Origin of the sequence: Massilia sp. 9I, assembly GCF_902506415.1 — a bacterium.
GTDB lineage: Bacteria > Pseudomonadota > Gammaproteobacteria > Burkholderiales > Burkholderiaceae_D > Telluria.
This window is the reverse complement of the sequence record NZ_LR733275.1, coordinates 2689512-2746404: the sequence shown is the minus strand read 5'-3', so window position 1 is coordinate 2746404 and position 56893 is coordinate 2689512. Positions and strand designations below refer to the sequence as shown.

Below are 56893 nucleotides of genomic sequence, written 5' to 3'. Positions count from 1 at the left end.
CCTGGCTGCTGGCCAGCAGCGGCGTTCCCATGTCCTACCTCGGCGTGGCCCTGCTGCAGGGCGTGTTTGCCGCCGCGCTCACCTGGTGGCGCGGCCTGGCCGGCTGGTGGCGTGCCATCCAGTTCCTGTTCCCGCTGGCGCTCTATGGCGCCTCCCGCCTCGCCATCCCGCCGCCGGTGTTCCTGGCGGTCTTCCTGTTCCTGCTCCTTCTTTATTGGTCGACCTACCGCACCCAGGTGCCGTACTACCCGTCCAACCGCCGCGTGTGGGAAGCCGTGGCGCGCCTGCTGCCGCAAGAACAGGCGAGGGTAATCGACATCGGCAGCGGCCTGGGCGGGCTGGTACTCGAGCTCGCGCGCCGTCCCGGCGTGGAGGCAACGGGCATCGAGCTGGCGCCGCTGCCTTGGCTGGTGAGCAGCCTGCGCGCGCGCCTGGCCAAAAGCCGGGCCCGCTTCATCCGCGGCGACTACCACCGCCTCGACTTCGCCGACTACGACCTGGTGTTCGCCTACCTGTCGCCAGCCGCCATGGACGCCCTGTGGCGCAAGGCTGCGCGCGAGATGCGGCCGGGGGCGCTGCTAGTCAGTTACGAATTCGGCATTGACGATCGTTCACCGAACCGTACCGTCTATCCCACAGACGGCGGCCCCGCCCTTCATATCTGGCACTTTTAGGCGACAAAACCGGCCTTTTTGCTTGCCCGTGGGCCGTTCTCCCGCTAGAGTGGTTCCCTGCGTCAACTTTTGCTTGAAATCACTTTTTTAGTAGAGACAGCCGGACGACCAAAGCCCGGCCTTTCTGGAGCGGAATTCCCTTGTTAGTCATTCTTGGTTACATCGTCGTCTGCGCCTGCGTGTTCGGTGGCTTCGCCTACTCGGGCGGTCACCTTGGCTCCCTATGGCAGCCGGTCGAACTCGTGATGATCGGCGGTGCCGCCCTGGGCGCCTTCTTCGTCGGCAATACCATGAAGTCGGTCAAGGCAACCATGCAAGCCTTGCCCAGCGTGTTCAAGGGATCGCAGTACACCAAGGACATGTACATGGAGCTGATGGCCTTGCAGTTCGATGTGCTGTCGAAAGTGCGCAAGGAAGGCCTGATGTCCATCGAAGGCGACATCGAGGCGCCCGAAGCCTCCCCTCTGTTCTCGAAATACCCGGCCGTGCTGGCCGACCACCACATCATCGAATTCATGACCGACTACTTGCGCCTGATGGTGTCGGGGAACATGGATGCGATGCAGATCGAAAACCTGATGGACAATGAGATCGAGACCCACCACCATGAAGGTGCAATCCCGGCCCATTGCATCTCCAAGCTGGGCGATGGCCTGCCGGCTTTCGGTATCGTGGCGGCGGTGATGGGCGTGGTCCACACCATGGAATCGGTGGGTATCCCGCCGGCCGAGCTGGGCATCCTCATCGCCAAGGCGCTGGTGGGTACCTTCCTCGGCATCCTGCTGGCCTACGCGTTCGTGACGCCACTGGCCAGCGTGCTGGAACAGAAGCTGGAAGAGTCGACCAAGATGTTCCAGTGCGTGAAGGTCACGCTGCTGGCGAGCCTGAACGGCTACGCGCCGGCGCTGGCCGTCGAATTCGGCCGCAAGGTGCTGTACTCGACCGAACGCCCGAGCTTCGCCGAACTCGAAGAGCACATCAAGAAGAAGAAGTAAGCCGTGACGCTTCTTTATCAACCACGCACGCGAGGGGACCATGGCTGACGAAAACATGCGTCCCATCGTCATCAAGCGCATCAAGAAGGTCGCCGGCGGCCACCATGGCGGCGCCTGGAAGATCGCGTACGCCGACTTCGTGACCGCGATGATGGCCTTCTTCCTGCTCATGTGGCTGCTCGGCTCGACCGCCAAGGGCGACCTGGAAGGCATTTCCGAATACTTCAAGACGCCGCTGAAGGTGGCGATGGCGGGCGGCTCGGGCGCGGGCGACTCTTCGTCCGTGATCAAGGGCGGCGGCACCGACCTGACCCGTCGCAACGGGCAAGTCAAGAAGGGCGACATCGACCCGAGCTCGAAGACCTACAACCTGGAAGCGGCCAAGGCGCAGGTGGCGAAAGCCGAAGCCGACCGCCTGCAGTCGCTGAAGTCGAAGATCGAGTCGGTCATCGAGGTCAATCCGCTGCTGAAGAAATACAAGAACCAGCTGCTGCTCGACATCACCAGCGAAGGCCTGCGCATCCAGATCGTGGACGAGCAGAACCGCCCGATGTTCCCCGTCGCGCGCGCCGAGCTGCAGCCCTACACCAAGGACATCCTGAACGTGATCGGCATGGTGCTCAACGAAGTGCCGAACAAGATCGGCCTGTCGGGCCACACCGATTCGACGCCGTACCCGAGCGACGCCGGCTACAGCAACTGGGAACTGTCGGCCGACCGCGCCAACGCCTCGCGCCGCGAACTGGTGCGCGGGGGGCTGGGCGACGACAAGGTGCTGCGCGTGGTGGGCCTGGCCTCGGCCGCGCCGCTCGACCGCACCGACCCGTTCAACCCGATCAACCGGCGCATCAGCATCATCGTGATGAACAAGCGCACCGAGGAAGCCGTCCAGCGCGACGCTGCCAACCTCGAGGTGCCGGCGCAGCAGCCCGCCGCCGCGGCCGAAGCGGTAGCCGCCGCAGGAACGAAGTAGCCCAGCCAGGACTGGAGGACCAGATGAAAAGAAAAAAGATATTGGGCTCGCACGTGAAGCGCCTGCTGTCCGGGGTAGCGATCCACGGGCGGCGCCACCTGACTGAAGTCGAGACCGACCTGCTGCAGACCGAACTGCTGCTGGAAGAAGCCATCGACAAGCTGACCAGCAGCTTCATGGCGATCCACACCGCCGTCGGCGCGCGCCAGGAAGCGATCAACCGCCTGCTGGCGGGCGAGACGCCGAGCGCGGAAGACAGCGCACGCCTGTCCGACATGTCGGGCGAGATCGGCCAGCACGTGAACACGGCGATCACCAGCATGCAGTTCCAGGACATGACCAGCCAGCTGATCGACCGCACCCTGCGCCGCGTGGCCGGGCTGCGCGAGTTCCTCGGCACGCTGAGCGAACATGGCGCCGAGATCGCGCCCGAGACCGACAGCGAGGAAATCGTCGAACGCCTGGGGAAGGTCAGCATGGCGCTGGCGATCCAGTCGCTGGAGCTGCGCAGCATGCTGCGCAAGTCGGTGGAACAGCATCACCTGGAAAGCGGAGACATCGAGCTCTTCTGAGCCCGACCGTTCGCACAATTTAGCCACTTAATCTTAACCGGAACATACCGGACACAAAACAGCAGGAGCAAAACATGGCAAAAACGATTCTCGCGGTCGACGATTCCAGTTCGCTGCGCCAGATGGTGGCCTTCAGCCTGAAGGCGGCCGGCTACAACGTGCTGGAAGCCGTCGACGGCATGGATGGCCTCGAGAAGGCGAAGCTGCAGGGCGTGGACCTGGTCCTGACCGACCAGAACATGCCGCGCATGGACGGCCTGTCGCTGATCAAGACCCTGCGCACGCTGCCGAACTACGCCAAGACCCCGATCCTGATGCTGACCACCGAGTCCTCCGACGAGATGAAGGCCAAGGGCCGCGCCGCCGGCGCCAACGGCTGGCTGGTCAAGCCTTTCGACCCACAACGTTTGATCGAAGTGGTCAAGAAGGTCATCGGCTAAGGCCATGACGCATCGGGCATCAGAACGGATTTCATCATGACGATCGACATCAGCCAGTTTTACCAGGTCTTTTTCGACGAAGCAGAGGAACTGCTCGCCGAAATGGAGCGGCTGCTGCTGGGCGTCGACGTGGCAGCGCCCGACGCCGAAGACCTGAACGCCATCTTCCGCACCGCCCACTCGGTGAAGGGTGGCGCGTCGACCTTCGGCCTCACCGACATGAGCGAAGTCACGCACGTGCTCGAGTCGCTGCTGGACCGCATCCGCAAGGGCGAGATGGCGCTCACCAGCAACCACGTGGACGCCTTCCTGGCCGCCAAGGACAGCCTCAAGATGCAGCTGGACGGCCACCGCCACGGCGCCAGCGTCGACCAGGAAGCGGTCGCCAACGTGCGCATGGTGCTGCATGACCTGGCCGAAGGCCTGGTGCCGCATGCGCCGGTGGTGGCGCCGTCCTACCTGACCGCGGACACCAAGAACCATCACCCGACCGAGGGCGCCCATCGCTACAAGATCGAGCTGCCGCCGGTCGAGCAGCGCGACATCAGCGCCCTGGTCGATGAACTCGGCCTGATGGGCCGGGTGAAAGTCACGCCGCTGGAGGCGGGGCGCAGCGCCATCATCATCACGACGCACGAGAGCCTGGAAGACATCATCGCGATCTGCTCTTTCGTGCTCGACCCGGAAGACCTGAAGATCTTCGAGGCTCCGGCCCTCACGCCCGAGCAGCGCGCCATCGAGGCCGCCGAGCGCAAGCGCATCGAGGACCAGCAGGGCTATGGCTTCTTCGATGCCGACGACGAGGAGGCCGGCGCTGCCGCGGTGGACGAGCTGTCCGACGACGAGCGCGGCTACGGCTTCTTCCAGCCGATCGAACAGATCCGCGCCGCCGCCGGCATCGGTAACGAAGCGCCTCAGGAGGCCGTGAAGGAGCAGCGCCCCGACCCGATCGAGGTGTCGGAACTCGCCGCCGAAAAGAAAGCCTCCGCGAAGAAGGACCCGCATGCGGAATCCTCGTCGATCCGCGTGTCGGTCGAGAAGGTCGACCAGCTGATCAACCTGATCGGCGAACTGGTGATCACCAACGCCATGCTCGAGCAGAGGAGCGGCAACCTGGACCCGATGGCGCACGAGCGCCTGCTGAACTCCATCAGCCAGCTGGGACGCAATACCCGCGAGCTGCAGGAAGCCGTGATGTCGATCCGCATGATGCCGATGGACTTCGTGTTCTCGCGCTTCCCGCGCATGGTGCGCGACCTGGCGAGCAAACTGGGCAAGAAGGTCGACTTCATCACCAACGGCGCCGCCACGGAACTGGACAAGGGCCTGATCGAGCGCATCGTCGACCCGCTGACCCACCTGGTGCGCAACTCGATCGACCACGGCATCGAAATGCCGGCCGCCCGTGCCGCTGCCGGCAAGTCGGAAGCGGGGCGCCTGTTCCTGTCGGCCGGCCACCAGGGCGGCAACATCGTCATCGAAGTCTCGGACGACGGCGGCGGCCTGAACCGCGACCGCATCCTGGCCAAGGCCAGCGAGAATGGCCTGCCCGTGTCGCCCAACATGACGGACGAGGAAGTCTGGCAGCTGATCTTCGCGCCGGGCTTCTCGACCGCCGAGCAGGTCACCGACGTGTCCGGCCGCGGCGTCGGCATGGACGTCGTCAAGCGTAACATCGCCTCCATGGGCGGCACGGTCGACATCCGTTCGGCGCGCGGCTTCGGCACCACGATCTCGATCTCGCTTCCCTTGACGCTGGCGATCCTGGACGGCATGTCGATCCGCAGTGGCGACGAGATCTACATCCTGCCGCTCTCCTTCGTGGTCGAGTCGCTCCAGCCGACGCCTGAAGACATCCGCGACATCGCCGGACGCGGGCGCGTGCTCAAGGTGCGCGGCGAATACCTGCCGCTGATCCCGCTGTACCAGATGTTCGAGATCACGCCGCGCATCACCGATCCGAGCGAAGGGATCGTCGTGATCCTCGAGACCGAGGGCAAGAAGGCCGCGCTGTTCGTCGATGAACTGGTGGGCCAGCAGCAAGTGGTGGTCAAGAACCTGGAAGCCAACTACCGCAAGGTGGCCGGCATCTCGGGAGCCACCATCCTGGGCGACGGCGGCGTCGCCCTGATCCTGGACGTGGCTGCGCTGGTGCGATCCTCGCGCCAGCTGCTCGACGACGCAACCGTTTAACTATTACCAACCCAAGAGGACGTGAACATGTCTACTGTACAGAACAACAAGCCGCTCGAGGGCGCAGTCGAAGGCGCGGGCAGCGAATTCCTGGCCTTCACCCTGGGCTCCGAGGAATACGGCATCGACATCCTCAAGGTGCAGGAAATCCGCGGCTACGAAGCCGTGACCCGCATCGCCAATGCACCGGAATTCATCAAGGGCGTGATCAACCTGCGTGGCATCATCATCCCGGTGGTGGACATGCGCATCAAGTTCAAGCTGGGCACCCCGGTGTACGACCAGTTCACCGTCGTGATCATCCTGAACATCGGCGGCCGCATCATGGGCATGGTGGTCGACAGCGTGTCGGATGTGACCACGCTGACCCCGGACCAGATCAAGCCGGCCCCGGAAATGGGCACCGCTTTTGATACCAACTACATGATCGGCCTGGGCACCGTCGACGAGCGCATGCTGATCCTGGTGGACATCGACAAGCTGATGTCGTCCAGCGAGATGGGCCTCATGGACAAGCTGGCGGCCTAAAACGTCACAAGCACCGGTTCCGGCACAAGCATCAGGAAATGGTAAAGCCCGGGCGACCGGGCGCACAGCAAGAAAGAGGCAAGCAAGTGCCGCAGCAAAGAACCGATACGGTCAAGGAATTCGACTTCACGCGCAGTGATTTCGAACGGGTCCGCGCGCTGATCTACCAGCGCGCCGGCATCTCGCTGGCCGACAGCAAGCAGGAAATGGTCTACAGCCGCCTGGCGCGGCGCCTGCGCGCGACCGGGATCCAATCCTTCGTGCGCTACCTCGATGATCTCGAGGCCGGGCGCATGGCCAGCGAGTGGGAATCCTTCACCAATGCGCTGACCACCAACCTGACCTCCTTCTTCCGCGAAGCGCACCACTTTCCGCTGCTGGCCGAGCACCTGGCAGCGCTGCGCCGCCGCGACGGCGGGCCGCTCACCATCTGGTGCTCGGCCGCGTCCACCGGTGAAGAGCCGTACTCGATCGCCATGACCGCCTGCGAAGCCTTCAACACGCTCACGCCGCCGGTACAGATCGTGGCCACCGACATCGACACCAATGTGCTGGCCACCGGCGAGATCGGCGTCTACCCGATGGACCGGGTCGACAAGGTGGGGGCCGAGCGCCTCAAGCGCTTCTTCCAGAAAGGGAAGGGCGCCAACGCCGGCATGGCGCGCGTGCGCCCCGAATTGCGCCAGCTGGTCAGCTTCCGCCAGCTCAACCTGCTGGCCAACGAGTGGCCGGTGCAGGGGCAGTTCGACGCGATCTTCTGCCGCAACGTGATGATCTACTTCGACAAGGACACCCAGCGCCGCATCCTGTCGCGCTTCGTGCCCCTGATGAAGCCGCACGCCCTGCTGTTTGCCGGGCACTCCGAAAACTTCCTGTACGTGTCGGATGCGCTACGCCTGCGCGGCAAGACGGTGTACGAACTCGACCAGGCCGCGCGCCGCTGACCGCCTGGAATCGCCATGAACAACCAGTTCGCCACCAACGTCTATTACGACCGCACCTTCGACTGCGACGCCGCCAAGATCCTGCCGGGCGAGTACTACTACACCGGCAAGAACATGCTGATCGTGACGGTGCTCGGTTCCTGCGTGTCGGCCTGCATCCGCGACCGCATCACCGGCCTCGGCGGCATGAATCACTTCATGCTGCCGGACGGCGGCGACGCGAATAACCCGGTGTCGGCCTCGATGCGCTACGGGAGCTTCGCGATGGAGATCCTGATCAACGACCTGCTCAAGGCGGGCGCGCGCCGCGAGCACCTGGAAGCCAAGGTATTCGGCGGCGGCGCGGTGCTGCGCGGCTTCACCGCGATGAACGTGGGCGAACGCAACGCGGCCTTCGTGATGGACTTCCTGAAGACCGAACGGATCCCGGTGCTGGCCTCGGACCTGAACGACATTTATCCGCGCAAGGTGTACTTCTTCCCCAAGACCGGCAAGGTGCTGGTGAAGAAGCTGATGCAGACCCAGAACGATACGCTGGCAAAACGCGAACTCGATTACGCCAAACGACTCAAGGTCGAACCGGTCGGCGGCGACATCGACCTGTTCTGACCCGATTGACCAAGCAGCCAACAATAATAAAGACCTGAAAGGGACGACTCATGACAATCAAGGTACTGATCGTCGACGACTCTGCGCTGATCCGCAGCGTGATGAGCGAAATCGTCAACTCCCAGCCCGACATGGAAGTGGTGGCCACGGCCCCCGATCCACTCGTCGCGCGCGACCTGATCAAGCGCCACAATCCCGACGTGCTCACTCTCGACGTCGAGATGCCCAAGATGGACGGCCTCGACTTCCTGGAAAAGCTGATGCGCCTGCGCCCGATGCCGGTGCTGATGGTGTCCTCGCTGACCGAGCGCGGTTCGGAAATCACCATGCGCGCGCTGGAACTGGGCGCCGTGGATTTCGTCACCAAGCCGAAGATCTCGATCCAGACCGGGATGCGCGAATACACGGAACTCATCGCCGACAAGATCCGCGCCGCCTCGCGTGCGCGCATCAAGCGCGCGGTGCCGGGCGCCGTGCCCGCGCCGCAGCTGTCGGCCCTGCGCAGCCCCCTGATCTCGTCGGAAAAGCTGATCATCATCGGGGCCTCCACCGGCGGCACCGAGGCGATCCGCGAATTCCTGATGCAGATGCCGTCGGACTGCCCGGGCATCCTGATCGCCCAGCACATGCCGGAAGGCTTCACCAGTTCCTTCGCCAAGCGCCTCGATTCGCTGTGCAAGATCAGCGTCGTCGAGTCGCAGGGCAACGAGCGGGTGCTGCCCGGCCACGCCTACATCGCACCGGGCCATTCGCACCTGCTGCTCACGCGTTCGGGCGCCAACTACATGACCAGGATCGAACAAAGCCCGCCGGTCAACCGGCACCGGCCCTCGGTCGACGTGCTGTTCCGCAGCGCGGCTGAAGCGGCGGGCAAGAACGCCGTTGGTGTTATCCTGACCGGCATGGGGAAGGACGGCGCTGCGGGCATGCTGGACATGCGCAATGCGGGAGCGCACAATTTTGCGCAGGACGAGGCGAGCTGCGTCGTTTTCGGCATGCCGCGCGAAGCGATCGCGATAGGCGCTGCCCACGAAACGGGCAGCTTGCAGGCCTTGCCGCGCATGGTGCTCGAGCACCTGGCCTCGCAAGGCAGCAGAGCGTTGCGTGTTTGATCCGGATGCGGTTGTATTGATGCCATTTTATCGCCGTACGGCAACAAAAATGCTATTCTGGAGGCTGTGTAGCAGTCTTCATCCACTAAACCAAAGTACAAGATTCAAAACGGAGTAATTCATGGCTGATCCAAAGATGCGTTTTCTGGTTGTTGACGATTTCTCGACGATGCGTCGCATCGTCCGGAATCTGTTGAAAGAACTGGGTTATGCCAATGTCGACGAAGCGGAAGACGGCGTGATGGGCCTGGCCAAGCTGCGCAGCGAGCAGTTCGACTTCGTGGTCTCGGACTGGAACATGCCGAACATGGACGGTCTGACCATGCTGCAGAACATCCGTGCCGATCCCGCACTGGCCAAGCTGCCGGTGCTGATGGTGACCGCCGAAGCCAAGAAGGAAAACATCATCGCGGCCGCGCAGGCAGGCGCCAGCGGCTACGTGGTCAAGCCGTTCACGGCCGCCACGCTGGACGAGAAGCTGAACAAGATCTTCGAAAAGATGGACAAGGGCTGACATCATGGACCAGACTGCTGTCCAGGCGGAGACCTCCAACGAGGAGGTCCTGAGCCGAATTGGCCACATGACCCGCGCGCTGCACGAGAGCCTGCGCGGGCTCGGCCTCGACAAGCTGATCGAGAAAGCGGCCAGCGAGATCCCCGATGCGCGCGACCGCCTCGACTACGTGGTGCGCCTGTCGGAACAGTCCGCCAAGCGCGTGCTGGACGCCACCGATGCCGCCGGCCCGGTGCAGGACGCCATCGAGACCCGTTCGGCCGAACTGGCCGGTTCTTGGCAATCGCTGCTGGATAACGGCGCCTCGGACGCCGAGTGGCGCGAGCTGGCCCAGCGCACCATCGCCGGCCTGAACGAGTCGCGCAGCGGTGCTGTCGCTACCCGCGGCCAGCTGATGGACATCATGATGGCCCAGGACTTCCAGGACCTGACCGGCCAGGTGATCGGCCGCATCACGGGCATCGCCCAGAACCTCGAGAAGCAGCTGGTGCAGGTGCTGATCGACTTCGCCCCGAGCGAAATCCGGCGCGAGCTGGACAACGGCCTGCTGAACGGTCCGCAGATCAACCCGGAAGGCAAGAGCGAAGTGGTGGCCGACCAGGGCCAGGTCGACGACCTGCTCGACAGCCTCGGTTTCTGACGGGTTACACGACGACCTGCAGGGCCGCGTGCTCGTACAGTCAACTCTTCGCGCCCACATGCACCAAACCAATTTCATCGTTCGCGAACCGCTGCTTGACCCCAAGCAGCGCGTCATCGGCTACGAGCTGTCGTGGCAGCACCACGACGGCAAGGTGGCTACCGACCAGGAGCTGGAAGACCTGGTCGGCTTCGTCGCTGAGCACGTCCAGCATGCCGAGCATGGCTGGCTGCTGCGCGACAAGCAGCTGTTCCTCGACGCCGTCCCCGAGATGCTCTCGCTCGATGCGCTGCACGCGCTGCCGCCGGAAAAGACCGTCCTCACCCTGAATATTCGCCGCCTGACCGATCCCGACGTGCGTGCCGCCGTGCAGGCGGTGCGCGTGGGCGGGGTGGGGGTGTCGATCCGCGGCGCCGACCTGAATCTTCTGGGCCGTAACCTGTCGCCCTATGCCTCCTATGTCGAGGTGCAGTTCGCCGGCGCCGACGTGGCGACCCAGGCGCGCACGTATGCCGCGGCCAAGAACGCCGCGGTGCGCATGGTCGGCCGGCCGGTCGCGACCTGGGCCGACTTCGACGCCTGCGCCGCGCTGGGGCTCGATTCCTTTGTCGGCAAGCTGCACCTGACCCCGCGTCCGGGCAATCCCGTCAAGGGCATGAACCCGACCCAGAGCACCATCCTGCAGCTGATGCAGATGGTGCAGAACAACGAGGACTTGCCCAAGCTCGAGAACATTCTCAAGCGCGATCCGGCCCTCACCTACAAGCTGCTCAGCTACATCAATTCGGCCGGCTTCGGCGCCGCGCGGCGGGTGGAGTCGCTGCGCCAGGCCATCGCCCTGATGGGCTATGCGCCGCTGTACCGCTGGCTGGTGCTGCTGCTGGCCACGGCCAGCACCAGCGGTTTCTCGCCGGTGCTGATGGAAACCGCGGTGGTGCGCGGGCGCCTGGCCGAGCTGCTGGGCCAGAAGGCCCTGCGCGGCGAGTCGGAAAACCTGTTCGTGGCCGGCATGTTCTCGCTGCTCGACCGCCTGCTGGGCCTGCCGATGCAGGAGGTGCTGGAAACGGTGCCGCTACCGGAAGAGGTGGTCAAGGCCCTGGTCGGGCGCGAAGGCAAGTACGGACCGTATCTGGCGCTGGCCGAAGCCTGCGAGCTCAATTCCAATCTCGTGGCGTCGCTGGCGGCCTCGCTCGATATCAGTCCGCTGGACGTCAACAAGGCCCACCTGTCCGCCTTAGCCTGGGCCCAGTCGGTCGCAGCATAAGAAAAAGGGCTTCCACAGGAAGCCCTTGTCATTTCGATAGATGTCGAACGGTCAGCGCGCGACCGACCTGCGTTCCACCGCCCCGGTGGTCACGAACCTTTCCAGCGTCTGCTGCATCTGCATCGAAATCCCCGCAAAGCTGCAGCCGATCTGCACCTGTTCGCCCAGCAGGAAAGTACGGAAGGGCCGCAGCAGGCGCACCTCGAGGTCGGCATTGATCACCAGGTTCGGCCCCAGTTCGAGGCGCACGCCTTCCAGCTTTTTCCCCACATGCAGGCCGAAGCACTGCTCGGGCGTGGCGCGCAGGCCGACGCCGGTCTGCGAGAAATCGTAGAGCGGCAGTTCGATCAGGTTGCCCTTGATACGGAAGCTCGCCATATAGTGCACGCCCACCGGCGTTTCGACGCGGCGCGCGGCGCGGCGGTTCAGCACCAGGCAGGAGGGCGGGAATTCGGCCGCCACATGCATCTTGTTGTCGGGCGTCGGCTTCCAGGACTGGTCGAGGTCGAACTGCAGCTTGGCGTTGCCGCCCAGCGAAGCGATCAGGGTGACCTTGCCGGCGGGCGGACGCTCGCTGCCGCTGAAATCGAGCACGAAATGCGGCAACTCCGGGTCGACCGATTCGATGCGCGCCAGCAACGGCTCGATCCAGCCGGACGGGAACACCGTGACCGGCTCGCCCGAGAGCGACAGGGCAGTCAGCGCTTCGCCGATGTCGAACGGATCGCGCATTTCGTGCGGCTCGGCGGTGCTGCCGATGCGGCTGAGCGCATCGGACGGCTTGGGCGGGCCCTTGCGGGTGAGAGGAGCGGCGATATCGTTCACGGCAACAATTCCTTGGTTAAGCAGGAAACTGCAGCCGCAGTTTCCGCGTGCGTCAAGTATAAAGCCAGTCGTACCAATATTGCACTACGCAAAGCAAAGATATTTTTTTGCTACTCAAATTTCCAGGTTGTCAATCAAGCGCGTGTTGCCCAACTTGGCCGCAGCCAGCACCACCAGCGGCGCCCCGGCGTCCAGGTCGGCCGCGTTCGGGGCCTGCAGGTCGATGCGCTTGCGGATCGAGACATAGTCCGGCTTCCAGCCGCGCGCGGCCAGGTGCTCCATGGCGCGGCGCTCGACCGCCAGCGGATCGCGCTCGCCGCTGCGCATCGCTTGCGCCACCGCGTTCAGCTGCTGGTACAGCACCGGCGCTTCAGCCCGCTCTTCGCTCGACAGGTAGCCGTTGCGCGAGGACAGGGCCAGGCCGTCCTCGGCGCGGAAGGTCTCGGCGCCGATGATCTCGGTTGGCAGCGCGAACTGGCGCGCCATGTTACGAACGATCATCAGCTGCTGGTAATCCTTCTTGCCGAACACGGCCACGCGCGGCTGCACGCAGGAGAACAGCTTGGTCACCACGGTGCAGACGCCGTCGAAAAAGCCGGGACGGAATTCGCCTTCCAGGGTGTTGCCCAGGCCCTCGGGCGGGCGCACGCGGTATTCCTGCGGCTCCGGGTACATGTCTTTCTCGGTCGGGGCGAACAGCACGTAGACGCCTTCCTTTTCCAGTTTCTCGACGTCGGCCTGGAAGGTGCGCGGGTATTTGTCGAAATCCTCGTTCGGGCCGAACTGCAGGCGGTTCACAAAAATGGAGGCAACCACCGGGTCGCCGTGCCTGCGCGCCAGGCGCATCAGCGACAGATGGCCTTCATGCAAGTTGCCCATCGTCGGCACGAAGGCGGTGCGCAGTTGCCCGTGCAGCTGGTCGCGCAGGTCGTCGATGGAGGAAATGATTTTCATGGGAAATAGAAGCTAATAAGGTAACCGGCGAATCAAGCCGGGGAATAGGCCAGGCGCACATAGATCGGCGCGAAGGGTTCGGCCTGGGTGATCTCGATCAAAGTTTCTTTCGCCAGTTCGAGCATGGCGACAAAGTGTACAACCACGATCGGAATCGTGTGCTGGCCGGCGAACAGTTCGGAGAATTCGACGAAGCGCTGCGACTGCAGGGTGCGCAGGATGGCCGACATGTGTTCGCGCACGGACAGTTCCTGGCGGCTGATCCGGTGGTGCTGGGTCAGCTTGGCGCGACGCAGGACGTCGAGCCAGGCGCGCTGCAAGTCCCAGGGATCGACGTCGGGCAGCGCGGGCGCCAGGCTCTGTTCGATGAACAGCTGGGGGCGCACGAAGTCGCGGCCTTCCTGGGGCAGGGTGCCGAGCGCCACGGCGGCCGACTTGATCTGCTCGTATTCCAGCAGGCGCCGCACCAGTTCCGCGCGCGGGTCGCCGACGTCCTCGACCAGGTCTTCGTGGCGCTTGGGGAGCAGCATGCGCGACTTGATCTCGATGAGCATCGCCGCCATGAGCAGGTACTCGGCGGCCAGTTCCAGGTTGCGCTGGCGGATCTGCTCGACGTATTTCAGGTATTGCAGGGTCACCTGCGCCATCGGGATGTCGAGGATGTTGAAGTTCTGCTTGCGGATCAGGTACAGCAGCAGGTCGAGCGGACCTTCGAAGGCGTCGAGGAAGACCTCGAGCGCGTCCGGAGGGATGTACAGGTCGTTGGGCAGGCGCGTCAGCGGCTCGCCGTACAGGCGCGCAATGGCGGCCTCGGCGGCGTCCGCCGCGGCATTGAGCTGTGCGTCTTCTAGAGGCGCGGGCGTCCCATCCTGCGGGGGATCGGCCGGCGCAGCTTGGCCGGCCTCGTCAGGCAGCATCGGGACGCTTCCCTAGAAACTCAGACCTTGGACTGGTACGGATAGGCTTGCTGGCGCAGGCGCGACTGCTTGATGCGCTCCTGCTCGTCGAGCGACAGCGGCGCCTTGTCCCACAGCAGGGCACGGCCTTCGACCTGGCGCTGGTCCATGCCGGGGGTCTTTTCCTTGAGCTCCTTGATGAACTTGGTGTGCTCGGATTCGTACATCGAGTGTTGTTTCTTGAAGAACATGATTTCCAGAATGAAGTGGCGGACGTCCGGGCCAGATTCTTGGCGCCTGGCGCGTCCGCGTCAAGTTTACTTGTGCAGTTCGTTCAGCTGGCGCGCGATGATGTCGTGGCTGAGCCACAGCACCGGTGCGATCTTTTCCGAGGCGCCGTAGAACATCAGCGGGCCGGCGCCTTCCAGCACCAGGCTCGACAGGTGATCCGTGATCAGGGCCTTGCGGTCCTTGTGCTGGGCGGTCGCTTCTTCCGAAGTGCCGATCATCACGTCGGCCAGGGCCGGGGTATTGTCCATCGGCCAGGCTTCAAAGTTGCGGAACTCGGCGCTGGTGGCGTCGTTGTTGTAGCGCTCGATGGTGTCGAGCAGCGACTGCAGCGACACGCCGTCGTTCAGCAGCTCCTGGCAGATCTGCCATTGCTGGTCGGCCCAGGCGCCGCCGCCTTCCTTCTTCAGCGCGGTCAGGAGCGGGAACAGCGACAGTTCGACGCCAACAAAAATGTCCGAGGAATTGGTGCGGATTTCCGGGCAATTGAACACGGTTGCCCAGACGCCTTGCTTCCAGGCGGCTTCGGCGACCGACTCCAGGCGCATCTTGGCGTAGCCCTGGGTGTAGTTGGTGTAGGTCTGCCAGGTGTATTTGCCGTCGATCAGGATCTCGGTGCCGTGGTAGCCGTAGGCGGTGTAGCGCACTTCGCCGCCGGCCTTGGTCACGCGCTCGCGGATCGGGGCCGAGGCGTCGATCAGGTATTTCAGCGTGTTGGCGGTGACTTCGTCGAAGTTCATCAGGATCAGCTTGCCCAGGTCGCTATCGAGCAGGGCGCGCGAGGACATGAAGCGATCGCCCCGGCCTTTGTAGATGCGGTTGGCGATGGCCAGGAAGGCCTTGATCTTCGGGATGCCGCCGGCCATGGTGTGGGCGAAGAAGACGTTCGCGCCTTCCGGAATCAGCTTGTCGATCTCGCCCATGACCTGGGCCGCGCTGGTGGTGAAGCGGCGCACGCCGGCGACGCGGCAGGCTTCGATCTTTTCCCAGTCCAGCTTGTCTTCCTGCCAGCTCTTCAGGGTGATCCCGGACAGCATTTCGGTCGGGTTCTGCTCGCCTTCCGGGGCGTCCATGTCGAAACCGGCCATCAGCGGCACGTTGATGATCTTGCCGCCGAGCTTCTCTTCCGCTTCCGCATGCTCTTCCGCGGTCAGGGCGCGCAGGGCGCCGCTCTCGTCGCGGCGGCCGACGGTGATGCCGACGATGGTCATGCCGGCCTTGCGTGCCTCATCGATCAGGCCGTTCACATAGCCGCGGCCGAACAGTTCGCCGAACAGGACGAACACGTCGCCTTTGCGGAACACGTTGGTGTGCGGGATGTGGCGGAGAGGAGTGAATTCGGTCATCTTATTATCTACCTATCTTATTGGGTCTGAAGAAGGCCTGCCGGCAAGGGCCGTAGGGGCGAGTTTCAGAAAAAACATGCCATTATAACGCCGCAAAAGGGCGTGGGATTGATTTTGGCGGCCGCCGCAGGCCGGGCTTGCGCAAGCGCGAAGCCCGGCACAAGCTGCTTAGCGGATGCGCATGCCCGGGGTGGCGCCCGGCATCGGGTCGAGCAGGTACAGGCCCGGATTCGCCTTCTCGTCCGCGGCGGAGGCACACAGCACCATGCCTTCCGAGACGCCGAACTTCATCTTGCGCGGCGCCAGGTTGGCGACCATGACGGTCAGCTTGCCGACCAGGTCTTCCGGCTTGTAGGCCGACTTGATGCCCGAGAACACATTGCGGTAGCGGCCTTCGCCCACGTCCAGGGTCAGGCGCAGCAGCTTGCCGGCGCCTTCCACGTGTTCGCAGTTGACGATTTTCGCGACGCGCAGGTCGATTTTGGTGAAGTCGTCGATCGAGATTTCCGGAGCCAGGGCTTCGATATCGCCGGCTTCCGGCTCGGCGCCGTCATCCTCCGCCGGGGACAGCGCCGCAACGGCAAGGCTGGCATCGGACACGACGGCAGGCGCCGCCGGCGCCGTCGGCTTGTCGAACAGGTTCTCGACCGTCTTGGCATCCACGCGCTGCATCAGGTGGCTGTAGGCGCCGATGGTGCGGCCCAGCATGGTCTCGTAGACGGCGGCGCCGTGGGTGTCGGCCCAGGAGAGCGCGCCGTCGCCCAGGAATTCGCTGACGCGGGCGGCCACGTTCGGCAGCACCGGCGACAGCATGATGGTCAGCTGGCGGAACAGGATCAGCGCGGTGGTGCAGACGTCGTGCAGCTCGGCCGTCTTGGTCTCGTCCTTGGCCAGCAGCCAGGGCTTGTTCTCGTCCACGTACTGGTTGACGACGTCGGTGATCTCCATGATCTCGCGCATCGCACGGCCGTATTCGCGCGCCTCGAACGCGGCGGCGATATTCGCCTGGCGCTCGGCGCCTTCGTTCATCAGGGCCTTGCAGATCCAGCCCTTGGCGGTGTCCGACAGCGAATCGGCCAGCTTGCCGTCGAATTTCTTGGCGATGAAGCCGGCGCAGCGGCTGGCGATGTTGATGTACTTGCCGATCAGGTCGCTATTCACGCGGGCGACGAAGTCTTCGCCGTTGAAGTCCAGGTCTTCGACTTTCGAGTTCAGCTTGAAGGCCAGGTAGTAGCGCAGCCATTCCGGGTTCATGCCCAGTTCGAGGTAGCGCAGCGGCGAGATGCCGGTGCCGCGCGACTTCGACATCTTCTCGTTGTTGACGGTCAGGTGGCCGTGCACCGCGACCTTCAGCTTGTCGATGATCGGGTGGTTCGAGAAGTTCAGCATCGCCGGCCAGAACAGCAGGTGGAAGGACACGATGTCCTTGCCGATGAAGTGGACCTGCTCGGCCGCTGGGTCGTTCAGGAAGGCGTCGTAGTCGATGCCCTTTTTGCTGAAATAGTTCTTGAGCGAGGCCAGGTAGCCGACCGGCGCGTCCAGCCATACATAGAAGAACTTGCCCGGCGCATCCGGGATCGGGATGCCGAAATAGGGCGCGTCACGGGAAATATCCCAGTCGGCCAGCTTTTCGCCGGATTCGCCCAGCCATTCCGACACCTTGTTGACCATTTCCGGCTGCAGGCGGCCCGGGGTGTTCAGCCACTCTTTCAGGAAAGTGAAGCAGCGCGGATCGGACAGCTTGAAGAAGTACTGTTCCGACGGTTTCAGGATCGGGGTCGAGCCGGTGAAGACCGAGAACGGGTTGATCAGCTCGGTCGGCTGGTAGGCGGCGCCGCAGACTTCGCAGTTGTCGCCGTACTGGTCCTTGGCGTGGCAGACCGGGCACTCGCCCTTGATGTTGCGGTCGGCCAGGAACATGCCCTTGACCGGATCGTAGAAGCGGTCGACGGTCTTGGTGACGATCAGGCCGGCATCGCGCAGCTTGCGGTAGATGCCCTGCGAGAGTTCGACGTTTTCCGGCGAATCGGTGGAATACCAGTTGTCGAAGGCGATGTGGAAGCCGTTCAGGTACTGCGGGCGGCCGGCGGCGATCTTGGCCACGAACTCCTGCGGGGTGATGCCTTCCTTCTCGGCGGCGATCATGATCGGGGTGCCGTGGGTGTCGTCGGCGCAGACGAAGTGCACCTGGCGCTGTACACCGTTATCGCGCTGCATTCGCTGGAACCGGACCCAGATGTCGGCCTGGATGTATTCCATCATGTGGCCGATATGGAAGGCAGCGTTGGCGTAGGGCAGGGCGGTAGTGACGAACAGCTTGCGGGTCATGGTCGAAGCGCTTTAGGTTTGAGAAAAGAAGCATTTTACCAGCGGAAGTCCCTAGCTGCGCAGGGGGTATAGCCGGGTTTGCCAAAGCAACAAGAAGCCGACGGCGTTTTGCGCTACACTTCGCCCCAATCACCATGGAGAACTACATGAGCATCACTGAGAACGATGTCAAGGCAGCATTGTCGGCGGTCATCGATCCTAACACCGGGAAGGATTTCGTTTCTTCCAAATCCATCAAGAACATCAAGCTCAGCGGGAACGATGTGGCGCTGGACGTCGAGCTGGGCTATCCGGCCGCCAGCCAGGTCGCCGCCATCCGCGACAGCGTCGTCGCCGGCCTGAAGGCGCTGCCAGGCCTCGGCAACGTCACCGTCAAGGTCTATAGCAAGATCCTGTCGCATGCGGTCCAGCGTGGCCTGAAGGTCATGCCGAACGTGAAGAACATCATTGCCGTCGCTTCGGGCAAGGGCGGCGTCGGCAAGTCGACCACCGCCGTCAACCTGGCGCTGGCGCTCAGCGCCGAAGGCGCCAGCGTCGGCATCCTGGACGCCGACATCTACGGCCCGTCGCAGCCGATGATGTTGGGGATTAACGGTCGTCCCGAAAGCCGCGACGGCAAGACCATGGAGCCGCTCGAGAACCACGGCGTGCAGGTCTCGTCGATCGGCTTCATGATCGATCCGGACGAGCCGATGGTCTGGCGCGGCCCGATGGTCACCGGCGCGCTGCAGCAGCTGCTGGAGCAGACCAACTGGCGCGACCTCGATTACCTGATCGTCGACATGCCGCCGGGGACCGGCGACATCCAGCTGACGCTGTCGCAGAAGGTGCCCGTCACCGGCGCCGTCATCGTCACTACCCCGCAGGACATCGCCCTGCTGGACGCGCGCAAGGGCCTCAAGATGTTCGAGAAGGTCGGCATCCCGATCATCGGCGTGGTCGAGAACATGAGCACCCATATCTGCTCCAACTGCGGCCACCACGAGGAGATCTTCGGCGCCGGCGGCGGCGAAAAGATGTGCCAGGACTTCGGCGTCGACTTCCTCGGCAAGCTGCCGCTCACGATGTCGATCCGCGAGCAGACCGATTCCGGCCGCCCGACCGTGGTCGCCGATCCGGACGGTCCGGTGGCCGCGGTCTATAAACAGATCGCCCGCAAGGTCGCCGTCAAGGTGGCCGAGAAGGCCAAGGACATGACCAGCAAGTTCCCGAGCATCGTCGTCAAGAACGACTGAGGCCAGCGGGCCGGCATGAGCGACATCGCCTTCATCCAGGAAGCCGAAGCCCTGCGCGCGGCCGGCCGCCTCGACGAGCTCCTGTGCCTGCTCGAACAGCGCTACCAGGCCACTGAGAACATGCCGGCGCCCGAGCGGCGCGACTACTTCTTCACGCTGTTCGAGTGGAAGATGCTGATCGAGGACCATGCACCGGCAAGGGCGGCCCTGGCGCAGGCGCGCGACGAGCAGGCGCGGCGCCTGCTGGCGGGTGAGTACCACGTCGGCGCCGCCGCCCACGAGGAGTCGCATTACCAGCGCGCCGACCGCCTTGGCCTGCTGGTCGAGATGAACCGCACGCTGGACGATCCCGGCGCCACCCGGGAGGTGTTCCTGCAGCTCGAGGTAAAGGATCCGGCGTTGGCGCGGCGCGACGCCTACCGGGTCCTGGAGGCGGTCGTCGAGGCGGGGGATTTCGCGCTGGCGGAGCGCTACCGCGGCGATCCGCTCGACCTGCTGCGCAGCGTGAATTATTCAGCTGCCACCATGCCGCTGTTCCCGCCGGGACGGGAGGCGCCGAGGCTGGCCGCCGACCTGACGAACCTGGCCAAGGACGTCCGGATCGCCATCGCCGTGCTGCGTGGCCTGGGCCGTACCGAAGAAGCCGATACCGTGCGCGCAGCCCTGCTCGATGGACTCGCGACCGAGGAACTGCGCGTCGTGGCCGAGCGTGAACTGGACGCCCCGGGCACCATCAGCCGCACCCTGGGCGAGCGCCAGGCGGCGCTGGACGAAGCGGGCTGACTTAGCCCAGCGGCGCCGGCCGCCCGAACAGATAGCCTTGCCCGGCCTTGATGCCGAGGCCACGCAGCGCATTCAGTTCTGCCTCCGTTTCCACCCCTTCCGCCACGACATCGCAGCCGGTATCCCTGGCAAAGGCCGTCAGCGCCGAGGCCAGCGCGCGCCGCCCCGGATCGAGATCGATCTCGCGGATCAGGCTCTGGTCCAGCTTGATGATGTCGGGCCGCAGCTGCAGGATGTGGCGGAAGCTGGCGTAGCCCGAACCGGCGTCGTCGATGGCCAGGCGCAGGCCGGCCCGGCGCAGGCCGTCCAGGCTCGCTGCGATCGCCGCATATTCCTCCACCGGCACATGTTCCGTCACTTCCAGCGCCAGCCGCTCGAGCGGCGCCGTGGCCAGGCAGGCGGCCAGCGATCCGCTCAGGATCGATTGCGGCGACACGTTCAGCGACAGGTAGGCCTGCGGCGGCAGCCTGGCCAGGCCGGACAAGGCCAGCTCGATCGCCAGCAGCTCCAGCTGGGTGCCTTTCTCGACTTTATGCGCGTCCTCGAACCATTCGGCCGGGCCCTTGGCGGGCGTGGCGGGAAAGCGCGACAGCGCTTCATACCCGAGGATGGCGCCATCCGCCAGCGCCACGATCGGCTGGTAGGCGATGCCCAGGGTGCGCCGGTCGATCACTTCGGACAAGCGCGCAGTTGCCTGCTCCATCGCGCGCTCGCTCAGCACGCGCTGTTCGAGCATGCTGGCGATCAGGCTCGCGAAGCGCGCCATGCCGTCCACGTCCACCGCGCGTAGCGTCGAACTGGGGCTGCGGCTGTAGCAGCAGAAGGTCCCGAACACCGAGCCGTCCGAGAGCCAGATCGGCACGCCAAGGTGGGCGCGGATCTGCATCGCCTCCGTGCAGCCCAGGCGCTTGAGGATGGGATAGATATGGCTGTCGTCGACGATCGAAGGAATCGCGCCATCGATGATGTACTGACAGTAGCTTTCGGCCAGGGGATCGGCATGTCCCGGCTGGACCGGCAGCGTGCCGTCGGCGGCGATGTGGCGGAAGATGCGGCGCCCGTCCTTGAACTCGGTAATGAAGGCCACGTCCATGCGCAGGCAGATCCGGGCCAGGTCCACGGCGGACTCGATGATGTCATGAAGCGGAGTTTGCGACTGCTGGGGAGGCGTCACCTTGCGCATTGCATGCCGTCTGAAGTTGTCCTTGTGTCATTGTAGAGCGCCTCCCTTGCCAGCGTAAATATCTATCGTGCGGCCTATGCGGGCGGCATACACGCTCTTTCCAGCAACTTTCTGTTTGAAAATAAAGCTCAGCGGAATCTTCCTGCCTACACTCAGTAGTGGAGCGTGGTCATGGGATGCTAGATGAGCGACTACAGAGAGCAAGGGTGGCGCGGGCGTTACCTCGACGCGGCCCATCTGTTCGTACCCCTCAGGCTGCGGCAGGACGCCGCCGTGCTGGCGCGCGCCGAGAACGTGGTCAACGCGGCGCTGATGGCGGCCACCGCCGGTCCGCTGTACGCGCTGGCCTACTGGCTGCTGGGCCTGCATCTGGCGGCCGCCGAGATCCTGGCCTGCTGCCTGTTCATGCTGATGGCGCCGCCGGTGCTGCGCCTGACCGGCAGCATCGCCCTGGCGCGCGAACTGTTCCTGTGCGCGCTGTTCTTCAATTTCAGCTGGCTCACCTGGCACCTGGGCGGCATCCACGCGCCCACGGCGAGCTGGCTGATCACGGCGCCGGTGGTCGCCATGTTCCTGGGCGGCGTCGCCAGCGGGGTGTTCTGGCTGGTGATGAGCTGCACGGCGGCCGCCACGGTCTGGGGATTGCCCGCCTTCGGCTGGGCCGCGCCGGTGACGCCGCTGCTGGACATGCCGCTGCTGCACCTGATCTGCAACCTGGGGCTGTACGTGGTGGTGCTGGTGTTCGTGCTGCTGTTCGAACTGACCAAGACCGAAGGCTTCGTCAAGCTGCAGCGCGCGCTGTCGACCATCAACGAGCTGGCGATCCGCGACGAGCTGACGGGCAGCCATAACCGCCGCTTCCTGCTCGGCCTGATCGACCGCGAAAAGGAGCGCAGCGACCGCAATGGCCGGCCGTTCTGCCTGTGCCTGTTCGACATCGACTTCTTCAAGCGCATCAACGACAGCTACGGCCACGCGGCCGGCGACGTGGTGCTGCGCAGCTTCGCCGAGGCGGTGCAGGGCCAGATCCGCGGCACCGACGCCTTCGGGCGCTACGGCGGCGAGGAGTTCCTCTTGATGCTGCCCGAGACGCCGGCGCCGGATGCGGTGGTGCTGGCCGAACGGGTGCGGCGCGTCATCGCCGAGCTGCGCTGCCGCGACAACGGCGGCGACATCACGCTGACAGTGTCGGTCGGCGTGGCCGAGTACCGGCTGGGAGAGGCCGTGGCCCAGGCCATCGGGCGCGCCGACGAGGCCTTGTACGTGGCCAAGTCGCTGGGGCGCAACCGGGTCCAGTGCCACGATGCGGACGAACACCTGCCGGTGGTCCCCAAGCCGGATCCGGACCGGCATGCGGCCCAGGCCAGCCCGGCGCGCGTGCTCGACGGCGCCCAGTGCGACCAGCTCACCGGCCTCTTGAACCGCAACCTGCTGCGCGACCGCCTGCGCCACGCGATGGACCGCGCCAACCGCAACCGCCGGCTGGTGGCGCTGCTGCTCCTGAACATAAACGGCTTCAAGGAGATCAACGACGAACTGGGTTACGAGGCCGGCGACGCCCTGCTGAGCCAGGCCGGGGCCGCGATCCGGCGCTGCCTGCGCGATTCCGACACGGTGGCGCGCTGGGGCGGCGACGAATTCATCGCGCTGCTGGAAGACCTCAGTTTCGAATCGGACGCCCAGGTTGTGGCCGAGAAGATCCTCGACCGCTTCGGCCTGCCGCTGAACGTGGCGGGGCGCGAATGCTTCGTCACGCTGGCGGTGGGGGTTGCCCTGTACCCGGCGGCGGACTGCGACCTCGATGCGCTGCTCAAGCGCGCCGACATCGCCATGCGCGGCGCCAAGCGCTGGGGCGAGAACAGCGTGCAGGTGTACTCGGGCGATACGGTGCAGCCGCAGAGCGAGCGCCTGGCGCTGAAGAACGGCCTGCGCGACGCGCTCGCGCAGGGCCAGCTGTTCCTCGAATACCAGCCGCAGCTCGACCTGGCGGCCCGCCGCGTGGTCGGCGTCGAGGCGCTGCTGCGCTGGCAGCATCCGGTCTACGGCCGGGTCGAGCCTAGCCGCTTCATCCCGCTGGCCGAGGAGACCGGGATGATCGTCCCGATCGGCGACTGGGCGCTGCGCACCGCGTGCCTGCAGAACCGTGCCTGGCGCGCCGCCGGGCTACCCGAAATCAAGACCGCCGTGAACCTGTCGGCGCGCCAGCTGAAGGAGCCGGGCCTGCCGGCGCGGGTGCTTACTATCCTGGGCGAGACCGGCATGCCGGCGCGCTGCCTCGACCTCGAGATCACCGAGGGCATGCTGATCGAAGACCTGGCCGCGAACTGCGTCCTGATGAATGGCCTGCGCCAGGCCGGCGTGCTGGTGTCGATCGACGATTTCGGCACCGGTTACTCGAGCCTGAACTACCTGTCCGAGCTGCCGGTGGACATCCTCAAGATGGACGGCCTGTTCGTGCGCCGGCTCGGGATGGGCGGCGGCGCCGGCGCTACCGGCAAATGCGCCCGTTCCTTTGCGATCGCGGAAGCCATCGTGGCCATGGCGCACCGCCTCGGCCTGGACGTGATCGCGGAAGCGGTCGAGACACCCGAGCAACTGGCCGACCTGTGCGCGATGGGATGCGACGCGGCCCAGGGCTACCTGTTCGCCCGGCCGCTGCCGCCGGGCGAAGTCGCCGCCATGCTGGCGCGCCAGGTCGAGGCGGCGCCCCTCGAACCGGCGTAATGCCGACGTCTTTTCATCTTGTGCCGGAGGATACCGTGCTGAACGAACCGATTCCCTTTGATCCCGCCCACGACCTGGACGCGCTGGCCGCGTCCGGCGCCCTGGGCGGCAACGTCGCGCTGTACCGCCAGCCGCGCGGTCCGGACCTGATGCGCCGCGCCGGTCCGCTCGAGGAGTGGTGTGCGCTGCGCATGCGCCACGGCGTCTGGCCCTACGGCCGCGTGCTGTCCGGGCCGCCGGGGCCGCAGGCCACCGTCGAGGGCGACGGCCTGGCGGCGGCGCAGGGCATCAACTTCGCCTCGCAGGATTACCTGTCGCTGGCGGCGCACCCGGCGGTGATCGACAGCGCCATGCGGGTGCTGGCCGAGTGCGGACCGCACAGCGCCGGCTCGGCCATCCTGCTCGGGAACAGCCGCTATTCCACCGCGCTGGAACAGGAACTCGCCAGGCTGCTGCACTGCCAGCACGTGGTGCTGTTCCCGACCGGCTGGGGCGCGGCCTTCGGCGCCGTGACCAGCCTGGTGCACAGCGGCGACCATGTGCTGATCGATGCCCTGGCCCATGCCTCGCTGCGCCAGGGCGCGGCCGCGGCCACGCGCAACGTGGCGGTGTTCCGCCATCTCGACTGCGACCACCTGCGCGAGCTGCTGGCGGGTCTGCGCGCGGTGGATGCGAACGGGGCGATCCTGGTCGTCACCGAAGGCCTGTTCAGCATGGATTCGGACAGTCCGGACCTGCCGCTGATGCAGTACCTGTGCCGCGAGTACGGCGCCACGCTGCTGGTGGACGTGGCGCACGACCTCGGGGCCATGGGGCCGGGCGGCAGCGGCGTGATCGGCGCCCAGGGCATGCTCGGCAAGATCGACATCGTGATGGGCGCCTTTTCCAAGACCTTCGCCTCGAACGGCGGTTTTGTTGCCTGTTCCGAGCGCAGCGTGCGGCGCCAGTTGCAGCTGTTCGCGGGACCGCACATGTTCTCGAACGCGCTGTCGCCGGTGCAGGCTGCCACGGTGCTGGAATGCCTGCGCATCGTGACCGGCGCCGAAGGCGACGCGCTGCGCGCCGACCTGATGCGCAACGCGGTCGAGCTGCGCGCGCTGCTGCAGGAGGCGGGGCTGCGCTGCATCGGGGCGGCGTCGCCGATCGTACCGCTGCTGCTGGGTTCGGAAGCGGCTACGCGGATCGCCGGCATGCTGCTGGCGCGCGAGCAGGTGTTCGTGAATCCGATGGAATTCCCCGGCGTGCCGCTGGGGGCGGCGCGCCTGCGGCTGCAGCTGATGGCCCAGCACACGCCGGCCCAGATCCGGCGCGCGGCCGGCCTGCTGGCCTCGGCAGTACGGCGCGCGGCGGAAGCCCCGCGGCCGATGCTGCGGCCGGCGTCGGCGGCCTAGGAGGCGCGGACGGCGACGGCGGGCAGGGCGGTGCGTGGTGCGCGCGCCGATGGCGACGGGGTAAAATACCCGTTTTACCATTTTTGCATCCAGTCATGACCGTCCGCACCCGTTTTGCCCCGAGCCCAACCGGCTACCTCCACCTGGGCGGCGCCCGCACCGCGCTGTATTCCTGGGCCTATGCACGCCACTTCGGCGGCACCTTCATCCTGCGCATCGAAGACACCGACCTCGAGCGCTCGACGCCGGAAGCCGTGCAGGCCATCCTGGACGGCATGCAGTGGCTCGGCCTGTCGCACGACGAAGGTCCGTTCTACCAGATGCAGCGCATGGACCGCTACCGCGAGGTGGTGGCATCGATGCTGGAGCAGGGCACGGCTTACCTGTGCTACTGCTCGCCGGAAGAAGTCGAGGCGATGCGCGAGCGCATGCGCGCCGCGGGCGAGAAGCCGCGCTACGACGGCACCTGGCGTCCGGAGCCGGGCAAGACCCTGCCGCCGGTTCCTGACGGCGTCAAGCCGGTGGTGCGCTTCAAGAACCCGCTCGAGGGCGAAGTCACCTGGAACGATGTGGTCAAGGGCCCGATCACCATCGCCAACAAGGAACTCGACGACCTGATCATCGCGCGTCCGGACGGCACCCCGACCTACAACTTCTGCGTGTCGGTCGATGACTGGGACATGAAGATCACCCACGTGCTGCGCGGCGACGACCACGTGAACAACACGCCGCGCCAGATCAATATCCTGCGCGCGCTCGGCGCCGAGCTGCCGCAGTACGGCCACCTGCCGATGATCCTGGGCGCGGACGGCCAGAAGCTGTCGAAGCGCCACGGCGCGGTCAGCGTGATGCAGTACCCGGAGCAGGGCTACCTGCCGGAAGCGATGCTGAACTACCTGGCGCGCCTGGGCTGGAGCCACGGCGACGATGAGATCTTCTCGATGGAGCAGTTCACTGAGTGGTTCAACCTGGAGCACCTGACCGCGTCGGCGGCGCAGTTCAATCCGGAGAAGCTGGCCTGGCTGAACAACCACTATATCAAGCAGGCCGACAACGAGCGCCTGGCCGGCCTGGCCCGTCCGGTGCTGGAGCGCGAAGGCGCACAGTTTGATGGCGCGCCGCTACTTTCGACCGTGATCGCGCTGGTGAAGGATCGTACCAACACCATCAACGAACTGGCCGACACCGCCATGCTGTTCTACCGCGAGCCCCAGCCGGACGCCGCGCTGCTGGCCCAGCACCTGACCGACGCCGTGCGTCCCGCGCTGGCGACGTTCGCCGAGCGTTGCAAGGATGTGGAGTGGAACAAGGCCGCGATTGCCGCCATGTTCAAGGAAGTGCTGGCGGCCCATGGCCTGAAGATGCCGCAGATTGCGATGCCGCTGCGCCTGATCGTGACTGGCCAGCTGCAGACGCCGGCCATCGATGCGGTGCTGGAATTGTTCGGGCGCGACGTCGTTTTAGCTCGCATGGCAAAGTACCTGTAATAGAGCGCCTAACAATTCCCCCGATGGCTGCGTTGCATCGTCTTGCCGTGCTAGCGCACTGTCTGCGACGATGCGTCGGGTGGCCGCATCCCTTGCCCTCGGGGTTTTGTTAAGCGCTCAAAGGCCTGTTTTGCGGAGCGCGCATTTTCTGAAAACAGGTATTTGCGAAATGCAAGGCGCTCCGCTATAATGCTCGCACTTCAGCAGCACACGGTACGAAGCAGTAGGCAAGACAGTACAGTGAAGAGGGGGTATAGCTCAGCTGGGAGAGCGCTTGCATGGCATGCAAGAGGTCAGCGGTTCGATCCCGCTTACCTCCACCAACTCTGAAGTGGCAGTACGGTAGTTCCAAGGTCCCCATCGTCTAGAGGCCTAGGACATCACCCTTTCACGGTGAGTACCGGGGTTCGAATCCCCGTGGGGACGCCAGGTAACTGGCAGCGTGCAACCAGCGGCACGCGGTAGTAGGAAGCAGTAGCAGTATGTTAGAATGTTGTTTTCCCGTAGGGGGTATAGCTCAGCTGGGAGAGCGCTTGCATGGCATGCAAGAGGTCAGCGGTTCGATCCCGCTTACCTCCACCACGTAGGAAAAACAACAGTTCTGACAGTCCAGGGTCCCCATCGTCTAGAGGCCTAGGACATCACCCTTTCACGGTGAGTACCGGGGTTCGAATCCCCGTGGGGACGCCAAGAATTTGGTTAATGTCGCTATCGCGGTGCGGTAGGGCAGCAGTAAGAGCAACACACAGTTTTAGGTCCCCATCGTCTAGAGGCCTAGGACATCACCCTTTCACGGTGAGTACCGGGGTTCGAATCCCCGTGGGGACGCCAGTCAAGACCGGAGTAGACCAACGCGCTTGCGCGGAGAGGTGCTCCGGTTTTTCTTTTGGCGCGTCGTTTTCGCGATGCGTTTATCCGCGCCACGCAGCGCGCACCATCCAGTCTTGTAACGAAAGCGAAGCCTTGCTGGCTCTGCCCGCACGCTATCGCCTACGCGCATGTCGCCTACGCGCATAGGCGAACGGATGAGCGCCGCAAGCTTGCTGCGCTCATCCGCCGCCGCACGCCGGCTTACCAGCCGGACGAGTGCAATCCTCCCAGCCCGAGACCGAAGGGGAAGCCCGTGATGGGGGAAAGGCTTTGCGGGCCTATCCCCGCTTGCGCCGCGAAGCCGGCGGGGTAACGGACGCCGTTGTCGTGCGCCATCATCCCCGGCGGCATCATGACGCCTGTCACGGGCATCTGCCATTGTCCGATCTGCTGTCCCGGCATCATCGACAGGCCGAGCGCCACCAGCGCGTCCGGCATGCCGTAGCCGACACGCGCCGGGTCCGCCAGCGTCACCGGCCGTGCGCTCAGGCGCAGCACCTGGAACAGGCGTTCGACCCGCTCCGGTCCCCGTGCGCGCAGCAAGCCCTGGAATTCCGGACGGTGCGCCAGCACCAGCGCCGCCAGTCCCGTCACGTGCGGCGCGGCCATCGAGGTGCCGTCCCAGGCCGCGAAATTATTTGGCGGCACCGACGAGACGATGGCGACACCCGGCGCACACACGTCCACCTGCGGCCCGGCGCAACTGAAGCGCGCGGTGAAGAAGCCTTGCGGATCGATGTCCTGGCCGACGGTTTCGGTGTGATAGCTGTCGGGCGGGAACTCGTCGACCTTGCCGACCGCGGCCACGGCAAGCACGTGCGGCGAGGCAGCGGGGTACTGGACCGGCCCGCCCGAATTGCCCGCTGCCGCGATGCAGGCGACGCCGGCCTGCTTGGCGCGCACGATCTGGCGCTCGAGCGCTTCGGACGGCCCGCTGCCGCCCAGACTCAGGTTGACGACGTCGATCTGGTTCTCGATGCAGTATTCGAGCGCATCGATCAGCTGGCTGATCTGGCCGCCGGGGAACAGCTTGCAGACGTGGATCTCGGCCTCGGGCGCGAAGCCGCGGATGCCCCAGCTCGGGTCGGAGGCGCCGATCACGCCGGCGCAATGCGAACCGTGGCCGAGGATATCGGTGTTCCAGGTGTTGCGGTCGACCTGCTTGTTGATGACGTCGAAGCCGGCCCGGATGCGGTTCAGGTTGCCGTGCGTGGTGGCCACGCCGGAGTCGATGACGGCGATCCGGATTCCCTGGCCGCGGAAGGGCGGCGGCACCTGGTCGAGGCGCATGGCGCGCGCCCCCCAGCCCATCGCGTTCTGGATGGGGAGCCTGTTCAGCGCCGGCCAGTCGGCCAGCGCGTGCAGCATGACGACGTTGGGCTCGTTCAGGCTGATGTCGGGGTCGCGCTGGAAGAAGCTCCAGTAGTCGGCGCGCGGCTTGGCGTACAAGCCGTTGATCGTGTGCGTGTCCTCGCCGTACAGGCGCAGGCGCGCCGTCCCGTCGGGGCCGGTGACAGCGGTGCTCGGCAGCAGGCCGCCGAACAGCGAGACCTCGGCATCGGCCAGCGGCGCGCCGTCCTTGCCGAGCACGGCCATGACGACTTCGACCACCGGCCCGGAGTAGGGCGTCAGCGAGGACACCAGGTCGGGCCGGCTGAGCATGGGGTCGAGCAGTTGCAGGTGCTGGTCGCGCTCGACGATCAGGCGGCCCTGGCCGCGCTGGTGCAGCTCGCCCGCTTTCTGGTCGGTCATGCGCGCCACCAGCACACCTTCGGATTGGCCGCCGAGGCTGGAGGCGCCCAGGCCGCTTCCCGTGCCGACGGTGTCGACGATGTCGATGTCGCCCAGGCCCTGCAGCGCCTGCTGTACGTTGGACAGCGACAGGCCCGGCGCCAGCACTGCCGGCGCCAGGAAACCGGCAGTGGCGGGCAGGGGGCGCGGCGCCACCAGGTATTTCTTCTTGCGCTCGGCGACGGTGCGGCCGCGCACGGCCTCGCGCGTGCGCGCGGAATCGTCAGCGCTTGGACGGACGTCGGCGCCGCCTTCGGGCAGCTGCCCCGGCTGTTCGCCCGCGCCCTGCGGAGTCTTTGGCATGGTGTTTCCTTTTCTGACCGGGCCGGATGCGCTAGTCGGACAGCGACAGCGGCTGGTCCGGTTCGATCGTTAACTGGTTGAGGTTGCGTCGGCGAAGCTGCTCGGCGGTATCGGGATCGGTTTCGACCACGGCGGTATGCGGCGGTCCGCCGCTCGGCCCGATCGTGTCCACCAGGCGGATGGCGGGATCGGCGCCGAGGCCGGCAATGAAGGCGTCGAGCGCGCCGCCATCGGCGGCGGCCTTGACGATGTAGCGCTTCCGGGCGCGGCCCTGGACTGGTCCGCTGGTGGAGTTCGGCATGGGCAAACCTCCTCGATGGAGCCGCCTCCCCCGGGGAGGCGGCGGGGTTCTACGCTGGATTAGTGGATGGTCTGTTGTGCACCCAGCTGTGCCTGCTGGGCGTAGGTGGTCCACGGGTCAGCCGAGAACGGCAGCATGCCGCCCAGCTGGCCGGCAATGCCGCCGATGGCGTTGCCCAGGCCCTGGTTGCCGAACTGGCCGCCGATGAAGCCGCCCACCGGCTGCGCCACGCGCTTGACCAGATTGCCGAGCCAGCCCTGCGGCGCCATCTGGCCTTGCTGCTGTTGTTGTTCGGCGGCGAGCTGCTGCTGCAGCGCGGCCTGTTGTTGCTGGATCTGCTGCAGGGCCTGCACCAGTTGCTGCTGCTGGGCTTGCAGTTGCTGCAGCTGCTGCACCACCGGGTGCTGCTGGATGCCGACACCCTGCACGCTGGCCGATGGGTCGGCGGCGAAGGGCAGCAGGCCGCCCAGGCCCGACAGCACGCTGCCGGCCACGTTGCCCAGCGTCGAGCTGCCGGTCAGGTCGCCGAGGAGGTTGCCGCCGGTCTTGCCTAACTGGCTGAACAGGTTGCCGACGAAACCTTGCGGCGCCAGCTGTTGTTGCTGCTGCTGTTGCTGCAATTGCTGCAGTTGTTGCAGCTGCTGCAGTTGCTGGAGCTGTTGCAGTTGCGGCTGGCTGGCGTAAGCGGCGCTGACCGGGTCGGCGCCGAAAGGCAGCAGGCCGCCACCGATACCGCCGGCGAGTTGGCCGATGCGGCTGCCCAGGTTGGGGTTGCCGAAGATGCCGCCGATGCCGCGGCCGAGCGCGCCGCCCAGCGGCGCACCGAACATCCCGCCCAGGAAGGCCTGGGGCGCCAGTTGTCCCTGACCCATGCCGTATTGCTGGTATTCGTTCATATCCAACTCCTTATGGTAGTGCTGCCGACTGCATCAGGAGGCGCCGGTGCGAAGCGCACCGGGCCGTCGCCCTTACGCGCCTGGGGCGGGCGGCTGCATATATGGCATCCGCGCACGGGTAAGGTCGGGCGCGAACGGAGCGCAGGGTCCGGGTTTGCTCGGCCGGGCTCCCTGCAGGTAGGCGTTGGACTAGGGGCGGATAGTGAAGTTTTCGGCAGGGCGGCGATGTGTGGCCCAGTCTTGGCGCCGCTTGCGGTGGCGCAGGGAACCGGCGCATGGCGCTTGCCAAGGGCCGCACAAGGGCTTATACGCGCGACCTTTGTCGCAGGAAAAGCGGGCGCGCGTCGGTTAGAATAGCGCGCTCCACACGCGTCCCGCCTCCCGCATGAGCCCACCTCGTTCCCTCTCCCATCCGCCCACCTTGGCCTTGTTCTGCAAGGTCGTCGACAACTACGGCGACATCGGCATCTGCTGGCGCCTGGCGCGCCAGCTGTGGCGCGAGCACGGCGTGCGGGTCACCCTGTGGGTCGACGACCTGCGCAGCTTCCGGCGCATTTGTCCGCTGGTCGACGTGGACGCCGCCACGCAAGAGGTCGAGGGCGTGCAGGTACGCCACTGGCGCGACCAGGAAGCCAGCTTTGCGCCGAGCGAGGTCGCCGACATCGTGATCGAATTCTTCGCGGTCGACATCCCGCCCGGCTACGTCGCCGCGATGGCGCAGCGCAGCCCGCGCCCGCTATGGTTCAACCTGGAAGGCTTGACGGCGGAAGAGTGGGTGGAAGGCTGCCATCGCCTGCCGTCCATGCATCCGCGCCTGAAGCTGACCAAGCATTTCTTCTTCCCCGGATTCACGACGAAGACGGGAGGCCTGCTGCATGAAGCCGGACTCGAACAGGAGCGCGCCGCCTTCCAGGCCGACCGCGGCGCGGTGGCCCGCTTCCTGGCGGGCTTCGGTGTCGGCGCGGATGAGCTGGATGCGCTGAAGGTTTCGCTGTTCTGTTATCCGCATGCGCCCGTTGCCGAGCTGCTGCGCACCTGGTCGGAAGGAGAGCGCGCCGTGACTTGCCTGGTGCCCGAGGGCGTGGCGCCGGAGGCGGTTGGTGCCTTCCTGGGCGGCGACGCCCGCGCCGGCGCCAGCCGCAAGCAGGGCGCATTGACGCTGCGCGTGCTGCCCTTCGTGCCGCAGCCCGACTATGACCGCCTGCTATGGGCCTGCGACCTGAACTTCGTGCGTGGGGAAGATTCCTTCGTGCGCGCCCAGTGGGCGGGACGGCCGTTCGTGTGGCACATCTATCCGCAGGACGAGAACCTGCACCACAAGAAATTGCGTGCTTTCCTGGACCGCTACGCGGGTGGTCTCGATGCCCTCGCGGCATTTTCCTTGGGCTGGAATGGCGCGCGTGACATCCCGTCCATGGACGCGGCATGGGAAGACTTGCAAGCAGAGTTGCCGCGCATTGTCATTCGTGCAGAAGAATGGCGTGCAGAAATGCTGGCCCATGGCGATTTGACGACGAAGCTGCTGGAATTTGCCCGTGAACTAAGGCTTGCCGGCGAAAATCCGGTATAATGCGCGGTTAGTCTGTAACGAAATACACAGGATCAAACGTAGGCTTCAAGGCTCGCTTCGCTCACCGGCCACCGCTGATTTAATGCAACTTACTTTTTACGTAAAACTACTATGAAATTCGCTAAAGAAATCCGTGTTGGCAACATCATTATGGTCGAAGACAAGCCGTTCATCGTGCTGCGTTCGGATGTGAACGGTTCGAGCCGCACGGGCTTCACCTACAAGTGGAAGATGAAGAATCTTCTGACCAACGCTCCGCTGGAAAACGTGTTCCGCGGCGACGACAAGTTCGACGTGGTCGTGCTGGACAAGAAGCCGGTGACCTACTCGTACTTCGCCGACCCGCTGTACGTCTTCATGGACGAAGAGTACAACCAGTACGAAATCGAAGAAGAGAACATGGGCGACGCCATCAACTACCTGAAAGACGGTATGGAATGCGAAGCGGTGTTCTACGACGGCAAGGCCATCTCGGTCGAACTGCCGACCACCATCGCACGCCTGGTCGTGTACTCGGAGCCGGCCGTCAAGGGCAACACCTCGGGCAACGTCCTGAAGGAAGCCAAGATCGAGAACGCCATCGAAGCCAAGCAGCACATCGTGATGGTGCCGCTGTTCGTCAGCACCGATGACACCATCGAAATCGACACCCGTACCAACGAATACAAGCGCGTCGTCCGCAACTAAGCGATCGCTGAACGAAAAAAACGCTGCCTCGGCAGCGTTTTTTTTTGCCTGCTTCGTGCGCTGCGCCTGGCGCTAGCGCGCGCTGCGCAGGCCATCGACCAGCAAGCCGACCATCCTCTTGGTCGCGGCCGTATCTTCATCCGGATTCGCCTTGCATAGCGTCGCGACCGCGCGCAGCAGTTCGTCGGCCTCGAAACCCGGACGAACGAGACCCTGCTCGACCGCAGCCTGCAGCAGCGAGGACAGGGCAGGGCGCAGGCGTCCGTAGAAATAATCCGGCAGCGCGGCGTAGGCTGCATTGTCCGACTGCAGGGCTCCCGACAGCCCGCGCTTGGTGACGATGAAGTCGACGTAACGCTCCATCCAGCGCGCCAGCGCCTCGTCCGGCGCGTGCTTCGCGGCGAGGCTGGCGGCGGCATCGGCGCAGGCGTCGATCTGGGACTTCAGGACCGCGACGATCAGGTCGGCGCGCTGCGGGAAGTGGCGATACAGGGTGCCCACGCCGACGCCGGCCTGCTCGGCGATCTCGCGCACCGGCGCATCCACGCCCGACTTCGTGAACACCTCCATGGCGGCCTCCAGCAAGGACTGGAGGTTGCGCTGCGCATCGGCGCGCTTGCCGCGCGACTGCTTTTCTTCCGCTTTCTCGGCGGGCTGTTCCGGGTCTGGTGTCGTATGCATAAAAAAATCTACAAAACGGAACGAAGTTCCGCTTATAATACGGAATCGTGTTCCGCTTTGTAATGGTAACAGGTCTTGCGATGCAGGGCAGCGGACATTTCGAATATTGTCGAAAGGAGAAGCCATGCACAACGCGCAAGTATGCATGTTCTGCCGCTATAGGAGAACAGTTTTCCAGGATGGCGCTCCGGCGCCGTGCACGCATGGGGAAAAGAACGAGAGCGAGGCAGTCAAAGCGGCCCGCCGCCGGCCGCAAACGCAAGCGCTTCCGCCCCAGCGCCCAGCCGGGCAGCAGCCGCTTGCACAGCTCCGTTAAGGCCACGAACAACCGTGTCACATGAGTAACTTTGCTGCTATGCTCATGCATTATTTGACACGGAGGCTTGTATGATGAAGCGCAGGGATTTCGTTCGGCTCGGTATGGCGGCAGGGGCACTTGCCGGTGTGGCGCACGAGGCGCTCGCCGCCGGCACGGCAGGCGGCAGTGCAAGTGGCATCCTCGATGCCGGCGTGCGCGAACAGCAGGCCCAGATGGCGGCCGGCAAGCTGAGCTCGAGCTCCCTGGTCAAGCAATACCTGGCGCGCATCGCCGCCATCGACAAGGCCGGTCCGCGCCTGAACGCGGTCATCGAGACCAACCCGGACGCGCTCAAGATCGCCGCCGAGATGGACCGCGAGCGCGCGGCCGGCAAGCTGCGTAGCCCGCTGCACGGCATCCCGGTGCTATTGAAAGACAATATCGCCACCGCCGACCGCATGAGCACCAGCGCCGGCTCGCTCGCCCTCAACGGCGTGCGCGCGGTCAAGGACGCGCACATCGTGGCGCTGCTGCGCAAGGCCGGCGCGGTCATCATCGGCAAGACCAACCTGTCCGAATGGGCGAACATGCGCTCGACCCATTCGGTCAGCGGCTGGAGCGGCCGTGGCGGGCAGACCAGGAATCCGTACGCGCTTGACCGTAACACCAGCGGCTCCAGCTCGGGCTCGGGCGCCGCCGCGGCGGCCGGCCTGGCCACGCTGACCGTCGGCACCGAGACCGACGGTTCGATCGTCTCGCCCTCGTCGTCCTGCGGGATCGTCGGCATCAAGCCGACCCTCGGCCTGCTCAGCCGCAGCGGCATCATCCCGATCGCCCACTCGCAGGACACGGCCGGCCCGATGACGCGCAGCGTGGCCGACGCAGCCCTGATGCTGGCCGCGATGGCAGGCGCAGATGCGGACGACAAGGCGACCGCGGCTAGCTCCGGCCACATCGCCGACTACGCCGCGGCGCTGCGCACCGATGGCCTCAAGGGCAAGCGCATCGGCGTCGCCCGCAATTTCTTTGGCAGCAATGACGCGGTCGACGCGATCATCGAGCAGGAGCTCGCGGTGCTCAAGGCGCAGGGCGCCATCCTGGTCGACGTCAAAGTGCCGAACGTCGACAAGTACAACGACAGCGAGCTGCAGGTGCTGCTGTACGAATTCGCGCCTGGCCTCGAAGCCTATCTGAAGAACTATGCGCCGCACGCGCCGGTCAAGAACATGGGCGATGTGATCGCCTTCAACGCCAAGAACGCGGCGCGCGAAATGCCGTACTTTAAGCAGGAGCACCTGATCGCGGCCCAGGCCAAGCCGGGGCTGGATGCGAAGGAGTACCGCGAGGCGCTGGCCAATGACCTGCGCTATTCGCGCGACGAAGGCATCGACCAGGTAATGAAGGAACACAAACTGGACGCACTGGTGGCGCCGACCGGCGGCCCGGCCTGGCTGACCGACTACATCAACGGCGACCACTACGGCGGCAGTTTCTCCAGCCCGGCCGCGGTGGCGGGCTACCCGCACATCACGGTGCCGGCCGGTTATACTCGCGGGCTGCCGATCGGGATCTCGTTCGTGGGCGGCGCGTGGAGCGAGGCTTCACTGATCGGCATGGCTTACGCCTACGAGCAGGCATCGAAACGCCGCCGTGCGCCGACCTTCCCGGCCAGCATCAACGTCAAACTCTAAGCAGGCCTAGCGCGATGCTTCGCGCGCAGTCTCGCGTCCACCGACGTTCTGGCGCGCCTTGGCGAACACCGGTCCCCATTGCGGGTGGCCCTGTTCGCCTGGCGCCAGTTCGAAAGAGGCGTCCAGGCGCAGCGCACGCTCGAAGGCCTGGCGGCAGGGCACCGGGCGATTGGTGACGCAATAGCTGAAGGCCGTGTACTTGAGCGCGCTGACGCGGTTGCGGATCGAGCCACCGTTCATGTCGTTCGAATTCAGGCGCTTGATCGCCGCATTGAAGTCGCCTTCGTTATACAGCGCGATGCCTTCGCGCAGGGCGGCGTCGTCGCGGTCGGCTGCGGGCCGTTCAGGGCGCGGCGCGGGACGTTCGTTGCGCTCCGCGCGTTCCGGGCGCGGGCGGGCGCGTTCTTCGGCGCGCGGATGGGCGCGCGCCGGTTCGGAACCGAACAGCGCATCGAGCTGCGGCTTGAGCTGGGCGCAGCCGCCCAGCAGCAGGGTGGCTGCCAGGACGCAGGCGCGCAAACCCTGCTGTCGGATGCGTGGCTTCATGGCGTCTCCTCTTCACTGAAATCCATTTCGATCGTTGTCGAAGCGCCCTTGACCGCGTTGACCGTGACCGTGTGCTCGGGGAAGTTCGGGTTCATGATGCGGATCGTGTGCTGGCCCGGCGCCAGGGTCAGGCGCTTGAGTGGCGGACTGGCGCCGCGGTCGACGCCGTCGACCTGCACCATGGCCCAGGGCTTGATCACCAGCTTGTAGGTGGCGCCGGCTGCGGCCGGCACTGGCCGGCTGGGCTCGGCCTGCACCGGCGCCGCGGGAGCAGCAGGTGTCGTGGGGGCGGCAGCTACGGCGGCGGGCGGCGCGGTGTCGGGAACCAGGTCGGGCGGCAGCTCGCTGCTCGGCGGGGCTGCTTCGGCGGCAGCGCCAGCCGTGGCCACGGGTGGCGCGGCGTCGGGCACAGGGCTTGCCGGGGATTCCTGCGCGGCGGGCGTGTCGCCCGGCAGGGCGAGGGTTACCGTGTCGCGCGAATCGGCCTGATGCAGCAGGGCGAGCAGGGCGCCGAGCGCTCCCAGCAGAACGGTAGCGGCGGCAATCAGCAAGAGCCAGCGCTTGAGGCCGCCCGGTTCGGCCGCAGGAGCCGCTTCCGTGAGGAAGGAGACGGCCGGCTCGGGCTGCGGCGCAGGGGCGGCCGGCTGGGTCGGGATGGCCGGCCCGAGCGGCACGATGCCGAGCAGGTTGCGCAGCTGTTCAATAGTGTGCGGACGCTGCTGCGGGTCGGGCGCCAGGCAGCGGTCGACGGCGGCCACGAAGGTATCGCTGTAGCCGTCGGAGAACTCCAGCGTGCGCCCCAGCAGCGGCGCCGCAGGCGGGTATTCCCGGGTGATGGCGTAGTGGACCACGGCGGCCAGGTCGTGCAGATCGCCGGCTTCCGACCACGCGGTGCTGACGTCCTGCGAGGGCAGCAGCATCGGATCGCCCGAATCGAGCACCAGGATGGTGTCGGGGCTGATCGGACGATGCGGCATCTGCATCGCGTACTGCAGTTCGAGCGACTGCAGGATCTGGCGGAAGATGCGCCGGCACCAGACTTCGTTGACGAGTTCCTGGTTGAACTCGACCACTTCGCGCACGGTCCGGCCGTCGGTCTGCTGTTGCTGGGTTACTGGTGTGCTGGTCATCATGGCATCTAGCCGGGCCCGACACGGTGGATTGTGTCCAGGTCCAGTATTTGTATTTTGACAAATAATGCCAGATTTTGCCGCGCCGATGGCGCTGCTGAGCCAACCGTGCGCTGCTGTTACAACTCGGTTACAAGTCAGCCGTTCGTGCTCAGACTTCCAGGAAACGCATCTTGAAATAGCGGCCTTTGATGGCGCCGAATTCCGGTCCCGGCGCCTGGCGGTCGTTGAGCTTGGCCACCGCGGCATGGGCGATGTGGCGGTCGAGCGCGACGTAGCTGGCGAACTCGCCGACATTGATCTTGCCGACCTGTTCCTTCGTTAAACCGGCGTCGCCGCACAGCGCGCCGAGGATGTCGCCTGGACGCAGCTTGGCCTTCTTGCCGCCAGCGATGTGCAGGGTCAACATCGGCGCCGGCGCGCCGGCTTCGGGTTGTTCGCCCAGTTCGTCGAGCTTGTGCCATTCGGCCGGCGCATCCTGGTATTCCTCGATCAGGCGCACCCACTTCTTTTCGTTCGGTGCGCACAGGGTCAGGGCCAGGCCGGTCTCGCCGCCACGGCCGGTGCGGCCGATGCGGTGCACGTGCACTTCCGGATCCTTCGAGACGTCGGCGTTGACCACGGTGTCGAGGTTGGCGATGTCGAGGCCGCGCGCGGCGACGTCGGTCGCGACCAGCACCGAGCAGCTGCGGTTGGCGAACAGCACCAGGATCTCGTCGCGCTCCCACTGTTCCAGTTCGCCGTAAAGCGCCAGCGCCGAGAAGCCCTGTTCGCGCAGGTGGTCGGCCAGTTCGCGGCAGTGCGCCTTGGTATTGCAGAAGGCGAGGGTGGACACCGGCTGGTAGTGCTTGAGCAGCTGCGCCACCGCTTCGTCGCGGCCTTCGAAGCCGATCTCGTAGAAGCGCTGTTCGATCTTCTCCGCGCTGTGCTGGCTTTCGACCGCCACTTCGAGCGGCTCAACCAGGAAGCCGGCGGTAGCGAAGCGGATGTCGTTCGGATAGGTGGCCGAGAACAGCAGGGTCTGGCGCCGCTGCGGGCAGGCGCTCACGATGCCGGCGATCTCGTCGTAGAAGCCCATGTCGGTCATGCGGTCTGCTTCGTCCAGCACCAGGGTCTGCACCTTGGACAGGTCCAGCGTGTTGCGGCCCAGGTGGTCGCGGATGCGGCCCGGAGTGCCGACCACGATGTGGGCGCCGTGTTCGAGCGAGGCGATCTGCGGGCGCATGGCGACGCCGCCGGTCAGGGTGAGGATCTTGACGTTGCCAACACCGCGCGCCAGGCGCCGCAGTTCGTTCGCGACCTGGTCGGCCAGCTCGCGCGTCGGGCACAGCACCAGGCCCTGCACCGCGAACCAGGCAGGATTGAGCTTGTGCAGGACGCCGATGCCGAAAGCGGCGGTCTTGCCGCTGCCGGTCTTGGCCTGGGCGATCAGGTCGCGCCCTTCCAGCACGGCCGGGAGGGACTCGGCCTGAATCGACGTCATCTGGTGGTAACCCAGGGCGGCGAGGTTGGCGAGGAAGCGCGGCGCGAGCGGCAGCGAGGTGAAGGATTGGGTAGTCATGGTGTCCGAGCAAAGAGGGCCACAGGTGTAGCCAATATAAGCGCCTGACAAAACCCCTAGGGCAAGGCGCATCGTCGCAGACAGTACGCTAGTACGGCAAGACGATGCAACACCGCCATAGGGGGAATTGTCAGGCGCTCTAAGCCGGACTAGGTCGGGGCCGGCGCCCAGACCGGCAAGCCGGTCAGGTCAATCGAGTCGTCGCGGCGCCAGACAGGCAGGCCGCTCGTATCGGTTTCTTCCAGCAGTTCGAGCTGTTCCTGCTTCAGGGAGACACGGCGCGCACGCTGGTTGCTGCGCTTCGGTTCGACAACGGATGCGGGCGCTTCGGCCGGTTCGAAACCCGGCAGGTCGATCGTCGCGTTGTCTTTCTTGTCTCTCATCAGCTCTTACTGTGCAGCCCGTACTGCGCTGCATGTGCTGCTGCAGCATTCGCTACCGCAGAAAACAAAAGCCCGGCTGCAAGAGTCGGGCTTCTGATTGGTATTTGGTTGCGGGGACAGGATTTGAACCTGTGACCTTCGGGTTATGAGCCCGACGAGCTGCCAGACTGCTCCACCCCGCGTCTGAGAAAAAGATTATAGCGCGATCCGGGCGCGGACGCAATCCACGAATTTTTCAATCATGCAACGCTTGAGCTAGCTCAGGCTTTGCAGCGTGGTTCAGCCGGCCGCGCGCAGGCGCCACAGCGACGTGACTTCGCGCGAACGCGCCGCGTGCAGCGGATCGTCCGGGTCGCTTGCCTTACCGTGGGTCGGGCGTATGTCGTGGCGGGCGAGCACTTCCAGCTTCGCGTCTGCAATCCAGCCGAGCAGTTGTTCGCGCGAACGCAGGCCGAGGTGTTCGGCCAGGTCCGACAGGATCAGCCAGCCTTCGCCGTGTGGCTCCAAGTGGTTTGCCAGGCCGCCGAGGAAGCCCTTGAGCATGCGGCTGTCGGGATCGTAGATCGCGTATTCGATGGCCGAGCTGGGCTTGCCGGGCAGCCAAGGCGGATTGCACACGACCAGGGGCGCGCGGCCTTCGGGGAACAGGTCGGCCTCGATGATCCTGACCTGTGCGGACAGGCCGAGGCGGGCGATGTTCTCGCGCGCGCAGCCGAGGGCGCGTGCGTCCATGTCGGTGGCCAGCACCTGCGCAATGCCGCGCCGGGCCAGCACGGCCGACAGCACGCCGGTGCCGGCGCCGATGTCGAAGGCGAGTTTCGTTCCGTGCGGCAGGGGCGCCTGCGCGACCAGCTCGACGTATTCGCCGCGCACAGGCGAAAACACGCCGTACCACGGGTGGATGTTGTCGTCGAGCGCAGGGATGCGCACGCCCTTGCGGCGCCATTCGTGGGCGCCGATCACGCCCAGCAGTTCGCGCAGCGAGGCGACGTAGGGCGTCTCGGCCGGGCCATAGGCCTCAAGGCAGGCTTCGGCGACGTCGGGTGCGCGGCGCAGCGGAATCACGTGGCCGGGCTCGAAGGGAATCAGGAGCATGGCCAGCGTGCGTGCGCGCTGCAGCTGCTGCAGTCGATGGCGGTGGAACAGCTCGGTTGGCGTCGGCTGGGCCTTGCCCGCCTTGGCGCGGCGCGCACGGTCGCTCTTGTGGTCGACCCGGCGCACCAGCGCGTTCAGGAGCTGGCGCGCGTTCTGGAAGTCGCCGCGCCAGAGCAGGGCGGTGCCTTCCAGCGCCAGGCGGTAGGCGGCGTCCGCGTTCATGGTGTCGTCGGCGACGACCACCTTCTTCGGCGCCGGCCAGCCGCTCTCCGAGCGCCACTGCGCCGTGCGCTCGACGCCTCCCTCCAGCCAGGTGATCTCGCTCATCGGTGCTGGATCAGTGATGGTGATGCCAGTTGCCGTCGGCCGATTCCAGATAGGACTTGACCGCGTCCGGGCTGCCGGTGGCGTGGCGCTTGGGCTCGCCGCACTCGCAGACGCCCAGGTAAGGCTGGATGTGCGAGCAGGCCGAGACTTTCTGCAGGGTGACCTTAACCGGTTTGGCGCACTTGGCGCATTTGAAAGTAAGGAAGCGGGCAGGTTTCATGGTGGTTGAGCGTATGCGTGCAAAGGGCGCATTGTACAAGGGATGGGCTGGGTCCGGGATCGTGCGATTCGCTATTGATAGAGCGTGGATATTTGGCCAAGCAGGGTCCCGGTCTCTGCTATCCAGATGTCAAACGTAGGGCGGCTTCCGGCTGGCTGCAGACCTGGCAAAACATCTTCAAGGATGAGGCGTCAACATTTTCAGAACCGCTCGCGCATCACGCACGACGCGGTGCAAGCGCTCGAAGAATATCAAGCCGATTCGCTGGCGCGTCCTCGGCGAGAAAATCCGGAATGGTTTGCGCGTCGCGCTGCGGCCTGCTCAAGAAAGCGACGGGCCATTCGGTGATGCGTTCTGCACGCATGTGCACATACTGTCCGGGTTCGGGCTCGTCGATATACTCGCGCTGCAGGACGAGCGCCAGCGGATCTTCGGTGCCTGGGTTAGTGCGGGCAAACTCGGCAGCCTCTTCATAGTTTTCGAAGGCGTAATAGTAGTCCGACCCTTCGGCCTCATCGGGCGCACCGCGCTCCGGATGGCACCATACCCGGTATTTCAGCACACCATCCCAGACGTAGCCGCCGCCAGCCTTGGCTTCAGCAGGGTAGTCGCCTACTTTCAATACATCTAGTACAGGGGGAAAATTCACAGTAAAAGCCCTCGTTTGGGAATAAAACCACGACAATGCCGAGCCGGATGCATCAAGGACGCGGTTACTCGACCACGACCGCGCTGCTACCGCCCCCCGCCGGCCGCACCAGCACCTTGGTGGCGATACGCTCCGTCATTTCCTGCACGTGCGAGATCACGCCCACCTTGCGCCCCAGCGACTGCAGCGCGTCCAGCGCATCCATCGCCACGCCCAGGGTGTCGGTGTCGAGGCTGCCGAAGCCTTCGTCAATAAAGAGCGACTCGACCCGCACGCGGTTCGACGAGAGCGAAGCCAAGCCCAGCGCCAGGGCCAGCGATACCAGGAAGGACTCGCCGCCGGACAGGGAATTGACCGAACGGACTTCGCCCCCCATGTCCTGATCGCGCACCATCAGCGCCAGCGAAGGCGCGCCATTGTGGCTGACGCGCTCGAGGCGGTAGCGCCGCGCCAGTTGCCCGAGGTGGGCGTTGGCGTAGCCGAGCAGGACGTCGAGCGTGAACTGCTGGGCGTAGTTGCGGAACTTCTTGCCGTCGGCGGAACCGATCAGTTCGGACAGCTTGCCCCAGCGCTGTTCCTCGAGCTGCTGGCGTTCGATCTCGGCCAGCGCCGCCTGCGCCTGCACGCGGCGCGTGTCGTCCTGGCCCGCGCGCATGCGCAGTTCGGTCGCGAGGTCGTGGGCGGCGCGGCGCTCGGCCGTGAGGGCTTCGACGGCGGCAGCCACCGTCTCCGCGCTCAGGCCGCTTTCGGGCCGGCCCTCGTTATGCAGGGCGCGCTGGGCGCGGCGTTCGGCGAGCACGGCCCCTAGACTGGCCACCTGGGCGTCGAGCGCGCCGAGGGCGCTGCGCTCCTGGGCCAGCCAGGTGCCGCCGACGGCCAGCAGGCGGCCGAGTTCGGCGCTGTCTTCGACCGGGTCGAGCCCGTCGAGGAAGGATGACTTGCGGTACTCCTCCAGCCAGTCGGCGAGGGCGGAGGCGGCCTTGGCGCCGGCGCTGTCGAGATGGGCGATGTGCTCGGTCAACTGGGCCAGCGCGCTGCGGGCGCTGGCTTCGCGCTGGGCCGTTTCGTTGGCCACCGCCTGGCGCGCCGCCAGGTGGTTGCGGGCCGCGCCGACGCCGGCCTGCAGTTCCTGCTCGACGTCTCCGATGGCGCGGCCGTTCCACAGCAGCTGGCGCTGGCCGCGCTTGTCCTTCAGTTCGACATCGATGCGGTTGAACTCGGCGGCGCCCCCGGCGCCGTGGCGGTCTGCCTGGGCGATGCGTTCGCTGGCGCCTGCAACTTCCGCTGCCAGGGTGGCCTCGAGGGCGGCGCTGCGCGTCTGCAGGGCGGTCTGTTCCTGCCACTGGGCCGCTTCCTGCGCACGGGCTTCGCGCCAGCCGCTTGGGTGGCGGCGCCAGGCGTCCTGCCAGCCGTCGCCGCAGGCGTCCGCCAGCACCGGGTCGAGTTCGGCCAGCAGGGCTGCCAGCTGGGCGCTAGCCGCTGCGTGCTGGACGCCGATGGCGCGCAGCTCGGCCTGCAGTCGCGCGCCGGTGTCGCGTGCGCCGTCGGCGGCCTGGCGCAGGCGTGCGTGTTCCTGCTGGGCCTTGTCGTAGGCGGCCTGGGCGGCGTCACGCGCCTGCGCCGCACGACGCAGTGCGGCGGCGCGGCCGTCCAGGGCGGCCAGCGCGCCGCGCAGGGCCTCGCGCGATTCGGCGAACCAGTTGACACGGGCTTCTTCGGCAGGCACTTCGGCCGCCAGTGGCTGGGCAATCCATTCCGCTTCGAGTTCGTCGAGTACCTTGCGCAGGGTGGCGCCTTCGCGCTGCAGGCCCGCCACGCGCTCGCTGGCGGCGGCGAGGGTCGCGGCCTGCGCCGCCTGCACCGCCTCGTTGTCGCGCACGCGCGCCCGGCATTCCGTGACTTCGCCGCGCAGGTTCGCGAGCATGCTGCGCAGCATGTCTTCACGGCCATCGTCACGGTAGGGATGCTCGTGCGAGCCGCAGACCGGGCAGGGGCTGTCCGTGTCCAGGGTCGCACGCAGTTCTTCCACGCTGGCGGCGCAGGCCAGTTCGGCCACCGCCAGCGATTTCTCGGCCTGCTGCATGGCGGCGTTCAAGGCCGGAGCTGCGGCGCGGGCTTCGTCCAGCAGGCGGCTGGCGGCGGTGCGTGCCGTGTCGACACGGTCGAGCTCGCCGGCGGTGTCGGCAACTTCCTGGCGCGTGGTAACGAGCGCGGTCCAGGCCTTCTCGGCGGAAGCCAGGCGCTCGCGACGCGCGTCCAGGGCCTGGCGCTCGTTTTCCAGCACCTGCGGGTCGGTCGCTTCGAGCACGGCCATGGCTTCGCGGCGCGCCGTGTCCAGGGTGTCGAGGCGGCTGGCGGCTTCGCTCAATGCCAGCATGGCGCCCAGTTCCTGCGTCGCGGCGTCCTTCGCCTGGCTGCTCGCGGCCGCCAGCGCCGACGCGGCGGCGGCGTCCGCGGCCACTGCCTGCGCGGCCTGGGTCAGCAGCTGGTCCCAGCGTGGCCATTGCGCCGCCATCGGCTCCAGGCGTGCATGCGCGGCCAGCCAGGCGCCGGCACGTTCGCGCTGGCCTTTCGCCGCATCGAGTTCGGCTGCTTTCGCCCCGTGCACGGCGCGCGCCTGGCGCGCTTCGTTGCGGGCTGCTTCCAGCGCGGTGGCGGCCTGGCCGTGGGACGGGGCTAGGGCCGCAATGGCGGCGTCGAGCGCCTTGGCGCTGTCGAGCTGAGGACCGGCGGCGCGCAGCGCGCTGTCGGCGACCTCGAGCGCGTTTTGCGCGGCGTCGACGTCCAGCATGGCTTGCCGGCGCGCGTCCTGGGCGGTGACGAGAGCGCTTTCCAGCTTAGCGGTGGATTCGACTGCCGCCTTGTGTTCTCCCTGCAGGCGTGTGACTTCCGCCACCAGCGGGCGGGCCGCCTGCACCGCATCGAGGGTGGCGAGGCGCTGGCGGCGACCCGCCGCGTCCTGTTGCGCCGCCTGCGCTGCAGAGAGGGCTTCGTTGGCCTGGGCTTCGCTGCGTTCCAGCTTGCCGGCTTCCTGGTGCCAGCGCAGTTCGCCTTCCAGGGCGGCGCGGCGCGCGTCCACCGCTTCCAGCGCCAGTTCGGCGTTCACGCGCTCGGCGTCGAGCTTTTCGCGCTCGCCAGGGGGCATTGGTGCCTGGTTGTCGTGCCGGGCAGTCAGCGCCTTGGTACGTTCCTGCTCGGCGCGGTAGCGCTCGAAGGCGCGGCGCGAGATGTCGCTGTAGATGGTGGTGCCGGTGAGGGTTTCCAGCAGTTCGCCACGCTCGTTCTCGTCGGTTTTCAGGAAGGCCGAAAATTCGTTTTGCGCCAGCAGCACGGCGCGCGTGAATTGTTCGAAGGAGAGGCCGATGCGCTGGGCAATCTCGAGCGTGACCTCGGTTTTGGTGCCGCCCAGCGGATCGAGTTCCGGCAGGCGGTGCAGGGTCATCTTCGAGGGCTGCAGGGCGCCGCTGGCCTTGCCGTAGGCGCGACGCACGCTCCAGCGCGCGCGGTAGCGGATGTCGTCGTTGCCGGCGAAGTCGACTTCGGCCCAGGCTTCGGCCGCGCCGCGCCGCATCAGGGTGCGCGGGTCGAGCGCGGAGACGGTGTCGCCGCCCACGTCCGGCAACTGGCTGCCTGCACGCTTGAGCAGCCGCGGGGTAGCGTCGTACAGCGCCAGGCACAGGGCGTCGAGCAGGGTGCTTTTGCCGGCGCCGGTGGGGCCGCTGATGGCGAACAGGCCGCTGGAGGCGAGCGGTTCGGTTTCGAAGTCGACCTGGAATTCGCCGGCCAGCGAGGCCAGGTTCTTGCCGCTGATGCGCAGGATCCTCATGCCGCGTCTCCACCCAGGGTATTGGTGAGCTCGGCGAAAGCCGCCAGCTGCTCGGCCGGCGCTTCGTCGCCGAAGCGCTGGGCCCAGAGGCGGCGGAAGATGTCGTCCGGCTGCAGCTGGGCCAGCTGGTCGAGGCTCAAAGCTTCGCTCGCATTTTCGGGTGCGGCGTGGCGGCGCGTCGGTTCGATCTTTGCCAGGCGCACTGGCTTGCCGTTCAGGGCTGCTTCCACGCGCGCGCGCAGGCCCGGCTCGGGGCCTTCGAGCAGCACGCGTACTTCGAGGAAGGGCTGCTGTTGCGGCGGCGCCTCCGGCAGTTCGAGGGCTTCGAGGGCCGCCAGCGCTTCTTCCAGCGGCGCCGGCTGGGCCGGCACGCGCAGCAGCTGGACCGCGCGCGGCACGTGCAGCGGGGTCACCGACTTGGTCACCTGGCCTTCGAGCTCGATGCGCAGGACCTGGTGCTGGTAGCCGACTTCCGAAAAGGACAGCGGCAGCGGACTGCCGCAGTAGCGCCGGTGCTCGTGGCCGCCGACGCGCTGGGCCAGGTGCAGGTGCCCCAGCGCGACGTAGGCGACGCTCGGGTCGAACATGGTGGCCGGCAGGGCCTCGGTGCCGCCGATGACGATGCGGCGCTCGGAATCCTGGGACGATTGCCCATCGACCATGTGGCAGTGGCCCATGGCGATGATCGCTTCGCCGGAGGTACAGCGCGACTGCGCCAGCGCGAAAGCCTGCTGGTAGAGCAGGGTGGTGCCGTGCAGGTAGGGATCGAGGCCGAGCGCGGCGTCTTCGGCCACCGCGCGCGGTACGTCGCCCGGGCGCAGGAATGGGACCGCGAGACACCATGCTTCTACTTTCCCGTCGCGGCCGCGCAGCGGCACCAGCAGGCGTTCCAGATCGATGCCGCCATCCGCCGTGCGCGCCACGTTGCCGACGACGATGGTGCCATGCGCTTCCAGCAAGGGCGTGGGCGCTTCCAGCCGGCCCGGCGAATCGTGGTTGCCGGCGATGACCACCACCTGCAGGTGCGGCACGCGCGCCCGCGCTTGCTGCAGGAAGCGGTACAGCTGGCGGTGGGCGGCGGCCGACGGATTGGCGTTGTCGAAGATGTCGCCGGCGACCAGCAGCACATCGATCTCTTCGCTTGCAAGCGTCTCCACGAGCCAGTCGAGGAAGCACGCGTGCTCGTAGACACGATCGAAATTGTGCAGGGTCTGGCCCAGATGCCAGTCGGAGGTATGAAGCAGCCGCATGGTTAGAATGGAAAGTCGGGTCGGCGCTCACTATAAACCAGAAGCGGCGCAGAATTGCCGTGTCGCCCAGAAAAAGACTGTGTTTTTTTACAGTAGTATTGGTTTGCTATTAGAATAATGTCATGAGCGAGATCAATCTGACCGTAGCCGCCGCCCGGGCCTTGCACCTGGCCGCCCAGGACATGCTGGTCCCGCGCCGCCGCCGCGCCACCAAGGCCGACGTCCTGGCCGCGATCTGGCGCATGGGCATGCTGCAGATCGATACCATCAGCGTGGTCGCGCGCAGTCCCTACCTGGTGCTGTGGAGCCGGCTGGGCGACTATGAACCGGCCTGGCTCGACGAACTCCTCGCCGAGGGCAGCCTGTTCGAATACTGGGCGCACGAGGCCTGCTTCCTGCCGATCGAGGACTACGGCCTGTACCGCCACCGCATGCTCGACCCGGAAGCCATGGGCTGGAAGTATTCCGCCAAATGGATGCGCGAGCGAGCGGACGAGGTAGCAAGTCTGCTGGCGCACGTGCGCGCCACCGGCCCGGTGCGTTCCTCGGACTTTGAACGCAGCGACGGCAAGGGCGGCGGCTGGTGGGAATGGAAGCCCGAGAAGCGTACGCTGGAAGTGCTGTTCACCGCAGGCGAGCTGATGATTGCGCGGCGCCACAACTTCCAGCGCATCTATGACCTGGCCGAACGCGTGCATCCCGAATGGCATGACGGCCGCATGCCGCCGCTGGACGAGGTGCGGCGCAGTTTCGTGCTGCACGCGGTGCGCGCGCTGGGGCTGGCCAAGGCGGCCTGGATCCCGGACTATCACCGCACCCGCCGTCCGCACCCGAGCCCGGCCGCCATGGCCGACGAGGGCCTGTTGCTGGTTGGGCGCGTGGAGGGCTGGGACGAACCGGTCTACATCCACCCCGAGCACGCGGCACTAGCCCAGCAGGCGATGGAAGGCCGGCTGGCGCCGCGCCTGACGACCCTGCTGTCGCCCTTCGATCCGATCGTCTGGGACCGGCGCCGCGCGCTCGAGCTGTTCGGCTTCGACTACCGGCTCGAATGCTATACGCCGGCTGAAAAACGGCGCTACGGCTATTTCACGCTGCCCATCCTGCGGCGCGGCGCGCTGGTCGGACGGATCGACGCCAAGGCCCACCGCAAGACCGGCGAATTCGAGTTGCGCAGCGTTCACCTGGAGCCTGGCGTGCGCATCAGCGACCGGCTGGTGGACGACGTGGCGGCCTCCGTGCAGCGCTGCGCCCGCTGGCACGGCTGCCCGCAGGTGCGGGTGGTCAACGCCGTGCCGGAGGAAATCGGACAGCGGCTGGGCGTGGCGCTGGCGGCATCGGGGACGGCCGCGCCCGCGTAATCGAGCTTTTACATTTGAACTACTAAAAAGTCTCCAAAGTCCACCGGTCCGGGTTTGCGCCACCTCAAACCCGAGCAGGGGCATGTCTCTACACTACGAGTTCCCAGAGGCTGGCAAGAACAACAAAAGCTGCCTGCCCGATTCCCGAAAAAAGAGCTTCCCCAGCCACGCTTCGCGGCCCCGCCCCGGGCCGCGCGCTGGCGAAGCCATCCTGAGAGGAGACATGATGCTGACATCTACCTATACGCTGGTTGCTTTGTCCATCGAACAGGCCAGTGCACGCATCGGCCTGCAGTCCCTGCTGGAGCGCTGGCGGCCGCACGCCTGGCTGCACAAGGCGCCCACCACCCGGGAGCTCGAGCTGGCCTGCGATGCCCTGCGCGTCGCCTTCGACAATTGCTACTGGCGCAAGCTCGACAAGTTCGTGGTGCCGGCCCTGCGCCGGGCCGGCGTAGGTGGGGCACTGCTGGCCGAACTTGACGCGCTGACCCTGGCTGCCATCGAGGCGCGCGCCGATGTCCATGCCGCCGCGGCCGTGCTGGATCCCGGCTTCGGCGCCGCGCTCGAGCGTTGCTGCAAGCTGCTGCTCGAACGCCTGGAGCGCGAGGAACGCGAGCTGTTTCCACTGGCGCGCACCCATGTGCCGAGCGAGGCCTGGTTCGCGATCGCCAACCAGATGCTGGCCTATGACGCCTGGCAGAACGAGAACCGCGGCTATGCGTCCGGGCAGGTGGCGGCAGGGGCCCTGGCAGGCAATTCCCGCAGGCAAAATGCCTCCATGGCCAGTTCGCGCTACGCCACGCACTGAGCGGCCCGGGCTGCGCGCCCGGGCTACGCGCCCGGGCAGGCACCACCATGGTTCTTTGCTATGATGGGGCTTTTGGAAGCGCGATTTCATCATGTTCGAATTCCTATTCAAGCGGCAGGGTGGCGACAAGCCGGCCGGCGCCTCCGGTGAGCAGCCCGAAGGCCAGCCGGCGGGCGCTGCGGGCACCGGCGTTCCGGGTTCCGGCGCGCCCACGCCGCGCGAGCAGCAGGCCGAACAGCTCAAGCACCTGAATGGCGACGAAGACACCGCCGTCGCCTTCATCCTTTCCTCCGAATTCTCCGAATTGCGCCTTGCCGCGGCCGAGCTGGTCCACAGCCGGCCGCAGCTCGAGCGCGTGCACGCGGCGATGCGCAACCTTGATCGCCGCGTGGCCAAGCTGATGCAGTCGCGCCTGGACGCGATCCGCCACCACGAAGCCGAGCTGCGCCGCGGCCAGGAAGCCCTGGCCCACGGCCGCGCCTTGCTCGGGGACGAACTGCTGACGCCCAACCACGTCGCCGAACTCGACCGTCAATGGGCGGTGATCACGGCGCCCGAACTGGCGCCCGAGTTCGACGCCATCCGCGCCGAGCTCGGCAAGCGCCTGGAAGACCAGGTGCAGCTGCAGCGCGCCATGATCGACCGCCTTGCGGACTTGCGCCAGCTCGAATCTGGCGGACTCGACCCCACCGCCTTCGCGGAGCGCCTCGACGCGCTGTCGCGCGAGCAGGCAGATGCGCTGGTGGCGCAAGGACACGCCTCGCTGCCGCGCGCCCTGGTCGCCGAATTCGCCACCGAGCAGGCGCGCCTGAGCGCCAGCCTCGCCACCATCGAGCAGGACCGCGCGGCGCTGGCCGCACGCGAAGCCGCGCTCGAGCAATGGCAGGCCCAGCCGGTAGCGGAACTCAAGGCCGACGCACTGCGCAAGGAATGGCAGCGCTTGCCGGCCATGCCGTCCAACGGCCCGGGCGCCCAGCTGCAGCAGCGCTTCGACGCCTTGCTGGCCAGCCTGCCGCAGGAGGTGCGCAAGCCGAAGGAGGCGCGCCCGGCGGATGCCGCCGCCAAGACGGACAAGCCGCCCAAGCCCCAGAACAAGGGCGCCGACCAGCACTTCCTCGACCAGCTGGACGCGATGGAAGCCGCGCTGCAGCAGGGTTCGCTCGGCACCGCCGCCGAACTCGACAAGTCGCTGAAGGAAAGCAAGGACAGGGGCATGCGCCTGACGCCGGCGCAATCCGATCGCCTGAACCACGTGCGCGCCGAGCTCAAGCGCCTGTCCGACTGGGCGCGCTGGGGCGGCAACGTCTCGCGCGAGGAATTGATCAAGTCGGTCGAAGCCTTGCCCACCCAGAACCTCGCCATGGGCGAGCTGGCCAAGAAGGTGGGCAGCATGCGCGAGCGCTGGAAGGCGCTCGACAGCCTGTCCGGCGCCGCGCCGCGCGCCTTGTGGGAGCGCTTCGACGCCGCCTGCACCGCGGCCTATGCGCCGGCCGCGGCCCATTTCCGCCACCTGGCCGACGAGCGCCACGCCAACGCCGCGCGCGGCCAGGCCCTGGTTGACGAGGCCCAGGCCGAGATCGCGCGCCTGGAGTCCGGCGAAGCCGACTGGAAGCACGTCTCCGGCACCGTGCAGCGCCTGCGCACCGCCTGGAGCCACCTGGGCGCGATCGACCGCAAGGACAAGAAACGCCTCGACCAGCTGTTCACCGACGCGCTCAACACGCTGCAGCGCCCGCTGGAACAGCAGCGCAAGGGCGAGATGGCCGTGCGCGAGCAGCTGATCGAAGAAGCGCTGGCGCTCGACCCGAACGACCGGCACGCGGTCGACGCGCTGCGCGACCTGCAGGCGCGCTGGCAAGAACATGCCCGTGCGCTGCCGCTCGAGCGCAAGGCCGAACAGGCGCTCTGGCAGCGCTTCCGCGCGGCGTGCGACGCCCTGTTCGCCCAGCGCAAGGAACACGCCCACGCGGCAGACGCCGAGCGCAAGGCGCACGAAGCCGCGAAGGAAGCGCTCAGCGCGCGCCTGGAAGCGGCGGCGGTGGAGGCCACGCCTGCCACTGCCGGCAAGCTGCTGCGCGAAGCGGCCGCCGAATGGGCGGCGATCGGCCCGGTGCCGCGCGCCCACGAAGCGCGCGTCGAGAAGCGCTACCACGCCGCGGTGGCGGCGGTGCAGCACCATGCCGACGTGGCGCGCCGCGCCGCCGGGCTGGCGCTGGCTGGCGCCGTGCGCGACAAGCTGCGCCTGATCCAGGCCCTGGAAAACGCCATCGTCAACCCGGATGCCCACACTAACCCGTCCGACTGGCGCGGGCGCTGGGATGCGCTGCTGCCGCTCGAGGGCGGCTACGAGCCGGTGCTGCGCGCACGCTTCGACGCCGCCCTGGGGGCGCTCGAGGGCGACCGCACCGGCTACGCGCGCCAGCTCGAAGCAAACCGCGAGCGCCTGCTGCACGAGCTGCTGCGCCTCGAGATCGGGGCCGGCATCGACAGCGGCGCCGAGTTCGCCCGTGAGCGCCTGAAACTCCAGGTCGAGGTGCTGCAAAGCTCGCTGAAGTCGGGCCAGAAATCCAGCCACAAGCCCGGCCAGCACGCCGGGCAGGACGCCGGCCTGCGTGAGCTGCTGGCCCTGCCGGCGCTGCTCGACGCCCGTACCGAAATCCGCATCGAGCACCTGTTGACCCGTTACGCGAAGGACGGCCGATGAACGCGCCGGCAGCAAGCCAGCGCACCGATATCCGGGTACAGCAGGCCGACTTCGACCTGTCGCAGGAGCTCGCCGCCCTGCGCGCGGGCGATGGCCGCGTCGGCGCCGTGGTCTCCTTCGTGGGCACCGTGCGCGACCTGAACGAAGGCGCCCAGGTTACAGAGATGGAGCTGGAGCACTATCCCGGCATGACGGAAAAGGCCTTGGAGGACATCGTGGCGCAGGCGAGGGCGCGCTGGCCCTTGTACGGCGTGCTGGTGATCCACCGCGTCGGCCCCTTGCAGCCCCTCGACCAGATCGTGCTGGTGGCCTGCAGCTCGGCCCATCGCGGCGAAGCCTTCGCCGCCTGCGAGTTCATCATGGACTACCTCAAGACCGACGCGCCGTTCTGGAAAAAGGAACAGACGCCAAACGGGGCGCGCTGGGTTGACGCCCGTTCCAGCGACGACTCCGCCAAGCAGAAGTGGGCTAACTCTTGAGCTGGCTGGCGGTCGGTACCGGAGCCGCGATCGGCGCCTGGCTGCGCTGGGTGCTGGGCCTCTGGCTGGGCAGCCTGCACGCCTACGTGCAGCTCGGCACGCTGGCGGCCAACCTGGTCGGCGGCTACCTGGTCGGGATGGCGCTCGGCTTTTTCACGGCCAATCCACACCTCCCACCGGAGTGGCGCCTGTTCGCCATCACCGGCTTCCTCGGCGGCCTGACCACCTTTTCCAGCTTTTCGGGGGAATCGGTGGTGCTGCTGCAGCGTGGCGAATACGGCTGGGCGCTGGCCCACACTCTGCTGCACTTGCTGGGTTCGATCCTGTTCTGCGTGGCCGGTTTCGCCACTTGGCGCGCCCTGCGCGGCTAAGGGTATCGTCCGCTGATACCTCGGCATTGCGCAATGGCCCGACGCCAGGGGCGTGATAATTTTGCGGCTGGACCATTTATTTAAGGAACCAGCCATGCAAACTGTTCAACGTCCGACCGGCGCCTTCGTCGGTGCTTCCTGGGGTGCGCTCCTGATCGGCGGCAGCGCTTTCCTGATCGGCCTGTGGAACGCCCAGATGCAGCTGAACGAAAAAGGCTACTACCTGACCCTGCTGCTGTTCGGCCTGTTCGCCGCCGTGTCGTTGCAGAAAACCGTGCGCGACCGTGCCGAGGGCCTCCCGGTGACCGGCATCTACGCCGGCCTGTGCTGGGTCTCGCTGATCGCGGCGATCCTGCTCATCACCGTCGGCCTGTGGAACGCCACCCTGGCGCCGAGCGAGAAGGGCTTTTACGCCATGTCCTTCACCCTCAGCCTGTTTGCGGTGGTGGCGGTCCAGAAGAACGTCCGCGACCTGAACAGCGTGCGCGAGCCGGAACCCAAGGCTGCGATCGATTAAACCCGCTTATGCGTGGTGGCTTATTTGGTGATGGGATCTTGAATTTTTGCAATCTTTCCTTAGATGAGACGCTGACGGGAACAGACCTGTCGGAACACTAAGGAGAACATGAAAGCACTGCCCGCACTCGCCACCACGATCCTTGTCTCAACCCTGGCTTGCCTGCCGGCGCTGGCGCAAACGCCCGATATGCAGGTGACGGCGGCGGACCGCCAGCAGCTCGTCGACAGCTTGAGCAGGGAAGTCGACCAGCGCTACGTCTTTCCCGACACGGCAAAGAAGGTCGCGGCTTCCCTGCGCGAGCAGCAGGCGCGCGGCGCCTACGAGCGCATCACCAGCGCGCGCCAGCTGGCCGAGGCCCTGACGCAGCAGATGCAGGCCACGTCCGGCGACCGCCACATGCGCGTGCTCTACAGCGATCAGCCTATCCCCGAAAGCAAACCTGCCGCCGCACCACAACCGGAGGACGTGTCCCGCCGGCTCGACATGGCGCGGTCGAGTAACTTCGGCGTGCAGAAGGTCGAGCATCTGCCGCTGAACATCGGTTACCTGGAACTGGACGGCTTTTGGCGAGCAAAAGATGCGGCCGAGACGCTTGCCGCTGCGATGACGGTGCTGGCGCACACCGACGCCCTGATCATCGACCTGCGCAACAACGGCGGGGGCGACGCCGGCGCCTCGACCCTGCTGGCCAGCTACCTGTTTGATACGCGCACCCACCTGGGCGATTTCTACTATCGCGAGGGAAACCGCATCGAGCAGCGCTGGAGCCTGGACGTGGTGCCCGGCCTGCGCTATGGCCAGAAGAGGGACGTCTACATCCTCACCAGCAAGGACAGCTTCTCGGCGGCGGAAGACTTCGCCTATCTACTGAAGAACCTCAAGCGCGCCACCGTGGTCGGCGAGACGACCGGCGGCGGCGCCAATGCCGGTGAGGATGTGCGCCTGCTGCCGCACTTCGCCGCCTTCATGCCGCTAAGCCGGCTGGTCAGCCCGATCACGAAGACGAACTGGGAAGGCGTCGGCGTGACGCCCGACCTCAAGGTCTGCGCCGCCGACGCGCTCAGGATGGCGCAGGTGACGATCCTCGAGAAAAGGGCTACGCTGGAACAGGATGGCGCCCGGCTCGGCGAGCTCAAGCAACGCATTGAAGAATTGAATAAGGGAAAGCCGCATTGCACATCTTGAAAAGCGGACAGTGACCCTTATTTTTCTCCACAGTTAAGAACACCACTAGGGAGCAATACCATGCGGCAAGACAAACTGACGACCAAGCTCCAGGAAGCGCTGGCGGATGCCCAGAGCCTGGCGGTCGGCAACGATAACCAATACATCGATCCGGTCCACCTGCTGGTCGCCCTGTTGAACCAGGACGACGGCAGCGCCCGGTCCCTCCTGCAGCGCGCCGGCGTCAACGTCGGCGGCCTGTCGAACGCGCTGAAGTCGGCGCTGGAGCGCCTGCCCAAGGTGAGCGGCACCGGCGGCGACGTGCAGGTTTCGCGCGAACTCGTGTCGCTGCTGAACCTGGCTGACCGCGAATCGCAGAAGCGCGGCGACCAGTTCCTGTCGTCCGAAATGATCCTGCTGGCGCTCACCGAAGACAAGTCCGACGCCGGCCGCCTGGCGCGCGAACACGGCCTGGCACGCAAGTCGCTCGAATCGGCCATCTCGGCCGTGCGTGGCGGCGAATCGGTGAATTCGCAGGACGCCGAAGGCCAGCGTGAAGCGCTGAAAAAATACACCCTCGACCTGACCGAGCGCGCGCGCCAGGGCAAGCTCGACCCGGTGATCGGCCGCGACGACGAGATCCGCCGCGCGATCCAGGTGCTGCAGCGCCGTTCCAAGAACAACCCGGTGCTGATCGGCGAGCCGGGCGTGGGCAAGACCGCCATCGTCGAAGGCCTGGCGCAGCGCATCGTCAATGGCGAGGTGCCCGATTCGCTCAAGGGCAAGCGCGTGCTGTCGCTCGACATGGCGGCCCTGCTGGCCGGCGCCAAGTACCGCGGCGAGTTCGAAGAACGCCTGAAGTCGGTACTGAAGGAGCTGGCCCAGGACGAAGGCATGACCATCGTCTTCATCGACGAGATCCACACCATGGTCGGCGCCGGCAAGGCCGAAGGCGCGATGGACGCGGGTAACATGCTCAAGCCGGCGCTGGCACGGGGCGAACTGCACTGCGTCGGCGCGACCACGCTGGACGAGTACCGCAAGTATGTCGAGAAAGACGCCGCGCTGGAGCGCCGCTTCCAGAAGATCATGGTCGATGAGCCGAGCGTGGAGGCGACCATCGCCATCCTGCGCGGCCTGCAGGAAAAGTACGAACTGCACCACAAGGTCGAGATCACCGACCCGGCGATCATCGCCGCGGCCGAGCTGTCGCACCGCTACATCACCGACCGCTTCTTGCCGGACAAGGCGATCGACCTGATCGACGAGGCGGCCGCGAAGATCAAGATCGAGATCGATTCCAAGCCGGAAGTCATGGACAAGCTCGAACGCCGCCTGATCCAGCTGAAGATCGAGCGCGAAGCCGTGCGCAAGGAAACCGACGAAGCCTCGCAGCGCCGCCTCGAGCTGCTCGACGAAGAGATAGCGAGACTGGAACGCGAGTACAACGACCTGGAAGAGGTCCTCAAGGCCGAGAAAGCGGCGGTGCAGGGCACCACCCACATCAAGGAAGAGATCGAGCGCATCCGCCACCAGATGGAGGAAGCCAAGCGCCAGAGCAACTGGCAGCGTGTCTCCGAGCTGCAGTACGGCCGCCTGCCGGAACTGGAAGCGCAGCTCAAGAAGGCCGAGGAAGCCGCGGCCAATGCCGACGGCGAGTCGACCAAGCCGAAGCTGCTGCGCACCCAGGTCGGGGCCGAGGAAATCGCCGAAGTGGTGGCGCGTGCGACCGGCATCCCGGTGTCGCGCATGATGCAGGGCGAGCGCGAAAAGCTGCTGCATATCGAGGACGAGCTGCACAAGCGCGTGGTGGGCCAGGACGAAGCGATCGAAGCGGTGTCGGATGCGATCCGCCGCTCGCGCGCCGGCCTGTCCGACCCGAACCGCCCGTACGGCTCCTTCATGTTCCTGGGCCCGACCGGCGTCGGCAAGACCGAGCTGTGCAAGGCGCTGGCGAACTTCCTGTTCGATACCGAGCACGCCCTGATCCGCATCGACATGAGCGAATTCATGGAGAAGCATTCGGTCGCCCGCCTGATCGGCGCGCCGCCGGGCTATGTTGGCTACGAAGAGGGCGGTTATCTCACGGAAGCCGTGCGCCGCAAGCCCTACAGCGTGATCCTGCTCGACGAGATCGAGAAGGCGCACCCGGACGTGTTCAATGTCCTGCTGCAGGCGCTGGACGACGGCCGCATGACCGACGGCCAGGGCCGCACGGTGGACTTCAAGAACACGGTGATCGTGATGACCTCGAACCTGGGTTCGAACAAGATCCAGTCGATGGACACGGACGAACCGGCGGTGGTGAAGCTGGCCGTGATGGCCGAGGTGCGTGGCCACTTCCGTCCCGAGTTCATCAACCGGATCGACGAGATCGTGGTGTTCCATGCGCTCGACGAGAAGAACATCGGCGCGATCGCCAAGATCCAGCTGCACAACCTGGAGCAGCGCCTGGCCAAGATGGACATGGCGCTCGACATCGACGAAGAGGCGCTGCAGAAGATCGCGGAGGC

The 56893-nt window shown here is 66.2% G+C and carries 49 protein-coding genes and 6 tRNA genes (2 of these 55 only partly in view); 34 read left to right on the top strand and 21 right to left on the bottom strand.

What is annotated here, in order from left to right; translation table 11 throughout:
• From GV068_RS12285 to GV068_RS12225, 13 genes are all read left to right on the top strand, one after another.
• Positions 1 to 674 carry the 3' portion of a class I SAM-dependent methyltransferase gene (locus tag GV068_RS12285; protein ID WP_229464130.1) on the top strand. It extends 64 nt beyond the left edge of the window, so the window shows 674 of its 738 coding nt (coding positions 65–738); its start codon lies beyond the left edge, outside the window; the stop codon is at positions 672 to 674.
• A 140-nt stretch (positions 675 to 814) separates the two neighbouring features.
• Positions 815 to 1669, top strand: a complete 855-nt coding sequence (gene motA, locus GV068_RS12280) for a flagellar motor stator protein MotA (protein ID WP_159697833.1) — start codon at positions 815 to 817, stop codon at positions 1667 to 1669.
• A gap of 40 nt (positions 1670 to 1709) precedes the next feature.
• A complete protein-coding gene (gene motB / locus GV068_RS12275; RefSeq protein WP_159697830.1) occupies positions 1710 to 2642 on the top strand; it encodes a flagellar motor protein MotB in 933 nt (310 codons plus the stop codon).
• Between the two features lie 23 nt (positions 2643 to 2665).
• Entirely contained in the window at positions 2666 to 3214 is a 549-nt protein-coding gene (locus tag GV068_RS12270) for a chemotaxis protein (RefSeq protein ID WP_159697827.1), read from the top strand.
• Between the two features lie 74 nt (positions 3215 to 3288).
• A complete protein-coding gene (locus GV068_RS12265) occupies positions 3289 to 3654 on the top strand; it encodes a response regulator (RefSeq protein ID WP_159697824.1) in 366 nt (121 codons plus the stop codon).
• A 36-nt stretch (positions 3655 to 3690) separates the two neighbouring features.
• Positions 3691 to 5847, top strand: a complete 2157-nt coding sequence (gene cheA / locus GV068_RS12260; RefSeq protein ID WP_159697821.1) for a chemotaxis protein CheA — start codon at positions 3691 to 3693, stop codon at positions 5845 to 5847.
• Positions 5848 to 5874: 27 nt separating this feature from the next.
• Positions 5875 to 6375 (top strand): chemotaxis protein CheW, encoded by a 501-nt coding sequence (locus tag GV068_RS12255; RefSeq protein WP_159697818.1) that lies wholly within the window; start codon positions 5875 to 5877, stop codon positions 6373 to 6375.
• 86 nt (positions 6376 to 6461) lie between these two features.
• Complete coding sequence (locus GV068_RS12250) at positions 6462 to 7319, top strand: CheR family methyltransferase (protein ID WP_159697815.1); 858 nt, start codon at positions 6462 to 6464, stop codon at positions 7317 to 7319.
• Positions 7320 to 7334: 15 nt separating this feature from the next.
• Positions 7335 to 7928 (top strand): chemoreceptor glutamine deamidase CheD, encoded by a 594-nt coding sequence (gene cheD, locus GV068_RS12245; RefSeq protein ID WP_159697812.1) that lies wholly within the window; start codon positions 7335 to 7337, stop codon positions 7926 to 7928.
• 50 nt (positions 7929 to 7978) lie between these two features.
• Entirely contained in the window at positions 7979 to 9040 is a 1062-nt protein-coding gene (locus GV068_RS12240) for a chemotaxis response regulator protein-glutamate methylesterase (protein ID WP_159697809.1), read from the top strand.
• A gap of 121 nt (positions 9041 to 9161) precedes the next feature.
• A complete protein-coding gene (cheY, locus tag GV068_RS12235) occupies positions 9162 to 9554 on the top strand; it encodes a chemotaxis response regulator CheY (RefSeq protein ID WP_159697806.1) in 393 nt (130 codons plus the stop codon).
• 4 nt (positions 9555 to 9558) lie between these two features.
• A complete protein-coding gene (gene cheZ / locus GV068_RS12230; protein ID WP_159697803.1) occupies positions 9559 to 10194 on the top strand; it encodes a protein phosphatase CheZ in 636 nt (211 codons plus the stop codon).
• Positions 10195 to 10252: 58 nt separating this feature from the next.
• Positions 10253 to 11458 (top strand): EAL and HDOD domain-containing protein, encoded by a 1206-nt coding sequence (locus GV068_RS12225; protein WP_159697800.1) that lies wholly within the window; start codon positions 10253 to 10255, stop codon positions 11456 to 11458.
• A gap of 51 nt (positions 11459 to 11509) precedes the next feature.
• On the opposite strand, the gene GV068_RS12220 is transcribed toward GV068_RS12225, so the two are convergent.
• The 6 genes from GV068_RS12220 to metG form a co-directional block, all read right to left on the bottom strand.
• Positions 11510 to 12283, bottom strand: a complete 774-nt coding sequence (locus GV068_RS12220; protein WP_159697797.1) for a flagellar brake protein — start codon at positions 12281 to 12283, stop codon at positions 11510 to 11512.
• A gap of 114 nt (positions 12284 to 12397) precedes the next feature.
• Positions 12398 to 13237 (bottom strand): pantoate--beta-alanine ligase, encoded by an 840-nt coding sequence (panC, locus tag GV068_RS12215; protein WP_159697794.1) that lies wholly within the window; start codon positions 13235 to 13237, stop codon positions 12398 to 12400.
• A 32-nt stretch (positions 13238 to 13269) separates the two neighbouring features.
• A complete protein-coding gene (locus GV068_RS12210; protein WP_159697791.1) occupies positions 13270 to 14154 on the bottom strand; it encodes a ScpA family protein in 885 nt (294 codons plus the stop codon).
• A gap of 20 nt (positions 14155 to 14174) precedes the next feature.
• The gene (locus tag GV068_RS12205; RefSeq protein ID WP_159697788.1) at positions 14175 to 14384 is read right to left on the bottom strand and encodes a DUF3460 family protein; all 210 of its coding nucleotides are present in this window, start codon (positions 14382 to 14384) and stop codon (positions 14175 to 14177) included.
• Between the two features lie 66 nt (positions 14385 to 14450).
• Positions 14451 to 15767 carry a hypothetical protein gene (locus tag GV068_RS12200; RefSeq protein ID WP_159697785.1) on the bottom strand — a complete coding sequence of 439 codons (1317 nt, stop codon included), beginning with the start codon at positions 15765 to 15767 and terminating at the stop codon, positions 14451 to 14453.
• A gap of 168 nt (positions 15768 to 15935) precedes the next feature.
• The gene (gene metG / locus GV068_RS12195; protein WP_159697782.1) at positions 15936 to 18095 is read right to left on the bottom strand and encodes a methionine--tRNA ligase; all 2160 of its coding nucleotides are present in this window, start codon (positions 18093 to 18095) and stop codon (positions 15936 to 15938) included.
• A 146-nt stretch (positions 18096 to 18241) separates the two neighbouring features.
• Here metG and apbC point away from each other — a divergent pair, with 146 nt between their 5' ends.
• Together apbC and GV068_RS12185 are read left to right on the top strand one after the other, a co-directional pair.
• The gene (gene apbC / locus GV068_RS12190) at positions 18242 to 19330 is read left to right on the top strand and encodes an iron-sulfur cluster carrier protein ApbC (RefSeq protein ID WP_159697779.1); all 1089 of its coding nucleotides are present in this window, start codon (positions 18242 to 18244) and stop codon (positions 19328 to 19330) included.
• A gap of 15 nt (positions 19331 to 19345) precedes the next feature.
• Positions 19346 to 20113 (top strand): hypothetical protein, encoded by a 768-nt coding sequence (locus GV068_RS12185; protein ID WP_159697776.1) that lies wholly within the window; start codon positions 19346 to 19348, stop codon positions 20111 to 20113.
• A 1-nt stretch (position 20114) separates the two neighbouring features.
• Here the strand turns inward: GV068_RS12185 and GV068_RS12180 are convergent, their stop codons facing one another.
• Positions 20115 to 21296 carry an EAL domain-containing protein gene (locus GV068_RS12180; protein ID WP_159697773.1) on the bottom strand — a complete coding sequence of 394 codons (1182 nt, stop codon included), beginning with the start codon at positions 21294 to 21296 and terminating at the stop codon, positions 20115 to 20117.
• Between the two features lie 183 nt (positions 21297 to 21479).
• Between GV068_RS12180 and GV068_RS12175 the strand changes: the two genes are divergently transcribed.
• From GV068_RS12175 to GV068_RS12140, 8 genes are all read left to right on the top strand, one after another.
• Positions 21480 to 24020 (top strand): bifunctional diguanylate cyclase/phosphodiesterase, encoded by a 2541-nt coding sequence (locus GV068_RS12175; RefSeq protein ID WP_159697770.1) that lies wholly within the window; start codon positions 21480 to 21482, stop codon positions 24018 to 24020.
• 35 nt (positions 24021 to 24055) lie between these two features.
• Entirely contained in the window at positions 24056 to 25411 is a 1356-nt protein-coding gene (locus GV068_RS12170) for an aminotransferase class I/II-fold pyridoxal phosphate-dependent enzyme (RefSeq protein WP_159697767.1), read from the top strand.
• 95 nt (positions 25412 to 25506) lie between these two features.
• Positions 25507 to 26898, top strand: a complete 1392-nt coding sequence (gene gltX, locus GV068_RS12165; RefSeq protein WP_159697764.1) for a glutamate--tRNA ligase — start codon at positions 25507 to 25509, stop codon at positions 26896 to 26898.
• A gap of 247 nt (positions 26899 to 27145) precedes the next feature.
• Positions 27146 to 27221, top strand: a tRNA-Ala gene (locus tag GV068_RS12160).
• Positions 27222 to 27251: 30 nt separating this feature from the next.
• Positions 27252 to 27327: transfer RNA gene (locus GV068_RS12155), tRNA-Glu, on the top strand.
• 77 nt (positions 27328 to 27404) lie between these two features.
• Positions 27405 to 27480 (top strand) — tRNA-Ala (locus tag GV068_RS12150).
• Positions 27481 to 27512: 32 nt separating this feature from the next.
• A tRNA-Glu gene (locus tag GV068_RS12145) sits at positions 27513 to 27588 on the top strand.
• Between the two features lie 65 nt (positions 27589 to 27653).
• Positions 27654 to 27729, top strand: a tRNA-Glu gene (locus tag GV068_RS12140).
• A 240-nt stretch (positions 27730 to 27969) separates the two neighbouring features.
• Here the strand turns inward: GV068_RS12140 and GV068_RS12135 are convergent.
• From GV068_RS12135 to GV068_RS12125, 3 genes are read right to left on the bottom strand one after another with little or no spacing between them, the layout of a single operon-like run.
• Complete coding sequence (locus GV068_RS12135) at positions 27970 to 29862, bottom strand: S8 family serine peptidase (RefSeq protein ID WP_159697761.1); 1893 nt, start codon at positions 29860 to 29862, stop codon at positions 27970 to 27972.
• Positions 29863 to 29893: 31 nt separating this feature from the next.
• Positions 29894 to 30163 (bottom strand): hypothetical protein, encoded by a 270-nt coding sequence (locus GV068_RS12130; protein WP_159697758.1) that lies wholly within the window; start codon positions 30161 to 30163, stop codon positions 29894 to 29896.
• Between the two features lie 59 nt (positions 30164 to 30222).
• On the bottom strand, positions 30223 to 31059 hold the full coding sequence (locus GV068_RS12125; protein ID WP_159697755.1) for a hypothetical protein: 837 nt from the start codon (positions 31057 to 31059) through the stop codon (positions 30223 to 30225).
• Positions 31060 to 31444: 385 nt separating this feature from the next.
• Between GV068_RS12125 and earP the strand changes: the two genes are divergently transcribed.
• Positions 31445 to 32629: an elongation factor P maturation arginine rhamnosyltransferase EarP gene (gene earP / locus GV068_RS12120; RefSeq protein WP_159697752.1), complete on the top strand. Its 1185-nt coding sequence runs from the start codon at positions 31445 to 31447 to the stop codon at positions 32627 to 32629.
• A gap of 111 nt (positions 32630 to 32740) precedes the next feature.
• A complete protein-coding gene (locus GV068_RS12115) occupies positions 32741 to 33316 on the top strand; it encodes an elongation factor P (protein ID WP_159697749.1) in 576 nt (191 codons plus the stop codon).
• Positions 33317 to 33388: 72 nt separating this feature from the next.
• Here GV068_RS12115 and GV068_RS12110 read toward each other — a convergent pair whose 3' ends face one another.
• Positions 33389 to 33997, bottom strand: a complete 609-nt coding sequence (locus GV068_RS12110; protein WP_159697746.1) for a TetR/AcrR family transcriptional regulator — start codon at positions 33995 to 33997, stop codon at positions 33389 to 33391.
• A gap of 390 nt (positions 33998 to 34387) precedes the next feature.
• Here GV068_RS12110 and GV068_RS12105 point away from each other — a divergent pair, with 390 nt between their 5' ends.
• On the top strand, positions 34388 to 35986 hold the full coding sequence (locus tag GV068_RS12105) for an amidase (protein ID WP_159704963.1): 1599 nt from the start codon (positions 34388 to 34390) through the stop codon (positions 35984 to 35986).
• A gap of 6 nt (positions 35987 to 35992) precedes the next feature.
• On the opposite strand, the gene GV068_RS12100 is transcribed toward GV068_RS12105, so the two are convergent.
• The 10 genes from GV068_RS12100 to GV068_RS12055 all read right to left on the bottom strand — a co-directional run bounded on the left by GV068_RS12100 (position 35993) and on the right by GV068_RS12055 (position 46973).
• Positions 35993 to 36532: a TssQ family T6SS-associated lipoprotein gene (locus GV068_RS12100; RefSeq protein ID WP_159697743.1), complete on the bottom strand. Its 540-nt coding sequence runs from the start codon at positions 36530 to 36532 to the stop codon at positions 35993 to 35995.
• Entirely contained in the window at positions 36529 to 37665 is a 1137-nt protein-coding gene (locus GV068_RS12095) for a hypothetical protein (RefSeq protein ID WP_159697740.1), read from the bottom strand. Before GV068_RS12095 ends, GV068_RS12100 begins: the two co-directional genes overlap by 4 nt.
• A 148-nt stretch (positions 37666 to 37813) precedes the next feature.
• Positions 37814 to 39223, bottom strand: coding sequence for an ATP-dependent RNA helicase DbpA (gene dbpA / locus GV068_RS12090; protein ID WP_159697737.1), 1410 nt, complete (start codon positions 39221 to 39223; stop codon positions 37814 to 37816).
• Positions 39224 to 39372: 149 nt separating this feature from the next.
• Positions 39373 to 39606, bottom strand: a complete 234-nt coding sequence (locus tag GV068_RS12085) for a hypothetical protein (RefSeq protein WP_159697734.1) — start codon at positions 39604 to 39606, stop codon at positions 39373 to 39375.
• Positions 39607 to 39711: 105 nt separating this feature from the next.
• Positions 39712 to 39788 (bottom strand) — tRNA-Met (locus GV068_RS12080).
• Between the two features lie 97 nt (positions 39789 to 39885).
• A complete protein-coding gene (locus tag GV068_RS12075; protein ID WP_159697731.1) occupies positions 39886 to 41028 on the bottom strand; it encodes a class I SAM-dependent methyltransferase in 1143 nt (380 codons plus the stop codon).
• Positions 41029 to 41038: 10 nt separating this feature from the next.
• Positions 41039 to 41248, bottom strand: coding sequence for a hypothetical protein (locus GV068_RS12070; RefSeq protein ID WP_027863734.1), 210 nt, complete (start codon positions 41246 to 41248; stop codon positions 41039 to 41041).
• 217 nt (positions 41249 to 41465) lie between these two features.
• On the bottom strand, positions 41466 to 41870 hold the full coding sequence (locus GV068_RS12065; protein WP_229464117.1) for a GCN5 family acetyltransferase: 405 nt from the start codon (positions 41868 to 41870) through the stop codon (positions 41466 to 41468).
• A gap of 91 nt (positions 41871 to 41961) precedes the next feature.
• Positions 41962 to 45723 carry an AAA family ATPase gene (locus tag GV068_RS12060; RefSeq protein ID WP_159697724.1) on the bottom strand — a complete coding sequence of 1254 codons (3762 nt, stop codon included), beginning with the start codon at positions 45721 to 45723 and terminating at the stop codon, positions 41962 to 41964.
• A complete protein-coding gene (locus GV068_RS12055; protein WP_159697721.1) occupies positions 45720 to 46973 on the bottom strand; it encodes an exonuclease SbcCD subunit D C-terminal domain-containing protein in 1254 nt (417 codons plus the stop codon). The genes GV068_RS12060 and GV068_RS12055 overlap by 4 nt, the downstream gene beginning before the upstream one ends.
• A 122-nt stretch (positions 46974 to 47095) precedes the next feature.
• Here GV068_RS12055 and GV068_RS12050 point away from each other — a divergent pair, with 122 nt between their 5' ends.
• From GV068_RS12050 to clpB, 8 genes are all read left to right on the top strand, one after another.
• Positions 47096 to 48334: a winged helix-turn-helix domain-containing protein gene (locus GV068_RS12050; RefSeq protein ID WP_159697718.1), complete on the top strand. Its 1239-nt coding sequence runs from the start codon at positions 47096 to 47098 to the stop codon at positions 48332 to 48334.
• A gap of 223 nt (positions 48335 to 48557) precedes the next feature.
• Entirely contained in the window at positions 48558 to 49142 is a 585-nt protein-coding gene (locus GV068_RS12045) for a hypothetical protein (RefSeq protein WP_159697715.1), read from the top strand.
• A gap of 91 nt (positions 49143 to 49233) precedes the next feature.
• Positions 49234 to 51846, top strand: a complete 2613-nt coding sequence (locus tag GV068_RS12040; RefSeq protein WP_159697712.1) for a DUF349 domain-containing protein — start codon at positions 49234 to 49236, stop codon at positions 51844 to 51846.
• The gene (gene moaE, locus GV068_RS12035) at positions 51843 to 52325 is read left to right on the top strand and encodes a molybdopterin synthase catalytic subunit MoaE (protein WP_159697709.1); all 483 of its coding nucleotides are present in this window, start codon (positions 51843 to 51845) and stop codon (positions 52323 to 52325) included. Before GV068_RS12040 ends, moaE begins: the two co-directional genes overlap by 4 nt.
• Complete coding sequence (crcB, locus tag GV068_RS12030) at positions 52322 to 52696, top strand: fluoride efflux transporter CrcB (RefSeq protein ID WP_159697706.1); 375 nt, start codon at positions 52322 to 52324, stop codon at positions 52694 to 52696. Before moaE ends, crcB begins: the two co-directional genes overlap by 4 nt.
• Before the next feature lie 94 nt (positions 52697 to 52790).
• Complete coding sequence (gene yiaA / locus GV068_RS12025; protein WP_159697681.1) at positions 52791 to 53213, top strand: inner membrane protein YiaA; 423 nt, start codon at positions 52791 to 52793, stop codon at positions 53211 to 53213.
• A gap of 108 nt (positions 53214 to 53321) precedes the next feature.
• Positions 53322 to 54401 (top strand): S41 family peptidase, encoded by a 1080-nt coding sequence (locus tag GV068_RS12020; protein ID WP_159697679.1) that lies wholly within the window; start codon positions 53322 to 53324, stop codon positions 54399 to 54401.
• A 60-nt stretch (positions 54402 to 54461) separates the two neighbouring features.
• A protein-coding gene (clpB, locus tag GV068_RS12015) for an ATP-dependent chaperone ClpB (RefSeq protein ID WP_159697677.1) crosses the window boundary here: on the top strand, positions 54462 to 56893 show its 5' portion. Its footprint extends 175 nt past the window's final position; the window shows 2432 of its 2607 coding nt (coding positions 1–2432); it begins with the start codon at positions 54462 to 54464; its stop codon lies beyond the right edge, outside the window.

Coding starts and splice junctions, on each gene's coding strand:
- motB (WP_159697830.1), top strand. CDS start 1,710: ATGGCTGACGAAAACATGCGTCCCATCGTCATCAAGCGCATCAAGAAG.
- GV068_RS12270 (WP_159697827.1), top strand. CDS start 2,666: ATGAAAAGAAAAAAGATATTGGGCTCGCACGTGAAGCGCCTGCTGTCC.
- GV068_RS12265 (WP_159697824.1), top strand. CDS start 3,289: ATGGCAAAAACGATTCTCGCGGTCGACGATTCCAGTTCGCTGCGCCAG.
- cheA (WP_159697821.1), top strand. CDS start 3,691: ATGACGATCGACATCAGCCAGTTTTACCAGGTCTTTTTCGACGAAGCA.
- GV068_RS12255 (WP_159697818.1), top strand. CDS start 5,875: ATGTCTACTGTACAGAACAACAAGCCGCTCGAGGGCGCAGTCGAAGGC.
- cheD (WP_159697812.1), top strand. CDS start 7,335: ATGAACAACCAGTTCGCCACCAACGTCTATTACGACCGCACCTTCGAC.
- GV068_RS12240 (WP_159697809.1), top strand. CDS start 7,979: ATGACAATCAAGGTACTGATCGTCGACGACTCTGCGCTGATCCGCAGC.
- cheY (WP_159697806.1), top strand. CDS start 9,162: ATGGCTGATCCAAAGATGCGTTTTCTGGTTGTTGACGATTTCTCGACG.
- cheZ (WP_159697803.1), top strand. CDS start 9,559: ATGGACCAGACTGCTGTCCAGGCGGAGACCTCCAACGAGGAGGTCCTG.
- GV068_RS12225 (WP_159697800.1), top strand. CDS start 10,253: ATGCACCAAACCAATTTCATCGTTCGCGAACCGCTGCTTGACCCCAAG.
- panC (WP_159697794.1), bottom strand. CDS start 13,237: ATGAAAATCATTTCCTCCATCGACGACCTGCGCGACCAGCTGCACGGG.
- GV068_RS12210 (WP_159697791.1), bottom strand. CDS start 14,154: ATGCTGCCTGACGAGGCCGGCCAAGCTGCGCCGGCCGATCCCCCGCAG.
- GV068_RS12205 (WP_159697788.1), bottom strand. CDS start 14,384: ATGTTCTTCAAGAAACAACACTCGATGTACGAATCCGAGCACACCAAG.
- GV068_RS12200 (WP_159697785.1), bottom strand. CDS start 15,767: ATGACCGAATTCACTCCTCTCCGCCACATCCCGCACACCAACGTGTTC.
- metG (WP_159697782.1), bottom strand. CDS start 18,095: ATGACCCGCAAGCTGTTCGTCACTACCGCCCTGCCCTACGCCAACGCT.
- apbC (WP_159697779.1), top strand. CDS start 18,242: ATGAGCATCACTGAGAACGATGTCAAGGCAGCATTGTCGGCGGTCATC.
- GV068_RS12185 (WP_159697776.1), top strand. CDS start 19,346: ATGAGCGACATCGCCTTCATCCAGGAAGCCGAAGCCCTGCGCGCGGCC.
- GV068_RS12180 (WP_159697773.1), bottom strand. CDS start 21,296: ATGCGCAAGGTGACGCCTCCCCAGCAGTCGCAAACTCCGCTTCATGAC.
- GV068_RS12175 (WP_159697770.1), top strand. CDS start 21,480: ATGAGCGACTACAGAGAGCAAGGGTGGCGCGGGCGTTACCTCGACGCG.
- gltX (WP_159697764.1), top strand. CDS start 25,507: ATGACCGTCCGCACCCGTTTTGCCCCGAGCCCAACCGGCTACCTCCAC.
- GV068_RS12135 (WP_159697761.1), bottom strand. CDS start 29,862: ATGCCAAAGACTCCGCAGGGCGCGGGCGAACAGCCGGGGCAGCTGCCC.
- GV068_RS12130 (WP_159697758.1), bottom strand. CDS start 30,163: ATGCCGAACTCCACCAGCGGACCAGTCCAGGGCCGCGCCCGGAAGCGC.
- GV068_RS12125 (WP_159697755.1), bottom strand. CDS start 31,059: ATGAACGAATACCAGCAATACGGCATGGGTCAGGGACAACTGGCGCCC.
- earP (WP_159697752.1), top strand. CDS start 31,445: ATGAGCCCACCTCGTTCCCTCTCCCATCCGCCCACCTTGGCCTTGTTC.
- GV068_RS12115 (WP_159697749.1), top strand. CDS start 32,741: ATGAAATTCGCTAAAGAAATCCGTGTTGGCAACATCATTATGGTCGAA.
- GV068_RS12110 (WP_159697746.1), bottom strand. CDS start 33,997: ATGCATACGACACCAGACCCGGAACAGCCCGCCGAGAAAGCGGAAGAA.
- GV068_RS12105 (WP_159704963.1), top strand. CDS start 34,388: ATGAAGCGCAGGGATTTCGTTCGGCTCGGTATGGCGGCAGGGGCACTT.
- GV068_RS12100 (WP_159697743.1), bottom strand. CDS start 36,532: ATGAAGCCACGCATCCGACAGCAGGGTTTGCGCGCCTGCGTCCTGGCA.
- GV068_RS12095 (WP_159697740.1), bottom strand. CDS start 37,665: ATGATGACCAGCACACCAGTAACCCAGCAACAGCAGACCGACGGCCGG.
- dbpA (WP_159697737.1), bottom strand. CDS start 39,223: ATGACTACCCAATCCTTCACCTCGCTGCCGCTCGCGCCGCGCTTCCTC.
- GV068_RS12085 (WP_159697734.1), bottom strand. CDS start 39,606: ATGAGAGACAAGAAAGACAACGCGACGATCGACCTGCCGGGTTTCGAA.
- GV068_RS12075 (WP_159697731.1), bottom strand. CDS start 41,028: ATGAGCGAGATCACCTGGCTGGAGGGAGGCGTCGAGCGCACGGCGCAG.
- GV068_RS12070 (WP_027863734.1), bottom strand. CDS start 41,248: ATGAAACCTGCCCGCTTCCTTACTTTCAAATGCGCCAAGTGCGCCAAA.
- GV068_RS12060 (WP_159697724.1), bottom strand. CDS start 45,723: ATGAGGATCCTGCGCATCAGCGGCAAGAACCTGGCCTCGCTGGCCGGC.
- GV068_RS12055 (WP_159697721.1), bottom strand. CDS start 46,973: ATGCGGCTGCTTCATACCTCCGACTGGCATCTGGGCCAGACCCTGCAC.
- GV068_RS12050 (WP_159697718.1), top strand. CDS start 47,096: ATGAGCGAGATCAATCTGACCGTAGCCGCCGCCCGGGCCTTGCACCTG.
- GV068_RS12045 (WP_159697715.1), top strand. CDS start 48,558: ATGATGCTGACATCTACCTATACGCTGGTTGCTTTGTCCATCGAACAG.
- GV068_RS12040 (WP_159697712.1), top strand. CDS start 49,234: ATGTTCGAATTCCTATTCAAGCGGCAGGGTGGCGACAAGCCGGCCGGC.
- moaE (WP_159697709.1), top strand. CDS start 51,843: ATGAACGCGCCGGCAGCAAGCCAGCGCACCGATATCCGGGTACAGCAG.
- yiaA (WP_159697681.1), top strand. CDS start 52,791: ATGCAAACTGTTCAACGTCCGACCGGCGCCTTCGTCGGTGCTTCCTGG.
- GV068_RS12020 (WP_159697679.1), top strand. CDS start 53,322: ATGAAAGCACTGCCCGCACTCGCCACCACGATCCTTGTCTCAACCCTG.